Origin of the sequence: Streptomyces sp. NPDC091972, from assembly GCF_044756385.1 — a bacterium.
GTDB lineage: Bacteria > Actinomycetota > Actinomycetes > Streptomycetales > Streptomycetaceae > Streptomyces.
In genome coordinates this window covers 117712-158529 of sequence record NZ_JBIVSV010000018.1, presented here as the reverse complement: position 1 = coordinate 158529, position 40818 = coordinate 117712, and the positions used below count along the sequence as shown (strand labels likewise).

The 40818-nt window shown below is 69.5% G+C and carries 37 protein-coding genes and 3 pseudogenes; 14 read left to right on the top strand and 26 right to left on the bottom strand.

The window, feature by feature from the left end:
• The coding region (locus ACIQJT_RS38195) for an MFS transporter (RefSeq protein ID WP_402650205.1) at positions 1 to 761 on the bottom strand (761 nt) is incomplete at its 3' end.
• Between the two features lie 97 nt (positions 762 to 858).
• Between ACIQJT_RS38195 and ACIQJT_RS38190 the strand changes: the two genes are divergently transcribed.
• The 4 genes from ACIQJT_RS38190 to ACIQJT_RS38175 all read left to right on the top strand — a co-directional run bounded on the left by ACIQJT_RS38190 (position 859) and on the right by ACIQJT_RS38175 (position 3651).
• Positions 859 to 1869: an Lrp/AsnC family transcriptional regulator gene (locus tag ACIQJT_RS38190; protein ID WP_402650204.1), complete on the top strand. Its 1011-nt coding sequence runs from the start codon at positions 859 to 861 to the stop codon at positions 1867 to 1869.
• Between the two features lie 113 nt (positions 1870 to 1982).
• Positions 1983 to 2240 (top strand): hypothetical protein, encoded by a 258-nt coding sequence (locus ACIQJT_RS38185; RefSeq protein WP_402650203.1) that lies wholly within the window; start codon positions 1983 to 1985, stop codon positions 2238 to 2240.
• 752 nt (positions 2241 to 2992) lie between these two features.
• Positions 2993 to 3334, top strand: a complete 342-nt coding sequence (locus ACIQJT_RS38180) for a hypothetical protein (protein WP_402650202.1) — start codon at positions 2993 to 2995, stop codon at positions 3332 to 3334.
• Positions 3335 to 3459: 125 nt separating this feature from the next.
• Entirely contained in the window at positions 3460 to 3651 is a 192-nt protein-coding gene (locus ACIQJT_RS38175) for a hypothetical protein (protein WP_402650201.1), read from the top strand.
• Between the two features lie 312 nt (positions 3652 to 3963).
• Here ACIQJT_RS38175 and ACIQJT_RS38170 read toward each other — a convergent pair whose 3' ends face one another.
• The 8 genes from ACIQJT_RS38170 to ACIQJT_RS38135 form a co-directional block, all read right to left on the bottom strand.
• Positions 3964 to 4854 carry an amidohydrolase family protein gene (locus ACIQJT_RS38170; protein WP_402650200.1) on the bottom strand — a complete coding sequence of 297 codons (891 nt, stop codon included), beginning with the start codon at positions 4852 to 4854 and terminating at the stop codon, positions 3964 to 3966.
• A gap of 26 nt (positions 4855 to 4880) precedes the next feature.
• A complete protein-coding gene (locus ACIQJT_RS38165; protein ID WP_402650199.1) occupies positions 4881 to 5663 on the bottom strand; it encodes an SDR family NAD(P)-dependent oxidoreductase in 783 nt (260 codons plus the stop codon).
• Between the two features lie 88 nt (positions 5664 to 5751).
• Positions 5752 to 6723, bottom strand: a complete 972-nt coding sequence (locus ACIQJT_RS38160) for an aldo/keto reductase (protein ID WP_402650198.1) — start codon at positions 6721 to 6723, stop codon at positions 5752 to 5754.
• Positions 6699 to 7451 carry a ribonuclease activity regulator RraA gene (locus ACIQJT_RS38155; RefSeq protein WP_402650197.1) on the bottom strand — a complete coding sequence of 251 codons (753 nt, stop codon included), beginning with the start codon at positions 7449 to 7451 and terminating at the stop codon, positions 6699 to 6701. Before ACIQJT_RS38155 ends, ACIQJT_RS38160 begins: the two co-directional genes overlap by 25 nt.
• A gap of 68 nt (positions 7452 to 7519) precedes the next feature.
• On the bottom strand, positions 7520 to 9490 hold the full coding sequence (locus tag ACIQJT_RS38150; RefSeq protein ID WP_402650196.1) for a hypothetical protein: 1971 nt from the start codon (positions 9488 to 9490) through the stop codon (positions 7520 to 7522).
• A gap of 1 nt (position 9491) precedes the next feature.
• Positions 9492 to 10448 carry a carbohydrate ABC transporter permease gene (locus tag ACIQJT_RS38145; RefSeq protein ID WP_402650211.1) on the bottom strand — a complete coding sequence of 319 codons (957 nt, stop codon included), beginning with the start codon at positions 10446 to 10448 and terminating at the stop codon, positions 9492 to 9494.
• Between the two features lie 2 nt (positions 10449 to 10450).
• Positions 10451 to 11383: a sugar ABC transporter permease gene (locus ACIQJT_RS38140; protein ID WP_365463899.1), complete on the bottom strand. Its 933-nt coding sequence runs from the start codon at positions 11381 to 11383 to the stop codon at positions 10451 to 10453.
• Complete coding sequence (locus tag ACIQJT_RS38135) at positions 11380 to 12654, bottom strand: ABC transporter substrate-binding protein (protein WP_402650195.1); 1275 nt, start codon at positions 12652 to 12654, stop codon at positions 11380 to 11382. Before ACIQJT_RS38135 ends, ACIQJT_RS38140 begins: the two co-directional genes overlap by 4 nt.
• Before the next feature lie 137 nt (positions 12655 to 12791).
• Here ACIQJT_RS38135 and ACIQJT_RS38130 point away from each other — a divergent pair, with 137 nt between their 5' ends.
• Both ACIQJT_RS38130 and ACIQJT_RS38125 read left to right on the top strand, forming a co-directional pair.
• Complete coding sequence (locus tag ACIQJT_RS38130) at positions 12792 to 13448, top strand: GntR family transcriptional regulator (protein WP_402650194.1); 657 nt, start codon at positions 12792 to 12794, stop codon at positions 13446 to 13448.
• A 356-nt stretch (positions 13449 to 13804) separates the two neighbouring features.
• Positions 13805 to 16162: a carbohydrate-binding protein gene (locus ACIQJT_RS38125; RefSeq protein WP_402650193.1), complete on the top strand. Its 2358-nt coding sequence runs from the start codon at positions 13805 to 13807 to the stop codon at positions 16160 to 16162.
• 193 nt (positions 16163 to 16355) lie between these two features.
• Here the strand turns inward: ACIQJT_RS38125 and ACIQJT_RS38120 are convergent, their stop codons facing one another.
• Positions 16356 to 16670, bottom strand: a complete 315-nt coding sequence (locus ACIQJT_RS38120) for a hypothetical protein (RefSeq protein ID WP_402650192.1) — start codon at positions 16668 to 16670, stop codon at positions 16356 to 16358.
• A 345-nt stretch (positions 16671 to 17015) separates the two neighbouring features.
• Complete coding sequence (locus ACIQJT_RS38115) at positions 17016 to 17381, bottom strand: nuclear transport factor 2 family protein (RefSeq protein ID WP_402650191.1); 366 nt, start codon at positions 17379 to 17381, stop codon at positions 17016 to 17018.
• Between the two features lie 182 nt (positions 17382 to 17563).
• On the opposite strand from ACIQJT_RS38115, the gene ACIQJT_RS38110 reads away from it, so the two are divergent.
• Positions 17564 to 18568, top strand: coding sequence for a helix-turn-helix transcriptional regulator (locus ACIQJT_RS38110; protein WP_402650190.1), 1005 nt, complete (start codon positions 17564 to 17566; stop codon positions 18566 to 18568).
• 475 nt (positions 18569 to 19043) lie between these two features.
• Here the strand turns inward: ACIQJT_RS38110 and ACIQJT_RS38105 are convergent, their stop codons facing one another.
• A complete protein-coding gene (locus ACIQJT_RS38105; protein ID WP_402650189.1) occupies positions 19044 to 19421 on the bottom strand; it encodes a winged helix-turn-helix transcriptional regulator in 378 nt (125 codons plus the stop codon).
• 50 nt (positions 19422 to 19471) lie between these two features.
• Here ACIQJT_RS38105 and ACIQJT_RS38100 point away from each other — a divergent pair, with 50 nt between their 5' ends.
• Positions 19472 to 20215 (top strand): alpha/beta fold hydrolase, encoded by a 744-nt coding sequence (locus ACIQJT_RS38100; RefSeq protein ID WP_402650188.1) that lies wholly within the window; start codon positions 19472 to 19474, stop codon positions 20213 to 20215.
• A gap of 124 nt (positions 20216 to 20339) precedes the next feature.
• On the opposite strand, the gene ACIQJT_RS38095 is transcribed toward ACIQJT_RS38100, so the two are convergent.
• The gene (locus tag ACIQJT_RS38095) at positions 20340 to 20699 is read right to left on the bottom strand and encodes a hypothetical protein (RefSeq protein ID WP_402650187.1); all 360 of its coding nucleotides are present in this window, start codon (positions 20697 to 20699) and stop codon (positions 20340 to 20342) included.
• 61 nt (positions 20700 to 20760) lie between these two features.
• Between ACIQJT_RS38095 and ACIQJT_RS38090 the strand changes: the two are divergent.
• A pseudogene (locus tag ACIQJT_RS38090) lies at positions 20761 to 21411 on the top strand (IS5 family transposase); the annotation flags it as partial.
• Positions 21412 to 21439: 28 nt separating this feature from the next.
• On the opposite strand, the gene ACIQJT_RS38085 reads toward ACIQJT_RS38090, so the two are convergent.
• The 8 genes and pseudogenes from ACIQJT_RS38085 to ACIQJT_RS38050 all read right to left on the bottom strand — a co-directional run bounded on the left by ACIQJT_RS38085 (position 21440) and on the right by ACIQJT_RS38050 (position 31226).
• Complete coding sequence (locus ACIQJT_RS38085) at positions 21440 to 23995, bottom strand: ATP-binding protein (RefSeq protein WP_402650186.1); 2556 nt, start codon at positions 23993 to 23995, stop codon at positions 21440 to 21442.
• 2 nt (positions 23996 to 23997) lie between these two features.
• The gene (locus ACIQJT_RS38080) at positions 23998 to 24681 is read right to left on the bottom strand and encodes a response regulator (RefSeq protein ID WP_402650185.1); all 684 of its coding nucleotides are present in this window, start codon (positions 24679 to 24681) and stop codon (positions 23998 to 24000) included.
• A 110-nt stretch (positions 24682 to 24791) separates the two neighbouring features.
• Positions 24792 to 25460: a potassium-transporting ATPase subunit C gene (locus ACIQJT_RS38075; RefSeq protein ID WP_402650184.1), complete on the bottom strand. Its 669-nt coding sequence runs from the start codon at positions 25458 to 25460 to the stop codon at positions 24792 to 24794.
• Between the two features lie 5 nt (positions 25461 to 25465).
• Positions 25466 to 27565, bottom strand: coding sequence for a potassium-transporting ATPase subunit KdpB (gene kdpB / locus ACIQJT_RS38070; protein WP_402650210.1), 2100 nt, complete (start codon positions 27563 to 27565; stop codon positions 25466 to 25468).
• Between the two features lie 23 nt (positions 27566 to 27588).
• A complete protein-coding gene (gene kdpA, locus ACIQJT_RS38065; RefSeq protein ID WP_402650183.1) occupies positions 27589 to 29253 on the bottom strand; it encodes a potassium-transporting ATPase subunit KdpA in 1665 nt (554 codons plus the stop codon).
• A 7-nt stretch (positions 29254 to 29260) separates the two neighbouring features.
• The gene (gene kdpF, locus ACIQJT_RS38060; protein ID WP_402650182.1) at positions 29261 to 29350 is read right to left on the bottom strand and encodes a K(+)-transporting ATPase subunit F; all 90 of its coding nucleotides are present in this window, start codon (positions 29348 to 29350) and stop codon (positions 29261 to 29263) included.
• Positions 29351 to 29518: 168 nt separating this feature from the next.
• A pseudogene (locus ACIQJT_RS38055) lies at positions 29519 to 29799 on the bottom strand (hypothetical protein); the annotation flags it as partial.
• A gap of 953 nt (positions 29800 to 30752) precedes the next feature.
• Positions 30753 to 31226 carry a MarR family winged helix-turn-helix transcriptional regulator gene (locus tag ACIQJT_RS38050; RefSeq protein ID WP_402650181.1) on the bottom strand — a complete coding sequence of 158 codons (474 nt, stop codon included), beginning with the start codon at positions 31224 to 31226 and terminating at the stop codon, positions 30753 to 30755.
• A 40-nt stretch (positions 31227 to 31266) separates the two neighbouring features.
• On the opposite strand from ACIQJT_RS38050, the gene ACIQJT_RS38045 reads away from it, so the two are divergent.
• A complete protein-coding gene (locus ACIQJT_RS38045; RefSeq protein ID WP_402650180.1) occupies positions 31267 to 32169 on the top strand; it encodes an alpha/beta hydrolase in 903 nt (300 codons plus the stop codon).
• 288 nt (positions 32170 to 32457) lie between these two features.
• Here the strand turns inward: ACIQJT_RS38045 and ACIQJT_RS38040 are convergent, their stop codons facing one another.
• Positions 32458 to 32922: an ATP-binding protein gene (locus ACIQJT_RS38040; protein ID WP_402650209.1), complete on the bottom strand. Its 465-nt coding sequence runs from the start codon at positions 32920 to 32922 to the stop codon at positions 32458 to 32460.
• Between the two features lie 166 nt (positions 32923 to 33088).
• On the opposite strand from ACIQJT_RS38040, the gene ACIQJT_RS38035 reads away from it, so the two are divergent.
• Positions 33089 to 33457 (top strand): STAS domain-containing protein, encoded by a 369-nt coding sequence (locus tag ACIQJT_RS38035; RefSeq protein WP_402650179.1) that lies wholly within the window; start codon positions 33089 to 33091, stop codon positions 33455 to 33457.
• Positions 33458 to 33964: 507 nt separating this feature from the next.
• Here ACIQJT_RS38035 and ACIQJT_RS38030 read toward each other — a convergent pair.
• The gene (locus ACIQJT_RS38030) at positions 33965 to 34444 is read right to left on the bottom strand and encodes an ATP-binding protein (protein ID WP_402650178.1); all 480 of its coding nucleotides are present in this window, start codon (positions 34442 to 34444) and stop codon (positions 33965 to 33967) included.
• Between the two features lie 200 nt (positions 34445 to 34644).
• Between ACIQJT_RS38030 and ACIQJT_RS38025 the strand changes: the two genes are divergently transcribed.
• Positions 34645 to 35001, top strand: a complete 357-nt coding sequence (locus ACIQJT_RS38025; protein WP_402650177.1) for an STAS domain-containing protein — start codon at positions 34645 to 34647, stop codon at positions 34999 to 35001.
• A 788-nt stretch (positions 35002 to 35789) separates the two neighbouring features.
• On the opposite strand, the pseudogene ACIQJT_RS38020 reads toward ACIQJT_RS38025, so the two are convergent.
• From ACIQJT_RS38020 to ACIQJT_RS38010, 3 genes and pseudogenes are all read right to left on the bottom strand, one after another.
• A pseudogene (locus ACIQJT_RS38020) lies at positions 35790 to 36134 on the bottom strand (transcriptional regulator); the annotation flags it as partial.
• A 260-nt stretch (positions 36135 to 36394) separates the two neighbouring features.
• The gene (locus tag ACIQJT_RS38015) at positions 36395 to 36640 is read right to left on the bottom strand and encodes a hypothetical protein (protein ID WP_365463957.1); all 246 of its coding nucleotides are present in this window, start codon (positions 36638 to 36640) and stop codon (positions 36395 to 36397) included.
• A gap of 737 nt (positions 36641 to 37377) precedes the next feature.
• A complete protein-coding gene (locus tag ACIQJT_RS38010; RefSeq protein ID WP_402650176.1) occupies positions 37378 to 37542 on the bottom strand; it encodes a hypothetical protein in 165 nt (54 codons plus the stop codon).
• A gap of 128 nt (positions 37543 to 37670) precedes the next feature.
• Between ACIQJT_RS38010 and ACIQJT_RS38005 the strand changes: the two genes are divergently transcribed.
• Positions 37671 to 39107 (top strand): hypothetical protein, encoded by a 1437-nt coding sequence (locus ACIQJT_RS38005; RefSeq protein WP_402650175.1) that lies wholly within the window; start codon positions 37671 to 37673, stop codon positions 39105 to 39107.
• Positions 39104 to 40654, top strand: coding sequence for a hypothetical protein (locus ACIQJT_RS38000; RefSeq protein WP_402650174.1), 1551 nt, complete (start codon positions 39104 to 39106; stop codon positions 40652 to 40654). Before ACIQJT_RS38005 ends, ACIQJT_RS38000 begins: the two co-directional genes overlap by 4 nt.
• Positions 40655 to 40818: the final 164 nt, after the last annotated feature.

Here is a 40818-nt window from a genome sequence, read left to right as displayed (position 1 = left end):
CGCCGTTGATGTGCGGCGAAGCCCGCCAGCACCGCGCCGCCGGCGGCGAGCATGGCCCAGGACCAGCCTGGCCAGCCATGTGCGCCGCCCTGGATAAGCGGATAGACCAGCAGACTGCTGCCCAGGACCGCTAGCGCCGTGCCGACGTGGTCCAGCCGCGGTCGAAGCGCGGCACGGTCCTCGTGCAGCAGCGGCGTGGCCGCCAGCACGGCGGCGCCGAGGGGGACGTTGACGAGGAAGACCGCGCGCCAGGAGGAACCCAGCACATCCGCTTGGGTCAGCGCGCCGCCGGCCACCGGGCCGGTCACCGCGGCGAGCCCCATGACCGGCCCGATGGTGCCCATGGCCCGGGCCAGTGCTGGGCCGGTGAACATGGCGCGGATCATGCCGATGGTCTGCGGGATGATCAGTGCGGCCGCGGCGCCCTGAACCGCCCGCAGGGCGATCAGCGCCGCCGTGGACGGTGCGAGCGCGCATCCCAGTGAGGCGAGGACGAAGCCGGCCATGCCCAGACGGAATACCCGCCGCCGGCCGACGATGTCACCCAGCCGCCCGCCGGTGATCAGGAAGACGGCGAAGGGCAAGGTGTACGCGGCACTGAACCATTGGATGCTGGAGGCCGGACCGCCCAAACCGGCGCGGATCACGGGGGCGGCGACGGTCATGATGGTGGCATCGAGGAGGTTCATGGCCTCGGCGACCAGCAGCACGGCGAGTGCGGCCCAATGTTGCCGCGGAGGCGGGGTAGTGGAGTACGACATGCGCCCGAGAGTGCGCGCCGCCGCCGGGGCACCTCCACTTTGAACGGCTGGATTGCTGAATCATTCCATTGGAATGTCCGTGGTGCATGATTTTCACATGCTGGACGACATCGACCGTGGTCTCATCCACGCCCTGCGCATCGACGGGCGGGCGCCGTTCAGCGCGATCGCCGACGTCCTCGACGTCTCGGCGCAGACGGTCTCCCGCCGCTACCGGCGGCTGTGCGCAGACGCTGCGCTGCGGGTGGTCGGCCTGGCCGAGCCGCAGCGCAGGGACCGCACCCAGTGGCTGCTGCGCCTGACCACGGGCCCGCGCGCCGCCCAGGACCTTGCCGAAGCGCTGGCCCGCCGCGCCGACACCTCCTGGGTCAAGCTCGCTTCGGGCGGCACCGAGATCGTCGCGATCGTGCACACCTCCACCACCGACGGGCCCGCCGGGCACGCGCTGCTATTGCACGACATCCCGCGCACGGCCGGCATCACCGCGGTCACCGCACATTGCGTGCTGCACACCTACCTTGGCGGGCCCACCGCCTGGTCCGGCCATCAACAAGCCCTCGACGCCGCGCAGCAGCGCCGACTGCGCACCGCCGTAGCTGAGGCGGCGTCTGTCACCGCCGCTCCTGGGGTGCGGGCGGCCCTCAGCCATGCCGATCACGACCTGCTCGCTGCCCTCCAGCGCGACGGGCGGGCGAGCCTGAGCAGCCTCGCTGCGGCCACCGGCTGGTCGCCCGCCACCGTCGCGCGCCGGCTAGAGCAATTACGGGCCGGCGGCCAACTCTTCTTCGACGTCGAACTCGACTCCACCCTGCTGGGCGTCACAATGCAGGCGCTCCTGTGGATGGGCGTCGCCCCCGCCGACCTCGACCAGGTCGCCCGTACCTTGGCCCAGCACCCCGAGCTGGCCTACGTAGCCGCCGTCACCGGGCCCCACAATCTCACCGCCCATGCCCTGTGCCCCGACCCAGCGGCTCTGCACCGCTACCTCACCGAACGCCTGGGCACCCTGAAGGCGATCCGCACCCTGGAAAGCGCGCCCGTGTTACGCACGATCAAGATGGCCGGACCGCTCCCGGCTACCGGCAAGCCGCCCATGCGACGCCGCTAACTCGTGCCAAACGACGCGCGACGCCTCCCCCCGAGTTCTCATACACGGCCCTTTCCCGGAGCAAGATCGAAAACGGGCCGCCGGGCGCCCGATGGCGTCGCGTCGCCACGCTGATGGCGCAGGAGTGCTGGCCGGTCTACGCCCCGGAGCAGGACGTGCGGGGCAGCGAGTCGGGGCGGGAGCGGAACATCGTGCGCGATGTTGCCCTCGCCCGTCACGCCGCGTGGCAGAAGAAGCAGCGCGACGTGCGTGTCGAATTGCAGGCGCACGTGTGGCTGTCCGCCGACGACAGCCGCCGGATGCTCGCCGACCAGGTCCGCCTGCCCCCTCAACCTGACCTGCTCAAGTCAAGGGTAAAAATGGCTCCGTGAGCAGGGCAAACGCTCCACAAAGTTCGGTGCTCCCGCCAGGCAGGACTGCCACGATGAAGATCAGCGCAATCTAGGGATTTCTATAGACGTACACCTCGCCAAAATGCGAAGGAAAGGGGTATCTTCCAGCGCCCTCCTTCGCACCTCCGTAAACCGGACTACATTTGCAGCATGGGAGATGACCCAAAGGTGGACACGGGCGGATTCTTTGCATTCCTGACGCGAGGTTGGGTAATTACACTCCTGCTTTTTGCAGGTGTTTGGCTCGTTGGAGTCGGGCTACCTTCTACTGATAAGAGGGTGTACTGCGGCGCCGAGGAGATGTACCCTGGAGACCTATGCGATACCGGAGGGGGAACTGAAAGCTATGAAAGCATGAGAGATCATTTCACCATCGGCCCTCATCCAATTAGCTATCTAAAGATCTCGTTCGGTGTCGCCAGCCTCACTGTTTGCGCTGTGGGTATCTGCCTAAAATTCACTCGGCGCCGCAAACGCTAGCAGAGCAGAGCCATCTCTCTTATCGAAGACTGTTCCGCAGAGACAGCAGGCCCCCAGGCGAGCCGTGGAACTGGCTAAAGAACGTCGGTCTCATCCCGGAACAGGACGTGCTGGGCAACGAGTAGGCGCGAGGCGCAGCGCGACGGTGCCTTCGCCTGTCAGGCCGCGCGTCAGCAGGAGCAGTGCGACGTGCGTGCGCATGTGGAGCTGGGCAGTGTCCCACTGGAGTGGCTGCTCCTGAGTGTCACCAGTTGGGCACGAGACGGAACCGACACCGGCACTTCGAGTTCGAGGTCGTCGAACAGCTCATCCCGGTCACCGAGACAGCCGGCCTGTCCATGACCCACCTTGCGAAGGCGTTTGCCATCGCCCACCCAGGCGTCACCTCAACGATCATCGGGCCGCGCACCAGAACAGCTCGACGACCCCCTACCGGTGCCGACGTGCCCCTGGATGACGACGTCCTCAACCGGATCAACGAGATCGCCCCGCCCGGCACGGACCCTGTCCCTTACGACCTGGCTTACACGCCGTCGGCATTGTCAGCCGTGAGTCTGCGCCGTCGACCGGTCGCCGAGCGCTCTGCCACCTGAACGATGACCCCAGAGAATCCGCCTCTGGATCGGTGGTGGACGCGCCTGCGCCATGGTGGTCCGAACGTCCTGCCGTCCTCCGGTAGCGCAGGACGGCACCGGGCATGACCAGAAAGAAGACAGACATGGCCTCTGCGCTCGTGGGCAACGACCAGTCTCTCCAGCGCCTCGCCCTGTGCATGCTCCTCGGCGCCGGGGTCGGATCTGCACGTCGTCAGGGAGGCGACGAGCAGGCCAAGGTCGTGCGGGTGAACCGCCCGGCTCCGCGCGACGTCGCCCTGGCGGCCCGCACGTGTCCAGGCCGACGGACGCCCTGAAGACCTGAAGACCGTCCGGCACCTCGCTCCCCGGGTCCGTGCCCCACGCCCCTTCGAGCCTCGGGGCACGACCGGCTCCGGGCGCTACGCGTGGTGCAACGGCGTGGTCTGCGTGACCACGGGCTATCTGATCGAGGGCGGGATCGGTTACCGGGTCTCCCAGCTCCTGTAGGGCGCACCAGCACGAGCGGCTCGCTCGATTGCGGAGGCTTCTCGTGTTCTCCGGCCGAACGGTGGACGCGAGGGCCTGCCGCCCCGACCAGCGCGGCGTGGGGTCGGACGGGACCGGTGCTGCTCGGATGCGCTGGGCGTTCATCCGCAGATCCCGTACCAGCGGCTAGCTGTGGCGCCAAAGACCGCGTCGTGCTCATGGGCGCTCAGATCCTGGACGAGTGCCTCGGTGAGGGTGATCACCTCGTCGTAGGGAGCCGCGAGGAGACACACCGGCCAGTCCGAACCGTACATGAGGCGATGCGGTCCCAGAACCGACAGCAGAACCTCCGTGCAGGGGCGCAAGGTGTGCAAAGCGGGTGGGGTGGTGCGGGTGACCAGGCCGGACAGCTTGACAGCGACATTGGGCGAGGCGGCCAACTCGGACATGAGCGCTGTCCAGGCGGACAGGCCGTCCGCGTCGATCACGGGATTTCCCGCGTGGTCCAGTACGAAGCGGACTTCGGGCAGTGTGCGAACGGCGTGCACGGCGTCGGGTAGTTGGTCCGGACGCACGAGCAGTTCGTAGACGAGCCCTGCAGCGGCCACCGCCCGCAGGCCGCGGCGGACGTCCGGCCGCGACAGCCAGCCGGGATCGGTCTCGCTCTGTATCGCGTGCCGGATGCCGACGAGGGCCGACCCGGCCGACCCTTCCCGGAGTGAGGCAAGGCGTTCCACGACGGCGGCGTCGGTGAGATCGGTCCAGCCGACGACCGCTTTCACGTGCGGGTCCTCAGCAGCCAGGGCGAGTAGTTCCGCCGTCTCCTGCTCGGTCGGTGACGTCTGCACGACGACGGTGGCGTCGATCGCGTTCCGGTTCAGGGCCGGGCGCAGGTCGTCAACTGTGAAAGTGCGGTTGAGCGCGGCGAGGCCATGGGTCCAGGGCTGGTCGCGCGTGTCGAGGTCCCACACGTGGTGGTGGGCGTCGATGCGAGGGACGGGCGGGTCTCCCGGTGTTGGGGAGGGGTCGGGCTCGGTGGCCGGGGGCAGCATCGGTGCAGGGTGCCTTTCCGGGGCGCTCATTCCTCCCTCCGGAGCCGCAGGCTGTCCATTCCGCCGTCCACGGCCAGGCACGATCCGGTGGTGGACGCGGCGGCGGGAGAAGCCAGGTACGCGATCGCGGCGGCGATTTCGTCGGCGGTGACCAGACGGCCGTGCGGCTGTCGAGCCGCCAGCATCGCGTATTCGGCCGCCGGGTCGGCGGCCCGCTCAAGAAGTCGGCCGATCCACGGGGTGTCCGCGGTGCCGGGGTTGACTGCGTTGACCCGGATGCCGTCCGGCAGCAGATCGGCGGCCATGGCCCGGGTCATCGCCACCACCGCTCCTTTCCCGGCCGAGTACAGGACCCGCTGCGGCAGCCCGGCCGTGGCGGCGATGGAGCCCACGTTGACGACCGCCGCGTGTGCCGAGGCACGCAGGGCCGGCAGGGCGGCCCGGGTCACCCGCACCATGCCGACGACATTGGTGTCCAGTACCCGGTGCCACTCCTCGTCGGAGTTGTCCTCGACCTTCCCCTGTGCACCGATGCCCGCGTTGTTGACCAGGACGTCGAGCCCGCCCAGCACGGAGACCGCCTCGTGGACGGCGGCCACGACCGCGGCGTCGTCGCGAAGGTCGGCGTGCAGGTGGGCGGCGAACGGCCCAGGAGCCTGCTCGGCCAGGTCGAGTACGGCCACACGTGCCCCTTCGGTGGTCAGGAGCCGGGCGGTGGCAAGGCCTATGCCCGAGGCGCCGCCGGTGATCAGAGCGGTGAGTCCGCCGAACGTAACCCCGTCATGACCTGCGGAGCGAGTCGATGTCATGTGCGGCACCTTCCTTGGGTGGCTTTCCGGTTGCTGCCGTACGCCGTGCCCGCCGGGGCACGGCTCCTGTCCGGTGGACGGACCGCGCTCAGGGGACCGGCGCGGCCGGGTCCAGCAGTCCCGCCTCGCGCATCTGCGCCCACATCTCGGCCGGAATCGGATGGCGGGCCAGTTCCAGGTTGTCCGCCACCTCCGCGGGTGAGACGGCACCCACGACGACCGAGACGACGGCCGGGTGCCCGAGGGGGAACTGCTGCGCCGCGGCCCTGAGCGGCACGTCGTACCGGGCGCACACCTCCCGGAGGGCCAGCGCCCGGCGCAGCAGCGCGTCCGGGACGGGTCGGTAGTTGTACGGCGCGCCCGGACGGGGGTCGGCGAGCAGGCCCGAGTTGTACACACCGCCGGCGATGACCCCGACACCTCGCGCGGCGCACAGGGGCAGCAGGTCGCCGAGCGCCGGCTGCTCGAGCAAGGTGTACCGGCCGGCTACCAGCACGACGTCGAGGTCAGCGCGCCGTACCAGTTCGGCGAGCGGCGCGCTGTGGTTCATCCCGGCTCCGACGGCGCCCACGACACCCTCGTCGCGCAGCCGCAGCAGGGCCGGCACCGCGTGTTGCACCGCCTCGTCCAGGTGCTCCTCCGCGTCGTGGACGTGGACCACGTCGAAGCGGTCGACGCCAAGTCGCTTCATGCTGCCCTCAAGACTGCGCAGTACGTCGTCGTGCCCAAAGGCAGGCCGCGGCGCCGTGCCCGCACCGATCAGCCAGCCGACCTTCGTCGAGAGCTGTACCCGCGCCCGGTCCACGGTGGTCAGTGCCTGACCGACTCGCTGCTCGGACAGGCCGGCGCCGTACAGCGGTGCCGTGTCCAGCAGCGTCGCACCGAGTTCGACACTGGTGTGGACGGTGGCCGTCGCGGTGTCCGAATCCACGGAGCCGTAGAGGTTTCCGATGGGGGCACAGCCGAGTCCGAACGGGGGCAGGGCGGGCCGGCCCGAGCCGCCGTGCTCCCGTTCGGTCGGTTCCTGGCCGGCCCTCAGTTCTCCCGTGCCGTGCGCCATTGCTCGAACTCCTCCCTGCTGTCCGGGGTCAGGGGGTAGTAGTCCGACAGCCGCGCTCCCTCGTCTATCCGTGTGCGGCTGAACTCCTCCCACTGCTCGTGGTCGAAGGCACTGTCGATGACCTGCTGGGCCTTCGACACCGGGACCACCACGGCGCCGTCGTCGTCCGCCACGACCAGGTCGCCCGGGAGGGTGAGCACGCCTCCCGCTGCCACGGGCACGTCGTATGCCCAGGGGAACAGTTCGGACTGCGAGGCGTAGTGCGGAGTGCTGCCCGTGCACCAGATGGGCACGCCCAGCTGCCGCACCCGGGGCGCGTCCCGGATCCGTCCGTCGACGACGATGCCGGCGCCGCCGCGGCGCTTGAAATAGCGCACCAGCATGTCGCCGAGGCATCCGGTGAAGGCACTGCCGTAGGCCTGCACCACGAGGACGTCGCCCGGCTGGACCGCCTCCAGCACCGCCCACAGTGCGGTGCTGCGCTCGACGTACTCCTGCGCCAGTCCGCTGGCCACGTCCTCGCGCTGCGGCATGAACTGCAGGGTGCGGGCCGGGCCCGTGATCTTGTTGCCCGGCTGCAGCGTGGTCGGCCCGGCCATGTACGTGCGCCGGATGCCCAGTTCGTGCATCTTGGCGCAGGCGGTGGCCGAGCTCACCCGGTTCAGACGCTGCACCAGTGCGTCGTCGGGTCGCTCCCACGGCTCGCCGCGCACCGGAAGGTCCCACACGGGGGGAGCGTCGGGGCCCGTATCGGAATCGGCGTCGGGGCCGGCGGAGTGCGGAAGGGTCGCTGCCATCAAGATCTCCGGAAGGTCGTGGGTGAGGGGTGATGCGTGAAGGGGCGGGCGTGGAGCTGCATGTCCAGGCGCAGTCGGATGCGGCGCCCGGGGGGCAGGGTGATGTGGAGGCTGTTGTCGTGCACCGGGGCCGAGTCGCTGCTCTCCTCGCCGACCGGCAGGTGGTAGTCGTGGGGGTCGCCCGGGTACCGGCCGTCCCCGCGGTTCCAGCGCGCCGAAGTGATCAGGTGCTCGCCGAAACCGCCCGCCAGCAGCCGCAGTCGGCGCGTGTGCACCGCGCTGACGTTGACCAGGTGCACGGTGGTGCTTTCGGCGTCGAGGTGTTCGACGAGGGCCGCGACGTCGGGAGGCAGTCCGGGGCGCACGGCGTCCAGATCGTCGTAGCGGATCCGGCTGAGGGGCAGTCCGCCGTTGTAGAGGGTCTGCGGTGCCCCGGTGGTGAGCTGGGTGAGCACCTCGGTGACCACCGGGTTCACGCGCTGCCACCGGTGGAGGTCCTGGTCGTCCGACCCGGCCGGGTCGGCCGCGATGAGGGCTGTCCGGTGCGACACCTGTGCCAGGGCCATACGCAGTGCCTGCTCGGGATAGTCGGGGTTGTCGCCGTCGAGGTAGACCAGCCACGGAGGTTCGTGTCCGGCCTCTTCCTTGTCACGGAAGGCGTGTACGGTGCTCCACTCGTAACCGGAGTGGGCGCGAACCGCCTGCAGGCGTTGGCGGTCCTGATCCTGCATGCCGAACCACCACAGCCAGGTCCAGTAGGCGACTTGCGCGGGCTGATGGTCGAACCATCCGTCCGGGCCCAGGCGGGTGGGCAGCGCGTTGACTGACCGCCCGTCACCCAGGCCGACTGCGTGGGCCCAGCCGGGACGGCGGGTGGCGTGGGTGTCGAACGGCATGCCGGTGCGGCGCTGTTCCCACACCTGGTCCAGAGGCCGCCGTGCAAGGTCCAGCCGGTCCGCGCCGCCGTCCACCATGGCGGCGCTTATGGCCCCCACCAGCGCGGCCGCGCCGACCGAGTGAACACCGTGCGGCCAGGTCCAGCCGTAGTGACCGCCGTACCACCGGCCGTCGTGGTACTCACCGACCTGGCCGGACAGGCCGACGTTGTCGGGCATGGCGCCCAGTGCCTCCGCCCTCGCGCGCCAGGCGTCGACGTAATCCAGCACCCAGGCCGCCAGGCGCGGGTCGTGGTCGTAGAGCCAGGCGTTGACGACGAGGGCGGCGGCCGCGAGGTTGACCGCGGTGTCCCCACGGCCCAGCCGCTCGCGCATGTGTCGGCCCATCCGGGCGGCGTTGCCCTCGTCGGCCAGGTCGTCCCAGGTACGGACGCCGGGCACGTCACGCAGGGGCAGACCGTAGGGCCGCATGGCCTTCTGCTCATGACCGAACCTGTCGTCCCACTGGGGTCCGAGTCCGGGCCGCGGGCCGTCGGAGCCGTTGTGCGGAGCGCGCAGGGCGCGAATACGGGCGTCGTAATTGCCGGTGTCGCTTCCGGGGAGGTACTGCTCGGCGAAGCGGACGGCCCGCTCCCTGAAGCGCTGGTCGGAGGGGTCCGCAGCGCAGATGCCGTAGAACATCAGCAACGCCTCACCCTGGTGGAACCAGTCGTATCCCCGCTCGAACTCGTTCCGGTACAGGCCCAGTTCGGTGAGCTGCCGCGTCACTCCTTCCCAGTGGCGCTTGGCCGCGGGCAGCAGGTCGTCGGCGCCGCCAAGGCGGTACAGGGCGGGCCAGTTGAAGAACGCTTCGTAGAAGTCGTCCGCGCCGTCCCGGTCGACGAGGGTGCCGGAGAAGCGCAGCCGTCCGTCGGGCTCGGTGTAGCGGTCACTGAACAGCCGCCACGCGGCGTCGAGTTCGTCGAAGAGGCGGCGCTGGAGCACGGCCCAGGCGGGAGGCGGTCCGGTCGGTACGGAGGCGGTGATCTCGAGTGGCGCCGAGGAGGCCGGGGCGGCGCCGTCGTGTGCGGTCATGTCAGCCCTTCAGTGCGCCGGAGGTGAGGCCGCCGATGATGTGCCGTTGCATGATCGCGAAGAAGGCGAGTGCGGGAGCCACGGCCAGGAGCAGGTTGGGGAAGACCACCTCGTAGTGCGTCGAGTACTTGCCGACCGCCGCGTAGACGCCGGTGGTGACGGTGTAGAGGCCGCTTCCGGGCCCCAGGATGATCTGCGGGTTGGCGAAGTCGTTCCACACGCTGAGGCTGTGCAGAATCACCGCCGTCGCCACGATCGGCCGCATCAGCGGCAGCACGACCAACTGGAAGGTGCGCAGCCTGCCCAAGCCGTCCACGGCGGCGGCCTGGTCCAGTTCCCTGGGGACGGTCCGGATGTAGGCGCTGTACAGGAACACCGACACCGGGAGCGTCAGGGCGGTCTCGAAGAGCACGAACCCGGTGACGGTTCCCATCAGCCCCAGGTACTTCAGGACGTAGACCACCGGGATGAGCAGCACCTGGCTCGGTACGAACGTCCCCGCCACGAACAGCAGCAGCAGCGCGGTGTGCCACCAGGTCGTGCCGCGGGCGATCACGAATGACACGGGGGCGGAGACCACCAGCGACAGGACGTTGACGAGCAGGACGAAGAGCAGCGTGATGGCGTAGGCCCGCACGACGTCGAAGTCCGGATCGGTGAGCGCGGCGCGCAGGGGCGCCAGGGTCAGGCGGCCCAGTGGCAGGCCGAACGGGGCGTCGCGGATGTCCTGTTCGGACTTGAAGGCGTTGACCACCAGCAGCCACAGCGGGATCACCATGAAGGAGGCGGCCAGCAAGAGCAGGGGCATCTGCCAGAACGACGCCTTCGACAGGGTGTGGTGCCGGCGGTGTCCGGGCCCGGAGGGGGGCGTCGGCCGTGGCGGGTCGGCGGGCGGGACGATGACGGGCGCCAGGTGGCGGGAGGGCGGGGGCGGTCCGGTGGTGGGTTCGGCGGCCATGGTCACGCACCCGCTCTTTCGTCGGCGCGGCGCCGCAGGAACGTGATCGCCAGCGCGGCGATGCCGGTCACCACCGTCAGCACCATCGACTGGGCGGAGCCGTACCCCAGGGCGTTGTTCTGGAAGGACTGGGCCAGGATCAGGTAGGCGGCGGTCTCGGTGCTGCCCGCCGGGCCACCTCCCGTCAGCGAGAGCACCAGGTCGTAGGAGCGCAGCAGGGTCACCAGGGTCAGCACGACGTTGACGGTGACCACCGGCGCGATCATCGGGAGGGTCACGCTGCGCAGGATCCTGCCCCGGCCGGCGCCGTCGATCCGGGCGGCCTCCAGCAGGGAGGCGGGGACGGTGTGCAGACCGGCGATGTAGAGCACCAGGGTGAACCCGAACCCCGACCAGACCACGACGCCGATCAGGCTCGCCAGTGCCCATCCGGGCTGGGAGAGGAAGGGCAGGCCGGCATGGCCGGCCGCGCGCAGCGCGGTGTTGACGGCCCCGTTCGTCGACAGCAGGGCTGACCAGAGGAAGCCGATGATCAGCGCGCTGATGACGTACGGGTAGAAGAACACGGTGCGCAGCAGGGTGTTCGTGCGGCTCGGGGCGGAGATGGCGAGCGCGAGGGCGAGGCCCACGGCGTTGACGGCGAGCGTGCCGACGACCGCCAGGACGCCGGTGATCCAGGCCGCCTGGCGCACCTCCGGGTCGTGGAGCAGGCTGCGGTAGTGATCCAGGCCGACCATCGCGGGATGGGCCGTGTAGCCGTCCCAGTCGGTCAGGCTGAGATAGCCCGACAGCACCAACGGCACGATCATCATGACCGTGAAGAGCACGACCGCCGGGACGGTCATGACCAGCCCCGTCAGACGGTCCCGTCCTCGGGCGGTCGCGAACAGGTCCCGCAGGGCCCGCAGTGGCCGGGCGGTGGTGGAGAGGCTCATCTCGTGTGCGCCTTCAGCCAGGTGTCCACGTTCTTCAGCCCCGTGGCCGCGTCGCCGCCCGTGTACAGGCCCTGCACCTGCTTGTTCTGCTCGGCCTCGAACCCGGCGGGCATCTGGTAGGCGCCGCTGCCGACGATGGCCTGGTGGCCGGCGGAGTCGTCGAGGAGCTTTTGCACCTCGTCGGCCAGCGGGGAGAGCTCATAGGGGTAGCCCGTGCGGAACGAGGAGTCCTGCTTGAGCTGGCTGGCCACGGCGGCGTGATCGGTGGTCAGAAACTGGACGAGTTTCTCCGAGGCTTTCTGGCGGTCGCTCGCCTTGAAGATGCGGTAGTTCGCTCCCGGGGTCACGGACAGTCGCGGCGTGGCGGAGTCGTTCATCTGGGGCGCGGGGAACACGCCCACTTTGAAGTCCTTCTTCGCCTGCGCCTCCGCGGCCACGAACCAGCAGCCCATGGGGTACATCGCTGCCTTGCCCGAGAGGAAGTCGGTCTCCGCTTCGGCGTACTTGGTGCCCAGGGCCTGCTTGTCGAGGTAGCCCTTGTCCAGCCACGACTTGTACAGGTCCATGGACGGTCCCAGGTCGGTGCTCAGGGAGCGGTCGCCTCGTGCGGCCTGCTTGAACCACTCCGGATCGGGCGTGGTCACCGTCGGCGCGAAGAGCATCATCACCTGGGCCTGGGTGACCCACTCGCCGGCTGTCTGCAGGGGCAGATAGCCGGAGGCCTTGAGCTTTTTCATCGCCGCGGTCAGTTCCCGCATGGTGGTGGGCGGTGCGGTGATGCCTGCCTTGGTGAACGCCTCCTTGTTGTAGAAGACGAGCGACTGCACCTGCTGTCCGATCGCGACGTCGTACAGGTGGCCGTCCAGACGCTGCGCGTCCGCCATGGGTGCGTCCGCGGCCCACTTCAGCTTCGACAGGTCCCGCAGGTAGGGAACCACCTTGTCGCTGTGGGATCCCTCCACGACGTCGGGAGCGTTCCCGGCCGCCAGCAGTTGCTGGAGCGTGCTGTCCACGGAACCGTCGGCGGCCGTTGGGGAGTCGATCTGGACCTCGATACCCGGATTGGCCTTCTCAAAGGGAGCCACCAGCTCTCGCCAGTAGGCCCTGGTCAGGTTCGGCGTGATGTTCACCAGCATCCGCACGGTGCCGGTGGCCCCCGAGTCCGGGTCGCCGGCCGAGTCCCCTTCGAATCCCCCGCCCCCGCAGGCCGTCGTCAGGCTCAGGCCCAGCAGGATGCCGACCGCAGCGTTGATGGATCTTCTTCGGCCCATGTTCGCTCTCCTATCGATTATCGTCTATCGATAGGCGATATGATGAACCTCCTCGTTCAGCGGTTGTCAAGAGCCGCACTGCAGACGCACGATCATCGATAAGATGCGAAAACGTTCCGAGACCCAAGGGGGCTGCCATGGCGGGCGTCGGTGAACCGTTGACGCGGGTGCTGCTGTCCGACCAGGTGTACACCCGGGTCAGGGGGCTGATCATCAACGGAGACCTCAAGGCCGGGGACCGGCTCGTCGAAGCCGAGATCGCCCGCGACCTGGGGGTGAGCCAGGCTCCGGTTCGGGAAGCAGTGAAGCGGCTCGTCCACGAGGGCCTGGCCGATCACGTCTCCCGGCGCGGCAGCTTCGTCGCCGACGTGTCCTCGCAGGACGCGGACGCCGCGCGGGCCGTACGGGTCATCATCGAGGAGTTCGCGGCCCGCGCGGTCGCCGAGCGCCACACCGCCGCAGCCATGGAGGACCTGAGCTCCCAGGTGCGGGCCATGCGGGAAGCCGCCGCCGCGGGCGACATCGGACAGTTCAGAGACGCTGACATCGGCTTTCACAGGACCCTGTGCGAAGCCAGCGGCAACCCGTTCCTCACGCGGATCTGGCGCCTGATGGAGCCCAGCCTCCGTGCCCTGCGTGTGGTCTCCGACCCACTGTTCACCGGTGACTGGGCACAGATGGCGGATCACCACGGCGTACTGCTGGAAATCCTGGAGTCAGCCGACGCCGATCGCGCCGCCGCCGCGTTCGCGGCACACGCCCGCGGGGACGACGGCATCCTTACTCACGGCTGAACGCCGGCGGACACCCTCTGCTCGGGAAGCCGTCCCTGCTCCCCTCCCCTCCCCTGACCTCCCGCCCCGGCCCTTTCGCGAGGTGCCGCGTGAAGCGGAGGCGAGCAGCCGTGTGAACAACCCGGCAGGTCACACCCCCTGAACAGCTCGGACGACCTCGCCTGCGCTTCCGTCGTGGGCCGACCTTCCGCGCGCGGAAGACGCAGCCTGCCCATCCCCCGGCCCTACGGTCCTGCCGTCCGCCGCGGCCACCACGCCCGCGCCGCACACCACTTGGCTCATGTCTTACGCGATCCCGCACCGGAGCCCTATATTGACCGCCGACTCGCGATTATCGATAGGCGATGGGATAGAGCATGCAATGGAGACATCGCGTACTGGCCATCGGCACCACGGCAGCGACCGTGCTGACCGCACTGGCCACCGCTCTCCCGGCGACCGCACAGGCAGCCGCCCACACCACCCGCTACGTGAGCAGTACCGGATCCGACCGGAACCCCGGCACCGCCCACCGTCCCTTCCGCACCGTGCAGGAATGCGCCTCCGCCGCCCTGCCCGGCGACACGTGTGAGATTGCTTCCGGCACCTACCGGGAGACCATCAGGCCCGCCCGGAGCGGTACCGCCTCCGCCCGGATCACCTACCGCGCCGCGCCCGGCGCGAAGGTCGTCGTCGACGGCAGTGACCCGGTCACCGGCTGGACCCCCGTCACTGCTTCCGACGTGACCCAGCTCCAGCAGGCAGACCCGACGCTGACCGGCTCGGACTTCGCCATGGCAGCGGCCGCCGGCAAGATCTACCGGACCGACGTCGACCTCTCACTGCCCGGCAACCAGCTCTTCCTCGACGGCACCATGCTCGGCGAGGCGCAGTGGCCCTACCCCGGCACCGACCCGACCAGGCCCGAGTACAACTCCGCCGACGCAGGCACCGCCGACAGCCTGTACGACGACGCCCTGACCCAGCCCGACGGGTACTGGAAGGGAGCCCGGCTGACTTCGCACAACTGGTTCGTCAGCCAGACCGGCACGGTCACCGGTTCGCGTGCTGGCTCCGTGACCGCGACGGGTCTGTCCACCGCCTGCGTCAGCCTCAGCCCCAACCAGCAGAACCTGTACTCCCTCACCGGCAAGCTCCAGGCGTTCAGCCACTCCGGCCAGTGGTTCTACGACCAGGGCGCGCACCGCCTCTACATATGGACCCCGGACGGCGCCAGCCCGGCCACACACACCGTCGAGGCCAAGCAGCGCGACGTCGCCGTCGACCTGTCGGGACGTTCCTACGTCTCCGTGGTCGGCATCGGTGTCAGGGCAGCGACCGTCCGGACCTCCTCGACATCGACCCACAATGTCCTGGACGGCATCGAGGCCACATACGTCTCCCACTACATGGACCTGAAGGCCGACCCCGGCAAGGTCACACCGGCCGACCCGTGCGACGTGCTGACGGCGGGGGAGACGACCAGCGGCATCCTCCTGGGCGGTACGGCGAACACACTGCGCAACAGCCGGATCGACTACAGCGCCGGCAACGGGGTCGTGCTCTCCGGCTCCGGCAACGTGGTGACGAACAACCTCATCACCCGGGTCGACTACCGGGGCAGCTACGCAGCCGGAATCAACGTGCTCGGACTCGACCAGACCATCACGCACAACACCGTGATCAACAGCGGCCGAAGCAACATCAACATCGACAACAAGGTCGCCGGCACCACGGCCTCCGACCACGAGATCGCCTACAACGACCTCTCCGACTACGGAAACCTGGTCGTCGACGTCGGCGCGATCTACATCTGCTGCCAGGTGAATCTCGCCGGGACGACCATCCACCACAACCACCTGCACGACGCCGCCCTCTTCGCGGCCAGTGCCCCGGCGCCCGGCGTCTACCTCGACCTGTCGACGTACAACAGCACCGTGTACGACAACGTCGCATGGAACCGCACCACCTACGGCGTCGTGCTGATCAACCCCAACGGGGGCACCACGACCGGCAACCGTATTCTGAACAACACCAGCGGCACCGACCGCAAGTCCGTCAGCCTCTTCGGCGGCACGTACTCGGACACCGAGGTGGCCAACAACATCGGGGACGCCGACACCATGGAGGGCGTGTCGTCCACGAACAACCTGCCTCAGTCGGCCGGCCCGCAGTTCACCGATCCCGCGGCCCACGACTTCACCCTCACCTCCGCCTCACCGGCCCGCAGCTACGGCCTGGTACGGCCCCCGGCCACCGACGGATACACGGATCCGCAGCCCAGCGCGGGTGCCTACCAGTACGGTGCGCCGGTCTGGCGCGCGGGCATCGCCGCCGAAACGACAACCGTGCAGGCGGAGTCGTACGCCGACGCAAGCGGAGTGACCACCCACGCCGCCGGCACGGGCACCGTCCTCGGCAGCTTCGACGGCGGCGACTGGACCCGATACGACAACGTCGACTTCGGCAGCGGCCGTGACCTCCTCATCGCGAACATCGGCAGTGAACGGCCGTACGCGGGAGGTAGTTTCGAGGTCCGGATCGACTCCGCCACCGGCCCGCTCATCGGCACCGTCACCGTGGAGAACACCGGCGGCTGGGACACCTACCTGGATCAGACATCCAGGATGTCGTCCACGAGCGGAACGCACGACGTGTACATCAAGGCCCTCGGTACCGCTCCGGGTGTCGCCAACATCGACAGTCTCTCGCTGGCTCGGCTGATCCATCGCTAGCGGGCGCCGGACACAAGTCGCCGGGACCGGGTGAACGGAACGACAGCGACGCACGGCGTGATCCAGCCCGTGCGCCGCTGGTCCGACACCTCGGAAGCGGTGATCCGTTCAGCCGCGGCCCTGAACCCGACCGACTCCCCCACGCTCGTACGGCACCGCGAGAAAGTGCGTACCGGGGGCCACGCGGCGCGCACTACGGTCGGCGAGACGGGCCTTCGTGACCGGCGGCGCGGGCAAGAGGCGGCCGCGGGCCACGCGCGCGCAGCGCCTCCGCCAGGACCACCGCGGCCAACGGGACGACGGCCCACGCCCGCCGGTGTACGACGACGGCCACGGCCGCCAGGGCGAAGCCAGCCACCTCGATCAGCGACAGCACGCCGGGTCGGGTGTCGATCACAGCCCCCAGTGAGCCGTCGCCGGTCACCAGCGCGGTCAGACCCAGCGCAGCGGCGCAGCCGACGAGGGCGGCGGGCAGAGACCAGGAGCGCGGCCCGCCGTGACGGCGCATCGGGGACTGGCGCGGCGAGTCGGCTGAGCGAGGCCTCGCCGAGGAGCAGGGCCAAGGCGGTGAAAAGCTCCTCACTCTGTTCGCCGATCGCCTCCATGGGCACCGTTCTGTCGACCTGGGCCCTCGGCAGTCATTGCGATTGCCGGGCAGCGGGAGGCCGACGTCGAGCGCGATGAGCCATGGCCGCCTGGTGGCGAGCCGGCAGGCGCTCGCCGAGCCCTCGACGGGTCGCGGTTCTCCGCCCGCATCTGGAGCGTGACCGGACTGGTCGGCGAGGGCGCCCGGTGGAGCGAAAGCCCGTAGGCCGCGCTGCCGGTCGGCACCGCGGCCTACGACGGGGGCCGGTCAGGCCTGGCCGCCGGCCTGCATGCTCGCCGCGCGGTCGAAGACGCTGATGGCGCGGGTGATGCGGCCGTCCTCGACGGTCAGGTACTCGGCCCCGTGAAAGTCCTTGGCGAACGGCACGTCGACGGTGTACACGATCGCCGCGTTGTTGTCGTCGCCGTAGACGCCGAGCAGTTCACCGCTGATGACCATGCCGGCGAACGGCGCCAGGAACCGGCGGTATGCCTCGGCGCCTTGGACGAGGCCGGATGGGGCCTGGCACACGATGTCGTCGGCGATGAGGCCCATGGCCTTGTCTACGTTGCCGCCGAGCCAGGCGCGCACGTACGTTTCGGCGACCTCGACAGCGGATCCGGTGGTGGTCATGGCAGGTGGTTCCCTTCCTCGTCACACCGCCCCGCGGTACCGCCGGGCACCCGGTTGCCCGGGTACGGCCGACGGACCGCCCGAAGGAGCGGCACGACCGCGTCGGATCGCGGCCTGGTGAGACGGATCCTTCCCGGCGTATATGACATCCTCTGTCATATAGGTGAGGGAGATTCCGACGCATGAGGTCCGAACGCCTGCTCTCCATCCTGCTGCTCCTGCAGTCGCACGGGCAGCTACCGTCCTCCGAACTGGCGGAACGGCTGGAGGTCTCGGTCCGCACGATCATGCGGGACGTCGAGGCGCTGTCGGCTTCCGGCGTGCCGGTCTACACCGTGCGCGGTCCGCACGGCGGCATCGCGCTGCTGCCCGGGTTCCGCACCGACGTCACCGGACTGACCGCCGACGAGTCCCGCGCGCTGTTCGTCCTGCTGTCCGGCTCCGCCCACGCCGACCTCGGCCTCGGCGCGGCCCTTGGCTCCGCGTTGCGCAAGGTCATGGCCGCACTGCCCGCACCCCACCGCCCCGACGCCGACCTCACGAGCCGCCGCGTCCTCATCGACCCGGTCCGCTGGCGCGGCGCCCCCGGGCCGGACCACACCGCGCCCGACCTCACCGCCTTCCAGGACGCCGTCTTCACGGACCGCCGCCTCCGCCTGCGGTACCGCCACGGCCGCGACGACCGTGTGCACACCTACACGCTCGACCCGTACGGCCTGGTCAACAAAGCCGGCGTCTGGTACCTCGTCGCCGACCGCGACGGGGAGCCCCGGCTGTTCCGCACCGACCGGGCCGACTCCGCCGCCGTGCTCGACGAACCGGTCCGCCGTCGCCCCGGCTCCGAACTCACCGACGTCTGGGACCTGCTGCGCCGCGGCATCGACGACCTGCCCGCCCCGCTCGCCGTCACCGTGCGGGTCCGCACTGACGTCCTGGCGATGTTCCTGCGTGTCCACGCCGCGGACCTCGCAGCCCCCGGGGTCGCACCACAAACCGTTCCACCGGACCGGGCGGACGACCCCGGCTGGACGCGCGTCGAGTTGCGATTCCGCTCTGTGCCGGCCGCCCAGCCCCTGCTCGCTTTCGGCGCCGACGTCGAGGTTCTCACCCCCGATGAGCTCCGCCGCCACCTGGCCCTTACGTCCGCTGCGACCGCCGCCCTCTACGCCCCCGGCCGGGACGACTGACGCGCCGGCCCCCGCGCACCCACGCCCGCGCCCGCGCCCGCAGGCCCAAGTCCCCATCGACCGTCGCCTCACCTCCGCTCATGACCGACGCACACCCGTGGTCCCTTCTACGGCCACGTCTGAGCAGCCCTCGGTTGCTACGAGATCGGTCACAGCCGAAGCTACGGCGCCCCCGCCCACGCCAGTGCCGGTCACGTGGTTCCCGGTGACCGTCAGCCCGCCGACCGAGCGGGCGCGGACCACCGGGGCGTGAGCGCCCCGAAGACGTTGTCGGTGATGGCCACGTCGCGGTGCACACGCGGCGAAACCGGCCGTCGCCGGGTGCCGAAAGGCCAACGTCAGTCACCCTGTCGTCCGCCACGCGTTCGGCACCACGAGATACGCGCCGTGCACGTCGATCGGGGCATCGTGCGGCCCGTCGAAGACACAGTCGGCGATCCGTGCCCGTCCGGCCATCGACGGCGGCGGTCACGGGTCAGGTGTCGGAGGTGTCGTCCTGCTGCGCCGCTTCCTGGAAGTTGGCGACGGCGGCACCGTACGTCTTCGCCCAGTCGGTCAGGGCGGCGATGGGTTCGGTGAGCGTTTGGCCGAGCTGGGTGAGGCAGTATTCGACCCGTGGGGGTGCCTCGGCGTAGGCACGGCGTTCGATCAGCCCGTAGCTCTGAAGTCTGCGCAGGGTCTGGGTGAGTACCTTGCGGGAGACGCCGCCGACGAGGTCGACGAGTTCACCGTGCCGACGAGGCCCGAGACTGAGGGCGAACAGGACGACGACGGCCCACTTGTTGGAGATGATGTCGATGGCGAGCCGGGCGGGGCAGTCAGCGAGGAAGACGCTTCCGGCTGGGTCGTGCATGGGCCAAAGGTTACCAGGAGGTACCTATCGGCTCAGTAGCGTCTTGCTACATGAGTACGTCACACACGAAAACCTATGTTCTCGTCCATGGTGCTTGGCACAGCGGGCGCGTCTGGGACCGCGTGGTTCCCTTGCTGACCCGGGCCGGGCATCGGGTGTTCGCCCCTTCGCTGACCGGCCACGGCGAGAAGCAACACCTACTCACTCCGGACGTCGACCTGGACACCCACGTCGGCGACATCGTAGCCCTCCTCGGCGAGTGGGACCTCACCAACGTGGTCCTGGTCGGGCACAGTTACGCCGGGATGGTCATATCCGGCGTGGCCAGCAAGGTCCCGGACCGGATCGCGCATCTGGTCTACGTCGACGCGATGGTCCCGACTGACGGTGAGAGCGCGCTGGACGTCATACCGGAGAAGACCCAGCGGCTGATCGATGCGGCCGCCGCCTCCGACGCCCCCTGGCGCATCCCGCCCGTGCCGGAAATGCCAGCGCCCATGGGGCTGTTCGGGGTGACCGAACCGGCGGACACGGCGTGGCTGCGCACCATGCTGTCGGACGAGTCTGTGCGCTGCTTCCTGCAGCCCGTCCGACTGGACAACCCGGCCATGGAGGCTATTTCCCGGACGCACATCCACTGTGTCGGCATTGCACCGGAGGACGTCACGCGCCGCCCAGTGCCGGCGGTACAGCCGGGCGGCGCTACGTCGCAGGTCTGGGAGCTGCAAAGCGGCCATGACTGCATGGTCACCGTGCCGGACGCACTCACCGACCTGCTGTTGAAGGCCGGCTGACCGGTTGCCGGTTGCCTGGTGCAGGGGCGTTGCGTAGCCGCGTTCTTTTCGAGATCCCCGGGTGATGGCCCGTCATGGTTGCTTACTGATCGTTTCAGAATGAGACGGGCAGGGCGGGCAGTTGTCAGTGGTCGAGGCATTGAAGGATCTGTGTGAACTCGCCGTTCTGGATCAGACCAGCGAGGACCTGGGTCATGTTGCTGATGCCGGCATCGCGGACGATGAGCCCGTCCGCGCACCAGAAGTAGCGGCCTGTGAGGGCTTCCCCACTGGCAGCCCATCGCTTCATGAGGATCTCGACCTGGTCGAGGGTGATGATGGTCGCGCTCCACCGGGAGCCGTCCTTGAGGTCCACGAACATGTCGACGTTGTCCACGGACTCCAAGTCCTCGTCGGCACTCGGCAGGAACGCGGCCTCGAAGTGCGCTGTGTGGACGCGGTACCAGGGTCCGTCCCAGCTGCCCGGGGTCGTGCTGCGGCTCATCGGGCGAGTGTGCCGGGCCAATCCGGCCGCCTCAACCGCTTTGTTCCGGCACGCTTCCGGCGTGAACAGCGATCTTGTACCCGATGACCTATGGGAGCTGATAGCCCCGCTGATTCCCACCCGGCCGCCGCGGCGGCACCGGTTCCCCGGACGGAAGCCGGTCGACGACGGTACTGCGCTGGCCGGGATCGTGTATGTCCTGCGCAAGGGCGTGTCCTGGGCAGACGTCCCGTCCGGACGGCTCGGCTCCTCCGGGGTCAGCTGCTGGCGGCGGCTGCGGGACTGGACCGAGCCCGGGGTATGGGCCCGCCTGCATGAGGCCCTGCTCGTCGAGCTGCGACATGCCGACCTGCTGGACATGGACGACTGCGCGATCGACGGCTCGCACGTCAGGGCACTCAAGGGGGGCGCACACCGGGCCTTCGCCGGTCGACCGCAGCCGTCCCGGCAGCAAGCACCATGTGACCGTCGACCGCCACGGCACCCCGCATGCCGTCTCGCTGACCGGCGGCAACCGGCACGACCTCACCCAGCTCATCCCGCTCCTGGACGCGATTCTGCGCATCCGGGGCCGGCGTGGCCGTCCGCGCCACAAACGGTGGTAGGGAGAACCTTTGCGAGGCTGCACCAGTTCAAGCGCCTGCGCATCCGCTTCGGGATACGCGCCGACCTCCACCAGGCACTCCTCCAACTCGCCTGCGCCATCATCTGCTCGAGACGGCTACCGCATTCTGGAACGATCAGTAAGGCCCTGCTGAAGTGCGCGGCGTACGCGGGTCCGCCTGGTCGGACCGCCGCTGCGGTGCCGTCCGTACAGCCAGCACCATGGTGAGGCCCCCGCCTGGTGTGTCCTCGGCGTGGATCGTGCCGCCCATCGCTTCGGTGAAGCCGCGGGCGACCGCGAGGCCGAGGCCGACGCCGGCGCCGCGCGGGGAGTCGCCGTAGCGCTGGAAGGGTTCGAAGATGCGGTGCTTGGCCTCGTCGGGGATGCCGGGGCCGCGGTCGGCGACCCTGACCTCGACGCGGTCGGCGATGGCGCTGGCGGACACCAGGACCTTCTCGCCCGGCGGCCCGTACTGAACGGCGTTCTCCACGATGTTGGCGACGGCCCTCTCCAGCAGCCCACGGTCGACGTCGACCATCGGCAGGGTCTCGGGGACGTCGAGGTCGACGCTGTCCTCGGGGACGCCGCCGAGCGCCATCGGGATCACCTCGTCGAGGTCGGTCTCGTGGATGATCGGCGTGACGGTGCCGGTCTGGAGGCGGGACATGTCGAGGAGGTTGCCGACGAGGTGGTCGAGGCGGTCTGCGCCCTCCTCGATGGCCTGGAGGAGTTCCGCCCGGTCCTCGTCCGACCACTCGACGTCGTCGGAGCGCAGGGAGGTCACCGCGGCCTTGATGCCGGCCAGCGGAGTGCGCAGGTCATGCGATACCGCGGCCAGAAGCGCCGTACGGATGCGGTTGCCCTCGGCGAGCGCGCGGGATTGGTCGGCCTCCTCCTGGAGACGCCGGCGGTCCAGGACCACGACGGCCTGTGCGGCGAAGGCCGCGAGCACCCGGCGGTCCTCGGCCGGTAGCACCCGTCCCGTCAACGCGAGCGCCATGTGGTCGCCGACCGGTACGTCGACGTCCGCGTCGTCGGGGACCGTGCAGGGGTGTGTGCCCACGCTTGCGGCGCAGGTCCAGGGCAGTACGTCGCTCTCGCGTTCCAGCAGTGCCACGGACTGCATGCCGAAGGTCTCGCGGACCCGTTCGAGGAGTTCCTCCAGGCTCGTCTCGCCGCGCAGGACGTTGCCTGCCAGGAAGGAGAGGATCTCCGACTCGGCGCGAAGACGAGCCGCCTGGTGTGTGCGGCGGGCGGCGAGGTCGACGACGGAGGCGACGGACACGGCCACTCCGACGAAGATCGCGATGGCGACGATGTTCTTCGGGTCGGCGATCGTGAAGGTGTGGACGGGCGGGGTGAAGTACCAGTTGAGCAGCAGGGAGCCGGCCGCCGCCGAGGCCAGGGCGGGGAGGAGTCCGCCGAGGAGGGCGGCCGCCACTGTCAGTGTCAGGTACAGAAGCATGTCGTTGGCGAGTCCGACGTCCGGGGACACGCTGCTCAGCAGCCAGGTCAGCAGCACAGGGCCGCCGAGGCCGACCAGCCAGCCCCAGATCACGCGGGGACGGCCCAGCCGTGCACCCCGGTTGGCCGGGAGCCCGCGGCCCTTGCCGGCCTCGTCGTGGGTGATCAGGTGAACGTCCAGGTCAGGGCCGGAATTCCGGGCGACGGTGGCGCCGACGCCGGGCCCGAAGACGTACTGCCAGCTCCTGCGGCGGGAGACGCCGAGCACGATCTGGGTGGCGTTGACCCCGCGCGAGAAATCGAGCAGAGCCACAGGGACGTCATCGCCGACGACGTGATGGAAGGTACCGCCCAGGTCTTCGACGAGGGTGCGCTGGTCGGCGAGTTCCTTCGGGGAGGCGGCGGTGAGGCCGTCGCTGCCGGAGATGTGGACAGCGAGCACCTCACCGCCGGCGCCCTTCTCCGCGAGCCGGGCGGCCCGACGTATCAGCGTCCGTCCCTCTGGACCACCGGTCAGACCGATGACGATCCGCTCGCGCGAACCCCAGATGGTGGAGACGTGGTGCTCGCTGCGGTACTCGGTGAGATGGGCGTCGACCCGGTCGGCCACCCACAGCAGCGCCAGCTCCCGCAGGGCAGTGAGGTTTCCGGGGCGGAAGTAGTTGGAAAGGGCCGCATCGACCTTGTCGGGCTTGTAGATGTTGCCGTGCGCCATCCGGCGGCGCAGGGCCTGCGGGGACATGTCGACCAGCTCGATCTCGTCGGCACGCCGTACGACCTCGTCGGGCACGGTCTCGCGCTGCCGTACCCCGGCGATCGACTCGACCACGTCCCCCAGGGACTCCAGGTGCTGGATGTTGACGGTGGAGACGACGTCGATTCCCGCCGCCAGCAGCTCCTCCACGTCCTGCCAGCGCTTGGTGTTGCGGGAGCCGGGGACATTGGTGTGGGCGAGCTCGTCGACGAGCGCCACGTCGGGGCGGCGCGCGAGGACCGCGTCCACGTCCATCTCCGTGAACATCGAGTCCCGGTACTCGATCTCCCGACGCGGGATCTCCTCCAGCCCGTGCAACATCACCTCGGTGCGCGGGCGGCGGTGGTGTTCCACGAAGCCGACCACACAGTCGGTGCCCCGCTCCACGCGGCGGTGTGCCTCGGACAGCATGGCGTATGTCTTGCCGACGCCGGGAGCCGCGCCGAGATAGATGCGGAGCTTGCCGCGTGCCATGTTCACCCTTCGAAGCGGTAGCCCATGCCGGGTTCGGTGATCAGAAAGCGGGGGTGGGCGGGATCCGCCTCCAGCTTGCGCCGCAGCTGAGCCATGTACACCCGCAGGTAGTTCGTCTTGTTGTTCTGGGAGGCACCCCAGACCTCCTGGAGCAGGTGTTTCTGCGTGATCAGCCGGCCGGGGCTGGTGACCAGGATCTCCAGCAGGTGCCATTCGGTGGGCGTGAGGCGTACGTCGCGACCGGACCGGTGCACTTTCCTGGCCGGCAGGTCGATGGTGAAGTCCCCCGTCTCGACGAGCGTCGTCCCGGAGGCGAGCCGCAGGTCCTCGGTGCGTCGCACGGCGGCCCGCAGCCGGGCGAGGAGCTCGTCCATGCTGAACGGCTTGGTGACGTAGTCGTCGGCGCCGGCGTCCAACGCGGCGACCTTCTCGTCGGATCCCTGGCGGGCGGACAGCACCAGGATCGGCACCCGGCTCCAGGCACGCAGACCCTTGATGATCTCCAGGCCGTCCATGTCGGGCAGGCCCAGGTCGAGCATCACCACATCGGGTTGCCGGGCAGCCGCGAACCGCAGCGCGGTGGCGCCGTCGGGGGCCGCGTCGACCCCGTACCGGCGTGCCTGGAGATTGATGACGAGGGCCCGTACGAACTGCGGGTCGTCCTCCACCACCAGCACCCGTGTCATCGGCGTGCGCCTTCCTGTCGTACGTCGTGGGACGTACCGCTGTGTGACTGCGGGAGCCGGCGCACCCGGTCGTCCGGGCCGCCGACTCCGCTGTGGGTCGTGTAACGCCATCAGCTCTTGGCCGTGAGTGCCCTGAGCGCGATGTTGAGCTCGAGGACATTGACCCGGGGTTCCCCGATGAAGCCGAGGGTGCGGCCCTGGGTGTGCTCGTCGACGAGCTTCTGCACCTGGGCGACGGGCAGGCCGTTCTTCTCGGCGACTCGGTGGACCTGGAGGTCCGCGTAGGCCGGGGAGATGTCCGGGTCCAGGCCGGAGCCCGAGGAGGTGACCGCGTCGGCGGGCACGTCGGAGGGCTTGACCGTGTAGCCAGGAACCGAGTTGTCGTCGATGACAGCGGCCTTGGCGGCGCTCACCCAGTCGACCAGGTCCTTGTTGTCGGCGGACCGGTTGGTGGCGCCGGACAGGATCAGCTTGTACTGGGTGTTGACGGTGTTGGAGCCGAGGCCGTTCTGCGGGCGGCCCTGGAACCACTTCAGGTCGGGCTCGGGGGTCTGGTGGCCCTTCTTCAGCGGCAGGTTGTACGCCTGGCCGATGAGCGAGGACCCGACGACGTTCCCGTCCGCCTTGATGTCCGAGCCGTTCGCCTTGTCGTGGAAGAGGGCCTGGGCGACGCCGGTGACGGCCAGCGGGTAGATGACGCCGGTCACCAGGGTCAGCACCAGCAGGGCCCGCAGCCCCGCCCACAGCAAGCGGCCTGTGTTCGATACGGAGGTGTTCATGGCTGTCAGCCGATCCCGGGGATGAGGGAGATGAGCAGGTCGATGAGCTTGATGCCGACGAAGGGGGCGATCAGGCCGCCGATGCCGTAGACGGTGAGGTTGCGGCGCAGCATCCTGTCGGCGCTGACCGGCCGGTACTGCACGCCCCTCAGCGCGAGCGGCACCAGCGCGATGATGATCAGCGCGTTGAAGATGACGGCGGACAGGATCGCGGAGTCCGGCGAGGACAGGCCCATGATGTTCAGCTTGTCCAGGCCCGGATAGACCGCCGCGAACAGCGCCGGGATGATCGCGAAGTACTTCGCGACGTCGTTGGCGATGGAGAACGTCGTCAACGCACCCCGCGTGATGAGGAGTTGCTTCCCGATCTCGACGATCTCGATGAGCTTGGTCGGGTTCGAGTCGAGGTCGACCATGTTGCCGGCCTCCTTGGCGGCCGACGTGCCGGTGTTCATCGCCACACCGACGTCGGCCTGGGCCAGCGCGGGCGCGTCGTTGGTGCCGTCGCCGGTCATCGCGACGAGCTTTCCGCCGGCTTGCTCCCGCTTGATGAGGGCCATCTTGTCCTCGGGCGTGGCCTCGGCTAGGAAGTCGTCGACGCCCGCTTCCTCGGCGATCGCCTTGGCCGTCAGCGGGTTGTCGCCCGTGATCATGACGGTTTTGATGCCCATACGGCGCAGCTCGTCGAAGCGCTCGCGCATGCCCTCCTTGACGACGTCCTTGAGGTGGACGACGCCCAACACCCGGGCCCCGTCGGGGTCCTCGACCGCGACGAGCAGCGGAGTGCCACCCGCCTTGGAGATCCGGTCGGAGGCCGCGGCCGCGTCCTCGGCGACCGTGCCGCCGCGCTCCTCGACCCACTTGACGACCGATCCGGCCGCGCCCTTGCGGACCTTGCGCCCGTCGACGTCCACACCCGACATACGCGTCTGCGCGGTGAACTCGATCCACTCCGCTCCCGTGAGCTCGCCCTGGTGGCGCTCGCGCAGTCCGTACCTCTCCTTCGCCAGTACGACGACGGAGCGCCCCTCAGGTGTCTCGTCGGCCAGCGAGGAGAGCTGGGCGGCGTCGGCCACCTCGGCCTCGGTCGTCCCGGCCACCGGGACGAACTCGGACGCCTGACGGTTGCCGAGCGTGATGGTGCCGGTCTTGTCAAGCAGCAGGGTCGACACGTCACCGGCGGCCTCGACGGCACGACCGGACATGGCCAGGACGTTGCGCTGGACGAGGCGGTCCATGCCGGCGATGCCGATGGCGGAGAGCAGGGCGCCGATGGTGGTCGGGATCAGGCAGACCAGCAGGGCGACCAGCACCACCATCGTCAGGTGGGTGCCGGCGTAGTCCGCGAACGGCGGCAGGGTCGCGACCGCCAGCAGGAAGACGATCGTCAGGGACGCCAGCAGGATGTTCAGCGCGATCTCGTTCGGTGTCTTCTGCCGGGCCGCGCCCTCGACCAGGTTGATCATCCGGTCGATGAACGTCTCACCGGGCTTCGTCGTGATCTTGATGACGATCCGGTCGGAGAGCACCTTCGTGCCGCCGGTGACCGCGCTCCGGTCGCCGCCGGACTCCCGGATGACGGGCGCCGACTCGCCGGTGATCGCCGACTCGTCGACACTCGCGACGCCCTCGACGACGTCACCGTCGCCGGGGATCACGTCGCCGGCCTCGCAGACGACCAAGTCGCCGATCTTCAGCTCGGTACCGGGCACCTGCTCCTCGACAGAACCGTTGAGCCGGCGGGCGACCGTGTCGGTCTTGGCCTTGCGCAGGGTGTCGGCCTGCGCTTTGCCGCGGCCCTCGGCGACGGCCTCCGCGAGGTTGGCGAAGACGACCGTCAGCCACAGCCAGGCGCTGATGGTCCAGCCGAACCAGTCCCCGGGGTCCTTGAAGGAGAACACCGTGGTCAGCAGGGACCCGATCCACACCACGAACATCACGGGCGACTTGACCATCACCCGCGGGTCGAGCTTGCACAACGCGTCCGGCAGCGACTTCAGCAACTGGTGAGGATCGAAGAGGCCCGCGCCGACACGGCCCTCGGCGGACTTGTGCCCGGTCGGTACATCACTGTGCGGCGCCCGGGTCGGAGTGGCTGTGGACATCTCGTCGCTCTCGGTACGGGTGGTCATGACGCCAGCCCCTCGGCCAGCGGGCCCAGCGCGAGCGCCGGGAAGTAGGTCAGACCGGTGATGATGAGGATCGCGCCCACCAGCAGGCCCACGAACAGCGGTTTGTTGGTGCGCAGGGTGCCCGCCGTCTCAGGGACGGGCCGCTGCTCAGCGAGCGAGCCGGCCAGGGCCAGCACGAACACCATGGGCAGGAAACGGCCCAGCATCATGGCGAGCCCCAGGGTGGTGTTGAACCACTGGGTGTCCGCGTTCAGCCCCGCGAAGGCCGAGCCGTTGTTGTTGGCGGCGGACGTGTAGGCGTAGAGGATCTCGGAGAACCCGTGCGCCCCGCTGTTGGTCATCGAATGCGCCGGGGTGGGCAGGGCCATCGCGGCGGCGGTGAGGACCAGTACCAGCGCCGGAGTGACCAGGATGTAGCAGGCGGCCAACTTGATCTCGCGGGTGCCGATCTTCTTGCCCAGGTACTCGGGGGTACGGCCGACCATCAGCCCGGCGATGAACACCGCGATGACCGCCATGATCAGCATGCCGTAGAGGCCGGAACCGGTACCGCCGGGCGCGATCTCGCCCAGCATCATCGACAGCAGCGTGATCCCGCCGCCGAGCCCGGTGAAGGAGGAATGGAAGGAGTCCACCGCCCCGGTGGAGGTCAGCGTGGTCGACACCGCGAAGATCGACGAGGAACCGACGCCGAAGCGGACTTCCTTGCCCTCGTACGCCCCACCGGCGATCTGCAACGCCGGTCCGTGGTGGGCGAATTCGGTCCACATCATCAGGGCGACGAACCCGGCCCAGATGGTGGCCGTCGTGGCGAGGATCGCGTACCCCTGCTTCACGCTGCCCACCATCACACCGAAGGTGCGGGTCAGCGCGAACGGGATCACCAGCAGCAGGAAGATCTCGAGCAGATTCGTGAAGGGGGTGGGGTTCTCGAAGGGGTGCGCGGAGTTGGCGTTGAAGTAGCCACCGCCGTTGGTGCCCAGCTCCTTGATGGCCTCCTGCGAGGCGACCGCACCGCCGTTCCACTGCTGCGAGCCGCCCATGAACTGGCCGACCTCGTGGATCCCCGAGAAGTTCTGGATGGCACCGCAGGCGACCAGCACGACCGCGGCGACGAACGCTCCCGGCAGCAGGATGCGGGTCACCCCGCGCACCAGGTCCGACCAGAAGTTGCCCAGTTCACCGGTGCGGGACCGGGCGAAGCCGCGCACCAGCGCCACGGCCACGGCGATACCGACGGCCGCCGAGACGAAGTTCTGCACCGCGAGCCCGGCGGTCTGCACGGCATGGCCCATGGCCTGTTCGCCGTAGTACGACTGCCAGTTGGTGTTGGTCACGAAGGACACGGCGGTGTTGAACGCCTGGTCGGGGTCGATGGCCCGGAAGCCCAGCGATCCGGGCAGGGCGCCCTGGAGCCGCTGGAGCACGAAGAGGAAGAGCACGCCGACGGTGGAGAAGGCAAGGACACCGCGCAGGTAGGCGGGCCAGCGCATCTCGGTGTCGGGGTCGGCGCCGATGCCCTTGTAGATCCACTTCTCGACACGCCAGTGCTTATCGGTGGAGTAGACCTTGGCCATGTAGGTGCCGAGGGGGACATAGGCGAGGGCCAGTGCGCCTATGAGGGCGAGCAACTGCAGGATGCCGGCGAGTACGGGACCCATCTGTGTCTCAGAACCTCTCCGGAAAGAGCAGGGCGAGGACCAGATAGCCCAGCAGGGCGACGGCCACGATCAGGCCGACGATGTTCTCGGCGGTCACAGCTTCGTCACCCCCTTGGCGACGAGGGCCACCAGCGCAAAGACCGCGATCGTGGTGACGACGAAGGCCAGATCGGCCATCGCGAACTCCTAGAGAGATTCGAGAGAGAAGCGGACGAGTAGAGGAAAGCGCCTCTTCGGCCGGATCCGGCCGCCGTTGACGGCTCCCTTACGCCAGCCGCCGCACCCTTGACGGGACTCTTACGCCAGCCGCCCGGTGCCGATGGGCAAACGGCCTGCGACTGTGCGGCACCTCACTCACAGCAGCAAAGCGAAGGCGGCAGATGACCGCGTCGATCTCGCGCCGCACGGAGTGTGCGACGAGGGCGCCCCGCTGGCTGTGCAACGCCCCGCCGCGGCGACCTCGCGGACATACGCCGCTACGGGACGGCCGAAGGTACGGCGGCCGCAGACCAGCCGGACCAGGGGCACACCAGGGTTTCGCCGGGCCCGTCGATGCCCTGAGCACCGTCACCGACCTCGAACAGGCTGGCCACCTCAGCCGCGCACGCGACGGACGACGCACCCGCTACACCCTCGACCTCGACCTCGACGGCGCACTCCGCCATCCCAGGAGTCCATGTGCCCGTCCGAGAAAACCTCGCAGCCTGTCACCAGCACCGCCGCACACCGACCTGTACCGGAGCAGATCCTCGCCCAGCCCACCGACCGCCTCCGCATGAACCGATGACGGCGCCCAGACCGTTGCCTACCTTCACACCGCGATTGGGGACGGGGCGCTCAGCGGCTTTGCCGTCGCACCTCACACCCGCCTCGTATGACGACATAACCAGGTGTGTAAGACGGTGGTAGCGCGAGGGCGGGCATTACAGGTCTTCAACTACCGAGCCCGTAAGAGCCTCGGACCGGATGGTCTGGGCCCTTGCCGTGCGCCGGAGTGCTAACCGACTCGACGGCCCGTTAGGTCAGGGCCTAGTGACGGCCCTTCAGACCGAGCAGGGGGAACAGTGGCGCGAAATGCCTCTACCGTGGATACGGCCCCGGCAGCCGCGCGAGCGGCGGCAAGGGGACGCCGACCGCGAGGCGCACCCGCTCGTGAAGATGTGGTTTCACGGCCCCTGATCCTCTGCCTGGGCGCTTTCGTTCGCGCCCTAGTAGCGGTGGCCAGCACGAACGGCGCGGCTCCGACAGAAGGCGGCCTTGCCGGGCGGGCCTGCCCGGCAAAGCCCTCAGGTCAAGGCAGCGTGGCCGGCCTCGGTGGCCTCCACCAGATTCGGCCGCTCTCCATCGGCCGGATGGACGATCCGGATGATCTGCCGATGCTCTGTGTACGGCGTCATCGGATGAGTGACACCCGTTGCCGGATTTCCGGCCCCAGGACGCTGCTGTCGACCACGCCTCCGCCGTGAACGGGCGTCGAGCCGTCGGCTGGACTGGCGCTTTCAGCCGGTGGGGGTGCCGACCTGGTTGCGTTCGAGTGCGGAGCGCAGCTGGTGGAGGGCCTTGGCGGCGGCGGCCGTCGCGGACTGGTCGAGGGTTCCTTCGACCAGCTCGCTCAGGCCTGCGGCGAACGTGGTCTCGGCGGCATCGAGGAGCTGTGAGCCGTCATCCGTCAGCGCCAGAAGCGAGGATCTGCGGTCCGCGGGGTTGGTCTGGCGGACGATCCATCCCCGCTTCTCCAGGCGGTCGGCACTCTTGCTGGTCGCGCCGACGCCGATGGCGAATTCCGCGGCGAGGTCGGCCACCCTGGCGCCCGGGTGCCGGCGCAGGAACCGCAGGAACTCGAACTGCGAGGTCACGATCCCGTGCCGCTCGCGCAGACGGTCGTTCAGCGCGTTGTACAGGCGTGTCTCGCAGCGGACGAGGTCTGCGAAGAAGTTCTGAAGGTCGGCGACGCCAGTTGATTTATATGCCACGGCATATAGTGTAGAGGAAGCAATTCACAGGAGGAAGCAGATGAGCAAGGAACAACTGGCCAAGGTCGACGCGATGCTCCGCCAGCCCCGGCCCGAGGGCCAGCGCTCCGTCGAGGAGCTGCGCGCCGGGTTCAAGGCACTCATGGACACGATGATCGTCCCCGACGGTGTCCGCACCACTTCGACCACACTCGGCGGCCGACGCGCCCTGCACGTCACCCCGGACAACAATGCGCGCCCCGGCACGCTCCTGTACTTCCACGGTGGCGGTTTCGTCTTCGGCTCCCCCGAGACCGCGCTGTCGCTGACCGCGCAGCTCGTCTCCAGGACCGGCTTCGACGCGTACTCGGTGGATTACCGGCTGGCCCCCGAGCACCCCTTCCCGGCTGGCCTGGAAGACAACCTGAGCGCCTACCGCGCCCTCCTCGACAGCGGCCTGGACCCGTCAGCCATCGCGTTCGCCGGGGACTCGGCCGGCGGCGGCTACTCGGTCACCACCGCCCTGGCCGCCCGCGACGCGGGACTTCCGCTGCCCGCCGCGATCGTGGCCTTCTCCCCAGGTCTGGACGCCACCCGGACCGGGGAGAGCATGACGACCAAGGAGGGCATCGATCCGATCTTCACCCGCGAGGCAGTAATGCACACCGGGGCCATGTACCTTGCCGGACAGGACCCCGAGCAGCCCTTGCTCAGTCCGGCCCTCTTCGCCGACCTGACCGGGTTCCCCCCGCTCCTCATCCAGGTGGGCACCAACGAAATCCTCCTCGACGACTCAACCCGTCTCGCAGCCCGAGCCCGCGACGCCGGAGTCGACGTCATCCTCGACATCACCGCCGACGCCCCCCACGTCTTCCAGGCATTCGCCGGCGGCACCCTCGACGAAGCCGACCAGGCACTCGACCGCGCCGCCCTCTTCCTCACCCAGCACATCACCACCCGCTGACGCCTCAACCGCACCAGCCCGACGCAGCAACACACCGACACCTCGGCCCGGCCACCGGCGAGGTCCGCCCGCCGATGACCAGGCCCAGGAAGCCGTCGATGCCGCATGAGCTGTCACCTGCAGGCCCGCCATGGAAGGCACCCTCACCGTGAGCCCGTTTGCCCCGCGATGAACGGGACGCGGACGCCTCTCCACGTGTCCCCGCATGTTTCGCCGCCGGCCGGGATCGTCTGTGTCACAGCCTCCGTGCGAGCCACCGCTGCTCCCGTCGGCCGTTGCGGTTGGCGGTCACGCTGCTGAGTGTTCGGACAGGGTGATGCGGGCCGTGGTGCGTTTGCCGGCCGGTTCCTGCTCGATGAACAGGCTCTCGGTGACAGCCTCGACGATCTCCAGTCCGTGCTGGCCGATTCTCCCGGGATCCGCCGCCCGGGCCGCCGGCACCGTGGGCTCGCTGTCCCACACCACGATCTCCACCGCGCGAGCCGTGACGCGCAGCTCCATCAGGACAGGACCGGGAGCGTACTTATGGGCGTTGGTGACCAGCTCACTGACAACGAGCTGGGTGAGGTCCCTTGCGCGAGAGGAAACCGGCACGTGATGGCCGGCGCGGGCCTGGTCGAGGAACGCGGCGGCGTGGTGACGGGCGTCGGCGATGCATGAGTCGTCCGCTTCCAGGGCGTAGCCGGCCCGCAGGACCACTTCCTCTGCCTTCGCCTGTTCGGTGCCGCCGTCGCCGCCGGTATGGGATCCCACCGGCATCGCCTCCCTCCCCGGTCCCGGGCCAGTACCCGGATGTCATCCGTGCATGCTGCAAGGATGTGGTCCGGTACGGTCGCCCGGGTGTATTCGGCCCAGGCGGTGGGGCAGACTCGCCAAGCATCCCCTCACTGGGGTAGCCGCCGAACACTGTCGAGGAGACGTGGCCGACATCGAGGAACCGGACCAGCCAAAAAGGCTTTTCGTCGAGCACACTGTGGTCGACGGAGTCCGGGTGGTGACCGTGCGCGGCGAGATCGATCACGACGTCAGGGAGGTCCTTCACGAGGCCCTGCGGTTCGAGGACGACGTGCCGGCGCCCTGGAGGATCGTGGTCGACCTCAGCGCAGTGCCCTTCATGGACTCCAGCGGCATCAACACCCTCATCGCCTGCCACCGGCAGGTCGGCCAGACGCAGGGGTGGGTCCGGATCGCCGGCGCCCAGACCTTCGTCCTGCGCGTGCTCAAGCTGGTCGGGGTCGATGCCGTTATCGCCTGCTACCCCAGCGTCGAGCAGGCTCTACACGCCTGAACCGCCCCTGTCGGGGTGGTGGCGACGAGGACACCGATGGCCGGGTCGATCGCCGCGTGGGAGTCCACGGCGTGCCGCAACTGAGCGTTCTCCCGCACAAGACGCGCCACCGCGGCGTCGCCGTCGCACGATCGCTGAGCACGGGACGTCGTCATCACCAGTCTCCATACGGGGCACAGTCTCCAGGACACCTGCCCAAGCCGGACGGCGAGACACTCCCTGCGGACGAAGATCACATCAGTGGGGTGGGGGTCTTCACCGACCATGGGCGGCGAAGACCCCAAGAGGCTGTCACCCCAACCCCTCCCCTGCCGTGTCACCACTGCCTCCACGCTCACACCCGCATCCCGCCAGGACCGGCGAAATACTGCGTCGGACGGGCTCGAGCAGGCATGACCTTCAAGAAGTTGAGGCATCTCCTTCATGGCTTCGACACGTGGGGGTCGGCGAACGCACAGCAAGTGCTCCCCAGTCCGGGCGCTGACAACGTCGGCCTCCCGTCGGCTCCTAGGATGCAGTGCGACCTGCGATGCTCCCGCCGGGGTCGTCGGCCAGCGCGATCAGCGCCGTGACGCGTTTGCCTACCGGTTCACGGTGAACCTCGTAGCCCTGACTGACGGCGAGGGTGATCTCCAGACCGTGCCGCCCGACCCGCTCTGGATCGGTGGCGGCGACGTCCGGCAGCACCGGATCGCTGTCCCACACCGACACCCGCACGGCGCCCTGGCTGATCTGCAGGTCGAGCATGACCGGTCCCGGCGCGTACTTCACCGCGTTGGTCACCAACTCGCTGACCACCAGCTCCGTCATCCCCATCGCCCGCTCCGACACCGGCAGCCCGTGCACGGCCTGCACCCTGGTCAGAAAGCCGGTGGCCAGATGCCGCGCGGCGCCAATACAGGAGGAGTTGCCGTCAAAGGCGGCCGACGCCGACAGCACATCACGGTCCTGGGCCGTTTGTCCCTCATCCCCCGCGGTCTGCCCCATGCCCCGCCCCATCTCACATGATCAGCACACGATGCCCGTGTCGTGGCCGCCCATTGCACCACAGCCCCTCACATCTGCCCCGCCCAAGCCCCTTCAGGCCACCCTTGGCCGGGGGACAGTTGACATAGGGCAACAGTATGCGTTTGCGTGGGAGGTGGCCTCGTAGCGGCGAGTCCCGGCTACGACGGACAGGAGACGATATGCGCCAAGCCCACTTGGCCGTCACCCAGCACACCACCACTGACGGCGTACACGTCCTCGCCCTGGCCGGCGAGATCGACCACACCACAGCCGGCACCTTCCGCCAAGCCCTCACGACAGGCGACGGATCCCCCAGGCACACGGTCATCGACTTCCGCGACGTCACCTTCATGGACTCCAGCGGCATCAACGTCCTCGTCGCCGCACACAACACCACCCGTACCGACGGCGGCTGGCTGCGCCTGGCCCACACTCCCGCGCGCGTGCTGGACATCCTCCACATCGTCGGCCTCGACGCTGTCATCCCGGTCTACCCCACCCTGAACGGCGCCCTCACAGCACACAACGCCGCCTGAGCTGCGGCCACCGCACCACCGGCGGCCGAGCACGGCGACCCCGGCCGCGACCTAACTCCCGACCACGTCCCGAGGAGCTGTTCCTCAGTACGGTCACCGATGTGGGCGTGAGCTTGGGACTTTCCAAATAGGCACGGCGCAAGCACTGGCCACTCGCCAGAGCCGGGTCGGACGAACGACGATCCGCCCTGGTGGATCGCCTTCGTGACGCCGAAAGACCGCAGACAGACCGGCGACGTGCCTCCGTGGATCGGGGATGCACTGGCCCACCCACAGGGCACGCGCCCCTGCCAGCGGGCCAGGCGCAGGTTGTGCAGCGTATGCGCGCGCTGTCGTTCGCTGGCGTGCGATCTCATCTGTGGGGGACGGAGAAACTCGGGAGAAACACCGCGGACCCTACACCGAACCTGACGGAGAGCCCCTGCCGGCTGCCGAGCGGCTCCGCTCCGCCGCCCAGACCCCCGCCCTGCGCGCCGACCGGCCAACCCCACCGACATCGCCGTCGCCAACCGCTGGCTCCTGCCCGCCAGCGCCGTCGCTTCCCTCCTCGAAGCCACCATCCTGCCAACCACCACGACGTCCTGGAGGCCTTCGTCCGGATCCTGGGCGGCGACACCGGTCACTTCCACCAACTCCTGGACAACGCCCGCTGTGAAGTCGGCGAAAGCACCCCATCCTGCTCACCATCCCCGGCGCCCTGACGCCCCTGCCGCCGAACTGGTCGGCGCGGACGCCCTCACCAGGACCTTCAGCCCGGTCCTCAGCGAACACCGCACCGTCGAAGACGGCCGCGCCCGTCTCCTGAAACGGGCGGCCAGGTACCGGGCGACGTTCTGCCGGCGAACGGTGCGGTGCGCCTGCTCCATCGCCTCCAGGTTCTTCCTGGAGGGGCTGCGGGGGCCAGCCGTCCAGGCACACAAGGTGCGGTCGGTGACGGCCAGTCCCGCCGCGCGCGCCGCCGCCCGGACGTGAGGGGTGCGGGTGAGGCAGTGCAGTTGGGCCAGGAGGCTTCGCCGGGCGGTGATGGGGGTGGCGATGTAACCGGCCAACGCGTCCAGTTGGCGGACGATGGCCTCGTAGCCCTTGATGCCGCGAGCGCCGTACTTGGCGAACTCGATGTTCCGCTCAGGCATCGCTTCTTCCGGTCCTCGGGGTGAGAGTCAATGTAGTGCTCTGCCGGGGGCAGGGTCTCGTCGTCCGTCTGGGTGCTCTGGGACCGGAACTCGGCTGCCTATCGGGCGCTGAGGGGGCTGCTCGGGGACTGTCGGGCGAGCGTGCTTCCCGCACGGTGGGACGGCGTGGACGGCGCCCTGGATGCAGCCGCGAGCGTAGGTGCCGAAGTCCAAGGTCAATCTGTTCGCGGCTATCCGACGGGACTCACAGGGGCTGTTGATCAGGGCTGGCCCGCGAGTGCGACATTCATCGCCGGATGGGACCCTTGAAGGCTCGACAGGCCCGGGCCAGCATCAACCCTATGAGCCGCCGTATCCGCGCCGGGCAGCCGACATACGACGAAGCCCTCGCAGCGGCCTTCGATTTCCTCCATGACGAGGGTTTCGTCGGACCGGAAGCAACCCAACATGGCTACATCTACCGCCGTCCCGGCCTCCACATCCAGATCCAACGCCACCTCGGACACGAGTCGGAGGTCTCCACGCTCGTCGAGCGCTTCACCGGAGACGGCACGCGAGAAGCGGCATGGCTCGAATGCCTATACGTCGCAGCTGGATGTGGCCCCGCCCAGGACGTACCTGGCTCGGTGCAGTCGGTACGAGCAATGTTCAAGCGGCTCCGGCAGCAAGCCGCTGGGCTCGAACGCCTTCTGCCCGCGATCGCCGGACCGGAAGCGTCGGTCCTTTTCGCCCGCTGTCCCAGGACCAGACACTCCCCCCTGAAGTCACGGAACACGGCGGAACGGCCCGGCAGTCCTGGGGCCGCCTGACGACGTTTGCAGACGGACTCTGGACGTCGTGGACGACCTGCTCATCATCAACTCGGCCTGGACTGCAGCGTGATCCACCACGGAGGGGCCTGTCTGATCGCGGGAGGCGGCGCCACCACACCGACCGCCACACCGGCCGCGCTGATTGCGCCGCCGATGACCGCTGCCGCGGTGCCGCAGGAGGTCCGGGCGAGCGCTGGCGGGCTTTGCTGGTCTTGCGGTCGCGGCGTCCAGGAACCTCCTGATCGCGGAGGGATCGCTTTCCTCTCATTGGCCTGCGGCTCCATATCCGTGACTGCAGGCAAGGGGGGCATTGCCCATGTTGATGGCGCGCACCGAGTGGGCGGTGGTGACGTAGAGGGCGCCGCCGACGGGGACCAGGCTGACGCGGATTGCTCTTCGGGGGCGGGGCAGGTCGGGCTCCCGAATGCCCTTCAGCGCTCGGCCTCGACGCGATGCCGGGAGAAGCCCAGCACCAGGGCGACCGCGGCACCGTGTCTGTCGTAGCGGACCTCGCCGGGTGACGGCCCACCCCCCATAAGACCGGCGCACGCGCCGCAGGCACCACCGGGCGGTGCCTCGGTCCGCTCGGCCCGCACGGAGCTCGTCTCCCCTGCCGGAAAAAATTTCGCCGATCCGCACAACCCTTTGATCATCCCGGGAGTCTTGCGAGCACTGTCCATGACAGCGCCATGTCACGTTCCGCTGCACGCTCCTGGAGTAGCCCGTGCGTAAACGCACTCTGCTGATGTCTGCGACCCTGCTGGCCTCCGGCCTCACCCCCCTGGCCGTGGCGAGCGCCGAGGCTGCTGTCGGCACACCGGGCGACGTGAACAAGGACGGGTACCGCGACGTCGTCGTCTCCGCCCCGAACGCCACCGTGGCAGGGCACGCGAAGGCCGGTGCCGTGCTGGTGCTCTACGGCACCGCGCACGGCATCGATCCCTCCCGGCGCACCGTCCTCACGCAGAACTCCACCGGCATCCCGGGCGCGGCCGAGGCCGGTGACCTCTTCGGCGCGGCCGTCGTCGTGTCCGACCTCAACCGGGACGGTTACAGCGACCTCGTCGTCGGCTCACCCGGCGAGGACGTCGCGGGCGACGACGGCGGAGGTTCGGTCACCGTCGTTTACGGCACGTCCTCGGGCCTGACGAAGGCGAAGCCGGTCCAAGATCCCTGGCCGTCGTCCCACGACGCGTACGGGCGGACACTGGCCGTGGGCACCTACAACGGCCTCAACCCGGTCAACGACGGCAAGCTGTCGATCGCCGTGGCTGCGAACGACGCCGAAGTCGCCTTCGTTCCGGCCGACCTGACGGCGCAGTCCGGGACTTCGGGCAACGGCTTCGCGTTCAACCCGGCCTACGGCATCGTCGCGTTGACGGCGATCGACCTGCCGAACACCGACGACGACCGCCTGATCGTCCACGGCCGGGGCGTCGGGGACGGCGGCTGGGGCTACGACGGGACCGGCGACGACCCCGGCACCCGCTTCGCGGACCCGGCCGGCTTCGAGGGCGGCGACCTGCCCGCGGGCACCACGTCCGCGGTGGGCGACCTGGACGGCAACGGCTCCCCCGACCTCGTCATCGGCAACCCGGAGGACCCCTCGCAGAGCCCGGACGCTTCCCTCGGCGGCGAGGTCACCGTCTACTACGACGCCGGCTACTCGGGCTCGCCCAGCCGGGTCCAGACCATCACGCAGGACACGGCGGGCGTACCCGGTGCCGGTGAGGCGAAGGACCGCTTCGGTGCCTCCGTCGCGATCGGCGACACCGACAAGGACGGTCGCGCCGACCTCGTGATCGGAACCCCGGGCGAGAACGACGCGAGCGGAGCGGTCACCGTCGTACGCGGCACGACCGGACTGCTGGACGCCGCCCACGCTCGCGTCTGGACGCAGAACGCCGCGGGTGTGGCGGGCAGTTCGGAGACCGGCGACGCCTTCGGGTCGGCCGTGCGGATCGTCGACACGAACAAGGACGGCTACGGCGACCTCGTCGTCGCCGCCTCCGGTGAGAACGGCGGCGCGGGAGCGCTGTGGTCACTGCGCGGCTCGGCCGCGTCCGTCACCGCGGCCGGCTCCGTCAACGTCGGCACCGGCGGCGCGGGCCTCGGCTCCGCAGGCGCCGCCCGCCTCGGAAGCGTGGTGACCGGCCCGTGACCCGCCTCCGCCCCGCCCCGCACGCCCCCGAACCCGGAGCCGTCATGCCGCACCCCCCGCAGGTCCGCACCTCACGAGCATTCTCCTCGCGCTTCCTGAGCGCCGCGATCGCCGTCAGCGCGACCACCACCTTGACCGCGGTCGTCCTGCCGACGGGCGCGGCGGCCGCCGCCGCGCCCTACCGCGGCGCCAACACCGCCGCCGTACAGGATGACTTCAACGGTGACGGCTACCGTGACCTGGCCGTCGGAGCGCCCGGAGCGGCCAACGGCACGGTGGACGCAGCGGGTGCGGTCGTCGTGCTGTACGGCTCGGCGAGCGGAGTCTCGGCTGCCCACCGCACGGTCATCACCCAGGCCACCACCGGGGTACCCGGAACGCCGGAGGAATGGGACGGGTTCGGCACGGCGGTCACGTCGGCCGACCTCGACCGCGACGGCTACGCCGACCTGCTCGTCGGTACACCCTCCGAGTCCACCGGCACCATGGGAGGCGTCGGCTCACTGACCGTGGTGTGGGGAGGCCCGACCGGCCTCAAGGGCGGAGCTTCCGTCTCCCCGCCCACCGGGCTCGACGAGGGCTGCGGTTTCGCGGCCGGTCTGGCCGTCGGTGACGTCACCGGCGACGGGGCGCCCGACCTCTCGGTCACCGGCAACTGCGGCGCCACCACCTACACCGGGCCGTTCACCCGTACCGGCGGCGCCGCGCAACGGCGCTTCGTCAACGAACTCGGGACCAACCGCGGTGTCGTCATGGGGGACGTCGACGGCGACGGACGCGCCGAGCGCTTCTGGCTGCCCGGCCCCACCGACGGGGACGTGAGCGGACCCGTCTACGCCGAGGGCGACGACGGCCGTTACACCGAACTGCCGCTCGCCGACGGCCTGTCCGGACAGATCGGCGACATCAACGGCGACGGCTACGGTGACTTGGTCACCGGGGTGCCCTACGACGCCTCCCTCACGTCCGGGGCCACCCCCGCCCACCGCGGCGGCGAGATCCAGGTGCTCTACGGCAGCGTGCAGGGCATCAACCCCACCCAGAAGCCCCAGATCATCCACCAGGACACCGCGGGCGTGCCCGGCGCCGGCGAGGACGGTGACATGTTCGGGATGTCCCTCGCCGTCGGGGACACCAACGGCGACAAGTACGCCGACGTCCTCGTCGGCACTCCGGGAGAGGCCGTGGGGTCCGCCCACTACGCGGGCGGCGCGACCCTGCTGCGCGGCTCGGCCTCCGGTCTCACCACGGCCGGAGCGAAGGGCTATACCCAGGACACCGCAGGCGTGCCCGGGGCCGTCGAGAGCGGCGACAGGTTCGGCGCCGCCGCCCACCTCGTCGACGTCACCAAGGACGGCAGGGCCGAGGTCATGGTGGGCACGCCCGGCGAGAACTCCGACGGTCTGCTGTGGACCGCCCGGGGATCCTCGGCCGGGCCCGTGACCAGCGGCTCCACGGCCACGAGTGGATCCGGCGCCGGACTCAAGCGCAGGTACGCCGAGATCGATTTCGGCGCGGCCCTGCCGGGAGCACAGTCCACGATCTGACGTGCCGAACGGCGGGCAGGCACGTGCAGGGTGGCGGGGGGCCGGGGGGGGGGGGGCCCCCCCCCCCCCCGCCCCGGGGGGGGGGGGGGGGCCGGGGGGGGGGGGGGGGGGGGCCGGGGGGCGGGGGGGGGGGCGGGCCCCCCCGGCGGGGGTATTTAGTATAA

Excerpts from the sequence above, each read along its gene's own strand:
- ACIQJT_RS38140 (WP_365463899.1), bottom strand. The coding sequence starts at position 11,383 with ATGAGCCTCTCCACCACCGCCCGGCCACTGCGGGCCCTGCGGGACCTG.
- ACIQJT_RS38080 (WP_402650185.1), bottom strand. The coding sequence starts at position 24,681 with ATGACACGGGTGCTGGTGGTGGAGGACGACCCGCAGTTCGTACGGGCC.
- ACIQJT_RS38145 (WP_402650211.1), bottom strand. The coding sequence starts at position 10,448 with ATGGCCGCCGAACCCACCACCGGACCGCCCCCGCCCTCCCGCCACCTG.
- ACIQJT_RS38105 (WP_402650189.1), bottom strand. The coding sequence starts at position 19,421 with ATGCACGACCCAGCCGGAAGCGTCTTCCTCGCTGACTGCCCCGCCCGG.
- ACIQJT_RS38120 (WP_402650192.1), bottom strand. The coding sequence starts at position 16,670 with ATGCGCCGTCACGGCGGGCCGCGCTCCTGGTCTCTGCCCGCCGCCCTC.
- ACIQJT_RS38190 (WP_402650204.1), top strand. The coding sequence starts at position 859 with ATGCTGGACGACATCGACCGTGGTCTCATCCACGCCCTGCGCATCGAC.
- ACIQJT_RS38150 (WP_402650196.1), bottom strand. The coding sequence starts at position 9,490 with ATGACCGCACACGACGGCGCCGCCCCGGCCTCCTCGGCGCCACTCGAG.
- ACIQJT_RS38130 (WP_402650194.1), top strand. The coding sequence starts at position 12,792 with ATGGCGGGCGTCGGTGAACCGTTGACGCGGGTGCTGCTGTCCGACCAG.
- ACIQJT_RS38115 (WP_402650191.1), bottom strand. The coding sequence starts at position 17,381 with ATGACCACCACCGGATCCGCTGTCGAGGTCGCCGAAACGTACGTGCGC.
- ACIQJT_RS38045 (WP_402650180.1), top strand. The coding sequence starts at position 31,267 with ATGAGCAAGGAACAACTGGCCAAGGTCGACGCGATGCTCCGCCAGCCC.
- ACIQJT_RS38095 (WP_402650187.1), bottom strand. The coding sequence starts at position 20,699 with ATGAGCCGCAGCACGACCCCGGGCAGCTGGGACGGACCCTGGTACCGC.
- ACIQJT_RS38125 (WP_402650193.1), top strand. The coding sequence starts at position 13,805 with ATGCAATGGAGACATCGCGTACTGGCCATCGGCACCACGGCAGCGACC.
- ACIQJT_RS38165 (WP_402650199.1), bottom strand. The coding sequence starts at position 5,663 with ATGACATCGACTCGCTCCGCAGGTCATGACGGGGTTACGTTCGGCGGA.
- ACIQJT_RS38075 (WP_402650184.1), bottom strand. The coding sequence starts at position 25,460 with ATGAACACCTCCGTATCGAACACAGGCCGCTTGCTGTGGGCGGGGCTG.
- ACIQJT_RS38030 (WP_402650178.1), bottom strand. The coding sequence starts at position 34,444 with ATGGGGCAGACCGCGGGGGATGAGGGACAAACGGCCCAGGACCGTGAT.
- ACIQJT_RS38135 (WP_402650195.1), bottom strand. The coding sequence starts at position 12,654 with ATGGGCCGAAGAAGATCCATCAACGCTGCGGTCGGCATCCTGCTGGGC.
- ACIQJT_RS38100 (WP_402650188.1), top strand. The coding sequence starts at position 19,472 with ATGAGTACGTCACACACGAAAACCTATGTTCTCGTCCATGGTGCTTGG.
- ACIQJT_RS38160 (WP_402650198.1), bottom strand. The coding sequence starts at position 6,723 with ATGGCGCACGGCACGGGAGAACTGAGGGCCGGCCAGGAACCGACCGAA.
- ACIQJT_RS38025 (WP_402650177.1), top strand. The coding sequence starts at position 34,645 with ATGCGCCAAGCCCACTTGGCCGTCACCCAGCACACCACCACTGACGGC.
- ACIQJT_RS38085 (WP_402650186.1), bottom strand. The coding sequence starts at position 23,995 with ATGGCACGCGGCAAGCTCCGCATCTATCTCGGCGCGGCTCCCGGCGTC.
- kdpA (WP_402650183.1), bottom strand. The coding sequence starts at position 29,253 with ATGGGTCCCGTACTCGCCGGCATCCTGCAGTTGCTCGCCCTCATAGGC.
- ACIQJT_RS38170 (WP_402650200.1), bottom strand. The coding sequence starts at position 4,854 with ATGCTGCCCCCGGCCACCGAGCCCGACCCCTCCCCAACACCGGGAGAC.
- ACIQJT_RS38110 (WP_402650190.1), top strand. The coding sequence starts at position 17,564 with ATGAGGTCCGAACGCCTGCTCTCCATCCTGCTGCTCCTGCAGTCGCAC.
- kdpB (WP_402650210.1), bottom strand. The coding sequence starts at position 27,565 with ATGTCCACAGCCACTCCGACCCGGGCGCCGCACAGTGATGTACCGACC.
- ACIQJT_RS38175 (WP_402650201.1), top strand. The coding sequence starts at position 3,460 with ATGGCCTCTGCGCTCGTGGGCAACGACCAGTCTCTCCAGCGCCTCGCC.
- ACIQJT_RS38185 (WP_402650203.1), top strand. The coding sequence starts at position 1,983 with ATGGCGCAGGAGTGCTGGCCGGTCTACGCCCCGGAGCAGGACGTGCGG.